This is a genomic window from Pseudarthrobacter sp. HLT1-3 (genome assembly GCF_059383535.1).
In genome coordinates this window covers 112701-170012 of record NZ_JBWZCJ010000009.1, presented here as the reverse complement: position 1 = coordinate 170012, position 57312 = coordinate 112701, and the positions used below count along the sequence as shown (strand labels likewise).

Here is a 57312-nt window from a genome sequence, read left to right as displayed (position 1 = left end):
TATGCGAATCATGCATTGGAAGCATGGCTGAGAAGGGCCTATTCTGGGGGGATGCCACGATTCCCGCCGCTGCGCCGCCCTGTCTCCGCCGGAGAAGTACCCGCCGCTGCGTGGCTGGGGCATCCGAAGGGCTCGCCGGCGTACAACAAGATTCTCGCCGGACTGGCGTTCGCCGGTGTCGCCACCTTCGCCCAGCTGTACTCCACCCAGGCCGTGCTGCCGATGATGGCGGCGGAACTGCAGGTCACGGCGGCCGAGGCGGCGCTCACGATCTCGCTGGCCACCGTGGGGCTGGCCGTGACGGTGCTGCCGTGGTCCTTCCTGGCCGACCGCATCGGCCGGGTCCGCGCCATGATGTGGGGCATCTCGGCGGCGACGGTGCTGGGCCTGCTGGTTCCGCTCGCTCCCACTTTTCCGATGCTGCTGGGCCTGCGGATGCTCGAAGGCATGGCGCTGGGCGGCATCCCCGCCATCGCCATCGCCTACCTCAACGAGGAGGTCAACAAAGCCCACGCCGCACTGGCGGCCGGAACCTATGTCGCCGGCACCACCCTCGGCGGGCTGGCCGGCCGGCTGCTGGCCGGGTTTGTCGGCGAACTTTGGGGATGGCGGGCCGCCGCCCTGTCCGTCTCGATCATGGCCGCAGTTGCCGCCGCACTGTTCCTGGTCCTGGTCCCGCAGGCCCGGGGCTTCACCACCGCGGCAGCCAGCGGCTTCCGCGGCGCGCTCCGGACCCTGGCGGGCCACGGCCGGAACCCGCGGCTGCTGGCCCTCTATGTCCAGGCGTTCCTGCTGATGGGTGGGTTCGTTGCGGTCTACAACTACCTCGGCTTCCGGCTGTCCGGGGAACCCTTTAGCCTGCCGGCCACCATCATCAGCCTGATCTTTCTGGCCTACCTCTCCGGAACCGTGTCCGCGCGCTGGGCCGGCGGACTGACGAAGCGGTTCGGGCGGCGTACGGTGCTGATCGCCGGAACGGTGCTGATGGTGGCTGGTCTGGCCCTGACGCTGACGCAACTGCTGGCGCTGATCCTGGTGGGCCTGCTGCTGTTCACCGGCGGCTTTTTCGCGGCACACAGTGTCGGCGCAGGCTGGACCGGTGTGATCGCAACGACCGGCCGCGCACAGGCTGCCTCACTCTACAACCTCGCCTATTACCTCGGCTCCAGCGTCATCGGCTGGGCCGGCGGGCTGGTTTTCCAGTCACTGGGCTGGACGGCGCTGGCCCTGAGCGTGATCGGGCTTGCCTGCACGACGGCGGTGGTCACCGCCGTCGTGCAACCCGCCCGGCCGGCGGACGGGTCGCCGGCCCGCGGCTGAATCGCCAGCCGACGGCTGCGTCACCGCCCGGCTGAGTCGCCGTCCTGCTGAGTCGCCAGGCTGCGGCCGAGCAGCCGTTTGGGGACGGCCCCTGGGTGTCGTGTCAGCGGGCGGCTTCAATGGCCTGCATGAGGTCGGCCACGATGTCGGACGGGTCCTCGAGGCCCACGGACACGCGCAGGAGGCCGGCGTGCGGTTTGGCATCGGCGGCAACCGGCCGGTGGGTCAGCCCGGCAGGGTGCTGGATCAGCGTGTCGATGCCGCCCAGCGAGACCGCATGGGTGATCATCCCGACGGAGGAGGGAACGCGTTCGGCGTGCTCCGCGCTGCCCACCTCGAAGGCGATCAGCGAGCCGGGGCCGGACATTTGCGTCCCGACCAGGCCCTGCGGGTCGCACTCCGGCAGCCCCGGATAGAAGACCCGCCGGACCAGACCGTGTTCGGCCAGGGCCGCAGCGACCTTCTGCGCGCTTGCCTGCTGGGCGCGCACCCGGACCGGCAACGTGGCCAGGCCGCGGTGGAGCAGGTAGGCGGGCCAGGGCGTAAGGATTCCGCCGGTGACGGCCCGGATCTGGCGCAGCCGCGTGGTCCACTCGGGCGCTGCGGCCACCACACCGCCCATGGCATCCCCGTGTCCGCCGAGGAACTTGGTGGCGCTGTGCAGGACCATGGCGGCACCGTGCCCGAAGGGGCGCTGGAGGATCGGGCTGGCGAAGGTGTTGTCGACCAGGAGCGGGACACCGTCCGCAGCCGCGGCCACGCGGGCGATGTCGACCAGCTCAAGGCTCGGGTTGGCCGGTGTCTCGAGGATCACCAGGCCGGTGTCGGGCCGGAGCGCGGCGTGCACGCCCTCCGGCGTGGTGAACGTGACGTCGTTGCCGAGCACTCCCGAGGCAAGCAGGTAGTCGCTGCCGCCGTAGAGCGGCCGCACCGCGACCACGTGCTTCTTCCCGGTCGCGACGACGGCGAGCAGTACGGCGCTGAGCGCTGCCATGCCGGTAGCAAACGCCACAGCCTCTGGGGCGTCCTCGAGGACGGCAACGCCCTCCTCGAACCGCGCCACGGTGGGATTCCAGAGCCGCTGGTAGACGGTGCTCTGGCCCTCCTGGTGGGTGCCGCCAGTGGCCATGTGCTCATACGCGAGACCGCCGTCGTGCACGGAGGGAAGCGGTGCAGTGGTGGACAGATCGATCGGAACGGCATGGACGCCCAGTTCTGTGAGGCCGTTGCGGCCGGCGTGGACGGCCAGCGAGTCTTGAGAAAGCACCTTGCTCCTTATGAATATTCACCGTTGAATTCCGCAAGTATCTGGCAATAATTCGGGGTTTTGTAGAGCCGGCGAATGGAAGTGCCGGAATGCCCCGTTTATGATGAACTGACAACACTTCAAGGAGGACCCGTGAGTAGCAGTGCGAAGAATCTTCGGCCGGGCGTGGGTGCCGGCGAGCCGCTGGACGCGATCGATGAGCGGCTGCTCGCGGCGCTGGTGGCCGATGCCCGGATCTCGAACAAACAGCTGGCCGAGCTGGTCGGCATCGCCCCTTCCACCGCCCTGATGCGCACCCGGGCGCTTTCCGAACGCGGGATCATCCAGGGGTTCGAGGCGAAGCTGAGCCTGTCCGCGATCGGCCGCTCCGTCCAGGCACTCATCGCCGTCCGGCTCCGCGCCCACGACCGCGAGCAGATCGACCGCTTTACCGCCCGGGTCCCGAAGCTTCCGGCTGTGCTCTCGACCTTCCACACCTCGGGTTCGGTGGACTACCTGCTGCACATCGCCGTCGCCACCACCGAGGACCTCCGCGACTGGGTGCTGGACAACCTGGCCACCGATCCGGTGGTGGGACACACCGAAACGACCCTCGTGTTCGACCACATCCAGGGCAACCAGGGCCCGCTGCCGGACTAGGCGCGGCTTCCGCGCAAGGGCGGGGGCCGTTAGCGGCTTCGGTCCGGCGCGGTCAGGCCCGGTCCGGCGCGGTCAGGCCCGGCGCAACGCCCCGCGCAGCGTGATGGCGGCCAGGGTCACCGCCGCGATCGAACACAGCACGACGAAGCCGGCGACCGCCGCCTGCAGACCGACCACCCCCGCGGCAAGCCCCAGGCCGATCACGGGGAAGGCGCTGCCCAGGTACGTGATGACATAGACGGTGCTGATGATCTGCGCATGGCGGGAGGCCTCGACCTTGCCGGCCACGTCGTTGAAAACGGTCCGGAAGGACACCCCCTGGCCGAACCCGGCGGTGATGCTCGCGATGATGAGCAGCCACGGGCTGCTCCAGGCCGCGGCCGCCGCGATCAGCAGTACGGACACGGCAAGCATGCCCAGTCCGACCGGCACCACGAAGCGTCCCCGCACGGCGGTCAGCTGGCTGAGGGCGGAGGACCCGAGGGTCAGTCCCGCCAGCAGCCCGATCAGCGGGCGGGAATCGGCATGGACAATCTGGGCGAAATAGCCCGGCGCCAGGGAGAGGCAGAAACCGAAGACGGCAAAGCTGAGGAACCCCACCGCGGACGCCAGCCAGAACGCGCCGCGTGCCTCAGCGGAAATCGATGGCCGGCGCGGCGCCAGCACGCTCAGCGGCTGCGGACCCGAGACGGAGGTGATGGCCGGACGGGCCTTGAGCAGGTACAGCGGGACGAGCAGCACGACCAGGACCAGGGAATGCAGGTAATACGGCGTGGACGTAGGCCCCGGCAGCAGGGACAGCACTCCCCCGATCGCCGGACCGGCCGCCACCCCGCCGGCGGAAGCCAGCAGGGTGAACCGGGAGGCCCACTCGGGACGGCTGGGCAGCAACTCCCGCAGCGCCGCCGAACTGGCGCCCGTGGCAAGAGCCACCGCAACGCCCTGCAGGGCCCGGCCGGCACACAGCGCGAACAGGCTGTCCGCCGTGGCAAAGACCGAGCCGCCGGCAAGGCCCACCAGCACGGCGAGAACCAGGGCCGCCCGGCGGCCGATGTGGTCGGACCAGTGGCCGGCCAGGATCAGGGTGGCCACCAGAGCCAGGACGTACGCGGAGAAGGCCACGGTCACGTCGAACGAGGTGATGCCGAGTTTGGCCTGAAGCAGCGGGTAGAGGGGCGTGGCGAGATTCGCGCCGACCAGCAGCGTGAAGATCACGACGCCGGCCATCACCAGCCGTGCGGTCGTGGACGCATCCCAGCCCCAGCGGTCTGCCGTGGCCGGGCGCATCCGGAGTTCGCTGAAGACAGTCATGTCCGTGCCCTTGCGTGGAAGCGGGCCGCGTGTTCCCTGTGATGGGGGAACCGCCAGCCCGTGAAGATTTGATAGATCAAGACTGCGGCATAGCTGATCCCAACGGCTAAATTCCATGCCAAAATTGATCAAAACAGTCAATCAGTTGCCGCCTGAATGAACCGGAGTGATGACTTGAACAGCCTCGACCCCACTGACCTGAAGATTCTGCTGGAACTGATCCGCGATCCGCGGATCCAGATTGGCGAGCTCAGTGAAACCCTGGGCATCGCACGCAACACCGCGCAGTCCCGGGTGCGGCGCATGCAGCGTTCCGGCCTGCTGCACGACGGCGGCCGCGAAATTGATCTTGAAGCGGTGGGATACGACGTCGTCGCCTTCGTCACCATCGAGGTCAACCACCGGGAACTCGACGGTGTGGTGGGTGCCCTGCGCCTGATCGCACAGGTCCTGGAAGTCCATGAGATCTCCGGCCGCGGCGATGTATGGTGCCGGGTGGTGGCCACCGACACGCACAACCTGCAGGCCGCGCTGCGCTCCATTCTTCGGATCAAGGGCGTCATCCGGACGGAGACAGTGCTCGCCCTGCACACTCACATCCAGTACCGCACCGAACCGCTGATCAGCCGGCTGGCCCAGGGCAGCTCTCTGGCCCCCGCCCGTCAGAAGTGATCTCCCGGTTCGGCCAGCCGCCGCGGCAGGCCGGCTGCGTGGCACCGGCCGCGGAAGACAGGATAATGAGCCCGTGACTATCATCGATAATGCCGTCTACGTTGACGGCGTCCGCAGCGCCGAGCCGCAGAGCCTCGAGCAGACCTTTGAGACCCTGAGCGAGCACGGCGGGATGGCCTGGATCGGGCTCTACCGGCCGACGGAGGGCGAGATGGCCGCGGTCGCGGCGGAGTTCGGCCTGCACAGCCTCGCCGTGGAAGACGCCATTTCGGCCCACCAGCGCCCGAAACTGGAACGCTACGACGACATCCTCTTCACGGTGCTGCGGCCCGCACGGTACCTGGACGCGACCGAAACCGTGGAATTCGGTGAAGTCCACGTATTCACCGGCAGGAACTTCGTCGTCACCGTCCGGCACGCCGAAACCGGCGGGGTGGCCCAGGTGCGGCGAAAACTCGAGCGCCATCCCGACCTCCTGTGCCACGGTCCGGAGGCAGTGCTCTACGCCCTCATGGACCAGGTCGTGGATGATTACCTCCCGGTCGTCGCGGGTCTGGAAAACGACATCGACGAGATCGAGGACCAGCTGTTCAGCGGCGACCCGGCGGTTTCCCGGCGGATTTACGAACTGGCCCGCGAGGTCATCCAGTTCCAGCGCGCCATCCATCCACTCCCGGCCATGATCCAACTGCTCCGGCGCGGCTTCGAAAAGTATGAGGTGAAAGCGGAGCTCCAGCACAACCTCCGCGACGTCGAAGACCACGTGGAGCGGCTGATCTCTCGTGCCGATTCCTTCCGGGACCTCCTGCAGAACGCCCTCACCCTCGACGGCACGCTGACGGCCAACCGCCAGAACGAGGCCAGTGCCGAGCAGAACGAGCAGGTGAAAAAAATCTCGTCCTGGGCGGCCATATTCTTCGCACCCTCGGTTGTCGCTGGCGTCTACGGGATGAATTTTGACCGGATGCCCGAACTGCAGTGGAGCTTTGGCTATCCAATGGCAATCGGGCTGATGGCGGCCACCGCTGCGCTGATGTACGGCGTCTTTAAGAAGAAGGGGTGGCTCTGACCGGGAGACCCGGCGGGGGAGCGCGCGTGTAGTCTGGCGTCATGAGCGCGCGGCGGGACCGGTTCCGGGACATCGTGGAGACCCTGACGAGGCACGGCCTGGGCTTCGCATTGGGGAACCTTGGACTGGACGGGCTACTGACCGACAACGGGCCCCTGGGGCAGCACCGGCTTCCGCCCCGGGGCGTGAGCCTGCCGGTGCGCCTCCGGCTCGCCCTGGAAGATCTCGGAGCCGTCTACATCAAGTTCGGCCAGATCGTGTCCACCCGCACCGATGTGCTCCCACCGGAGTACGCCACCGAACTCGCGAAGCTCCAGGATGACTCCCCTCCCATCACTGCCGCCGAGGTCCGCGCCGTCATCGCCGAGGAGCTCGGCGCCTCCTCGGACCTGCTGCTCCATGCGCTGGATGACACTCCCCTTGCGACCGGGTCCATCGGCCAGGTCCACTGCGGGCGGATCGGGGACGGGCAGGTCGCCGCTTCGGGGGTCTCCGGTGCCGCCGCCGGCGGAGGGCAGCCGATCGACGTCGTGGTCAAAGTCAGGCGGCCCGGCGTGGTGGCCCAGATCAATGAGGATCTGGAGATCATGGCCGAGCTGGCCAAACGGGCGGAGCGGGCCTCCACCAGGGCCGCCGGCGTCCACTTGGCGGCGCTCGTGGATGATTTCTCCCAGACCCTCCGCGCCGAGCTGGACTACCTCCAGGAAGCCCGGAACGCGGAACATTTCGCCGAGAACTTCGCCGGCGACCTCCGTGTCCACATCCCCCGGGTGTTCTGGCAGACCACCACCTCCCGGGTCCTCACGCTCGAGCGCATCCGGGGCATCAAGGTCAACGACGCGGCGGCGCTCCGGGAAGCCGGGATCGACGCCGGGCAGCTGGCCCGGCGGGCCTGCAACGTCCTGCTCAAGATGGTGTTCGAGGACGGCTTCTTCCACGCCGACCCCCATCCGGGAAACTTCTTCGTGGAGGCAGACGGCCGTCTTGGCATCATCGACTTCGGAATGGTCGGCCAGGTCAGCGACACCACGCGCGATCAGCTGGTGCGAATGCTCCTGGCCCTCGTTGAGCAGGATGCCGCCCGGCTGACCACTGCCCTGGTCCGCATGTGCGGGGCGGAGCCGAACGGCGGCTTCGACGGGCTGCAGAGCGCCCTGGCGCGGATGGTGGACCGCTACGCCGGGCGGCCGCTCGCGGAGATTCCGATTGTGGCGGTGCTGACCGAACTCGCGGGCCTGCTGCGCGAACACCGGCTCCGGCTACCGCGGGAGACAGCCCTCATGCTGAAGATGCTGGTGATGGCGGACGGCCTGGGCAAACAGCTGGATCCGGGATTCGAACTGACCACCCAGCTGGTTCCCTTTACGCAGAAGATCATCCTCGGTTCGCTGTCGGTTGAGGCCCTGGCGGAACGGCTGAAGAAGCTCGGCCGCGAAGCTTTGCGCCTCGGGACGGACGCACCGGAGATCCTCCGCCGGGTTGTGGACGTCCTGGAGCGCGGCGGCATCGACATCCATTTCCGGGCGGATGAGCTGGACCGGCTGATGGATAAGGCAGACCGGACCGGGAACCGGATTGTCGCCGGACTAATTACCGCCGCCCTGATCAACGCCGTCGGGGACCTCGTTTCGGTCCAACCCGACCGCTGGCGCAACTGGCCTAAGACCCTCTTCACCGCGGGGATCGGCGGTGTCGGTGCCCTGGGCGCCTACCTGGCCCTCACCGCCCGGCACCGGAAGTAGCCCGCCCGTCAGCGGCGTTGCCGCGCCTGCGCGACCAGCCGGCTGAACGCGAAGACGAACACTGCCTCGATCAGCACCATGAGCCCGAGCAGCAGCCACTGGCTTTCGCCGATGAAGACAACCGCGCCGGTCACCACCAGGACGGTGCCCAGGATCAGGGCGTACACGGCGAAGCCGATGGCGACCTTCGCGCTGCGGACGCCCGTGCGGAAGCCGAAGCCCACCGGTTCACCGCCGGGGTACCCGGCCACGCGGTCGGGTCCGGCCGGCTTGAGCCTGTCGAATTCCTCCCACGGGTCGCGGGCCTGATCCTGTTCGGTCATGCTTCCATTATCCCGCGGCGACGGCGGTATGCGGGTTTCCGTTTCCGGCAGTCACATTTCCCGGCAGGCGGGCGTCGGGCTGCCAGCTGCGGGGCGACGCGGACGGCGCCGGCAAACGGCGCTGACCGGACGGCGGTTAGGCGACGCGGACGGCGATTTCGCCCGGGGCCGCCCCGTCAGCGCCGAACACGAGGTGGCGGTTGGCGATTTTTTCGCTGAAGAACCGGTCGTGGCTGACCACGACAACGGCTCCGGGGAAGTGCACCAGCGCCCGTTCCATGACCTGGGTGCTGGACATGTCCAGGTGGTTGGTCGGCTCGTCCAGCAGCAGCACCGAGGCGCCGGAGAGGAGGCACTGCGCCATGGCGACGCGGGCCTTTTGCCCGCCGGAGAGGTTCCCAATTTTCTGCTTGAGGTCCGCCTCGGAGAACTGGAACATGGCGAGGAAGCGGTTGACGGATTTCTTGGTGGCGCTGAAGGCCAGGCTGCCGGGCAGTGCGTTGACCGCGTGGGAGACCGTGTCGGCGTCGTCGAGGTCCTCGAGCATCTGGTTGTAGGAGACAAAGCCGGGCCCCTTGGCCCAGGCCACCTCACCGGAATCGGATTGCTCCTCGCCGGTCAGCACCTTCAGGAGAGTGGACTTGCCGCTGCCGTTGGAGCCGAGGACCACGATCCGGTTGCCGCGGCGGATTTCGAAGGACAGGTCCTCGAACAGCAATTTCTCCCCGTAGGCCTTGCCCAGTCCCTCCACCCGGCAGAGGACGTCCTTGACGTGCAGGCCGCCGTAGATCTCGGTGACGATCTGGTCGACGGGCCGGGGCGTGCGGGACTTCTTGATCTTGGCCAGCTGGTTGCCCAGCCCACGGCTGTCCGCCTTGGCTGCCTCCCGGCGGTCTGCGATCCCTTCGGCTTCAAAGGCCAGCAGCTCGGATTCGTGCACAAACTGCTGCTCAAGGGTCTTGAGGCGGAACTGTTTCTGCACCACGTACTCGGCGAAGTTGCCCGGGTATTCGTGCAGGTGGAAGTTCTCCACTTCGATGATCCGGGTGACGACCGCGTCCAGGAACTTCCGGTCGTGCGAGACGATGATCGCGGCGCCCTTGAAGTCCCGGAACCAGTTCTCGAGCCATTCGACGCCGTCCACGTCCAGGAAGTTGGTGGGCTCGTCCAGCAGCAGCACGTCGGGGCCTTCGAGCAGGATCTTCGCCAGGGCGGCGCGGTTGCGCCAGCCGCCGGAAAGCTCGTCGATCGCGCAGCTGCGGTGGGCCTCGTCGAAGCCCAGGGTGGTGAGGACCGTGTCGATGCGGCGCGGGTAGTCCCAGCCGTCGAGCCGGTCCATGTCCTCGAACAGCTCCGCCTGGCGGCTGATGAGCCGGTCGAGGTCGGCTTCCGCTGGTTCGGCTGCGATCGATGCGTCGATGCCGGCCAGTTCGGCCTCGACCGCCCTGATTTCGGAAAACAGCGCGTCGAGCACTTCAAGAATCGTGGCTTCCCCGTTAAGTTCGGAGAACTGCGAAAAGTAACCCACCTTGGTCCCGAGTTCCATGGTGACCGTGCCGGTGTCCGGCACCACCTGGTCCAGGGCCAGTTTGAGGATGGTGGTCTTGCCGGAGCCGTTCTTGCCGATCAGGCCCACCCGGTCGCCGGGCTCGAGACGGAAGAAGGCCTCCCGGAGAATCTGGGTGTTGTCGAAGCGCACGCTGACGTCTTGCAGCCGGATCAGGCTCATGGGTATTTCACTCTCGATGTTGGGTCGGAACGGCGTGGGCGCGGGAGAAGCAGCGCGGGACTAGCGGGGTACGAGCCGCCACAGCGAGGTGACCTCTGCCGCGCGGGCTGCGTACAGCGGATCGTTGCGGTCGGAGGCCTTTGGGTGGGTTGGCTTGGTGTCGGACCGTTCCAGAACCTTTAGCCCGGCCGCCTCGATGGCTCCCAGCAGTTCGTTCCGGGTCCGCAGACCGAGGTGCTCGGCGAGGTCCGAGAGGATCAGCCAGCCCTCACCGCCGGGCTCCAGATGGTCGGAAACCTCGTTCAGGAAGCGGAACAGCATCCGGCTGCCGGGGTCGTAGACGGCGTTGTCCAGGGAGGAATGCGGCGTGGCCGGAATCCAGGGCGGGTTGCACACGATCAGGGGTGCGCGGCCGGGCGGGAACATGTCGCCCAGGACAGCCTCGGCGCGGTCCTGGAGCCCAAGATTCCGGAAATTCTCGACGGCGCACGCAATCGCGCGGGGTTCGTTGTCCGTCGCCACCACGTGCTGGACTCCGCGGCGGGCGAGCACGGCAGCGAGCACCCCGGTGCCAGTCCCGACGTCGAACGCCAGCACGTCCGACGGCAGCGGAGCGGCCGCCAGCAGGTCAACGTACTCGCTGCGGGTCGGGAAAAAGGTGCCGTAGTGCGGATGGATGCGGCCCTGCAGGGCCTCGACGTAGACGCCGTTCCGCCGCCACTCATGGGCACCGATGGCCCCGACAAGCTCGTGCAGGGATACCACCGAAGGTTCGGCGATGTCCCCGTACGCCTCCGCGGCGGCTGCCTGGATGTCCGGAGCGCGCCGAAGGGGCACCACCGGGCCCGGGTCCAGCGGAATCAGCAGCAGGCCGAGAATACGCGCGCGGTGCGATCGGGACTGGCGGTGCCGGTAGAACTCATCGGCCGGGGTGTCCGCGATCTTTTTCTTCCCGGTGCCCAGGCGCCGGTCGAGGGCGTTGAGAATCTGCCGGGCATTGTGGAAGTCGCCCTGCCAGAGCATGGCGATGCCCTGAGAGGCCATCCGGTTCGCGTCATCGGCGGTCAGGGAGTCCGTGACCACTTCGACCCGCGCGGGTGCGGGTCGTCCGTTCGCGGACCGCCAGCGCGCGGACCTGGGCTGGCCGCCATCGGTCCACGTCACGACGGCGGGCCCGTCGACGGCGGCTGCCTGGGGGGACGTGCCGGTCGGCGTCGGGGTATCCAGGGGGCTGCCCGGCACGGCGGTGGCGATAAGAGTTCCAATCCCAGAATCCGAGGGCGGAAGCTGAAGGTTGCGGGGGGATTCGGCGATGCACTGGCGATCGGGTCCAGGGTTTCGCGGACAATCGTCCGGTCACGAACCGCGTTTGAGGATGGCAAGTTGCCAGCTGACGTACCTTCTCAGGATACAGGCGGGCGCCGGCAGCCATCCGCCCAGGCTGGGAGGTATGGCGCCGGACCAACTGTTACTGCGTGATGCGGCTGCGCACGATCTCGCTGACGGCCTTGCCGTCGAAGCGTCCGGCGACCTTGGCGGTCACCGGCTTCATCACTGCGCCCAGCTGGCGCATGGTCAGTTCGGTGCCGTCGGCGGTGAGATCACCGATGACGCCGTCGACGATGGCCTCCACCTCGGCCGCGGTCAGCGCCTTCGGCAGGTAGGCCTCGATGATTTCGGCTTCAGCGATTTCCGCCGCGGCCCGCTCGGACTCCCCCGCCTCGGTGTAGATGCGGGCGGTGTCGCGGCGCTTGGCGGCTTCCTTTTGCAGCAGGGACGTCACCTGGGCGTCGTCCAGCACGACCGGGGTCTTGCCGGACTTCTCGCGGGTTTCGATTTCGCCCAGGACATTGCGCACCGTGGTGAGTGCGACCTTGTTGCGGTCCTTCATGTGGCCAACGACGTCGGCGTGCAGGCGTTCTTTTAGGGTGGTCATGATTCTCCTCGTCTCACCGGACAGGATATCGGGCTGGCGCCCGGCGAAGTGCCGTGGCGGTGACGGAGCGCTCACGCCGGAGGAAGATGAAGCCCCATTGTGTTCTCACGCTCGGTCAGGAAAGGATGCGCGCGACCCGCTCACGGCTCCGCCAATGATCCCGGCCAGACCCAGTGGGACGGCAGCCAATGCCCCGATGTGCGGCAGCAGGCTGGCGCCGGCCGCCAGGTTAAGCCCGCCGATGACGACGGCGGGGGCTGACACCATGACGGTAACCCAGAAAGGATAGCCGCGATAGCGCGTCCAGCCGGCGGCGGCCAGGCCCAGAATGGCTCCGGTGAGGATCAGGGTGCTGCCCAGCCGGTCCCGTTCAAAGGCATTGGTGACTGTCCCGGTGTACAGCGTTTGTCCCAGTCCCAGGCAGAGCAGGACGATTCCCGCGGCTGCGGCGCCGGCCCATGCCGTTCGGGCCGCGACGGACGATCCTTTCATGAGGCTCCTGCGTCTCTTGATGAACTGGAACGTTTGCGAGCAGTGCCCTCGTTGGGCGTCAGGGTGCCGGCCCGCCACGGCTTGGTCCGATTCTCGTAGCTACATGTCTCCGTAACCGGATCGTACGCCAGAATGCTTCCGCCGGCGGTGGATGCCGCCAAATGCGGGGCCACCAGCTCACTCAGAGGCCGCTGCGCCCCGCCCACAGCCCATGCAGCAAAGGAATCACCGACGCGATCATCAGGACACTGCCGAGCACGGAGTCGTCCGACCGGACCACAGAACCTGCGATGAGCAGGGCGCTGAATACCAGTGCCGATGCCGATCGTTGCACCGTGCGGTCAAGACGTCCCAGCTGCCGCTCGAGGCGCGGATTGGCAACCGACAGCGAACCGTCCTCGATTCGGGTGAGAAGCCCATTCAGACGTTTCGGCAGACCCAGTGCTACCCCGGCGGCATCGAACGCCTGCTGTGCCACATCCTGCACGATGTTGCCACGCTCGTCGCGCAGCAACTGCGCCGCATAGGGTTCGACCGAGTCCCACAGATTGAACCGGGGATCCAGCGAGCTACTGACTCCGGACGTCAGTGACATCGCCCGGATAATGAGCAGGAAGTTCTCCGGCAACTGGAACGGCAACGAGCGAACCACGTCACCGAACTCCACCGCAAAATCACGGAACTCCCTCGGGTCCACCTCGCGAAGCTCGGCGAAGCCCATCCCGCCAAACCGGGCGAAGAGATGCGTCATCGCGCGCTCAAGTTCGACCGTGTCGGCTGAGGGCACCAGCACGCCCACGTCGCTGATCGCGGTCATCAATCCCTTCCCGTCACGCGAAGCGGCCGCGATAAGCAGCTTCCGCAGGCCGCTGCGCGTTCTCGCCGGGACCTCGCCCATCATGCCGAAGTCGATGAACGTCAGCTTCCATGGGCGCTCTGTGGACGTATCGGTAGCCGGAGTGACAAAGATATTGCCAGGGTGCGGATCGGCGTGAAAAAACCCGTTGGTGAACAGCTGGTCGAACATGACCGACGCGAAAACCGGGGCAACCTGGGCCGGATCGATGCCCGCAGCCCGAAGCGCCTCCGAGTCCGTGATCTTGATCGCCGTGACATCTTCGAGGGTAAGCACGCGGCGCGTGCTCCGCTCCCATACGACGTCTGGCACACTCACGGCGTCGTCGTCGGCGAAATCAGCAGCGAACCGCACCGAATTCGCCGCCTCATTGAGGTAGTCGATCTCCTCAAGGCTAATCTGCGCAAACTCCTCAACCAGGGCGCGCATGTCGGCGCGATCGGACACCAGACGCACGTGGCTGAGCCAGCCACCCACTTTGCGCAGGGCCGCCAGGTCGACGTCGACAATGGCGTTGATGCCCGGTCGCTGTACTTTTATCACCACACTGTCGAGCCCGGTGTCTGCGGCATCGCCCGGAAGAAGCCTCGCCCGGTGCGCCTGTCCGAGGGACGCTGCCGCGATCGGCGTCTCCTCGACCGAGGCGAACAGCTGGTCCAGCGGCGCACCCAGCTCCGCCTCGGCCAGGCTTCGGATCGCGGCGAACGAAACCGGGGGCACCTCGTCCTGCAGTCCCTCAAGTTCCTTGGTGATCTCGGGCGGCAGCACGTCGAGCCGGGAGGACAGGAACTGGCCGACTTTGATCATGAGGCCGCCAAGGTCCACCGCGAGCACATGAAAGCGCTGCGCGAAGCGCCGCATCCTCTGCGCCCTGGTGCGCTCGGCAATTCTGGCCAGCCCGAGGCGAGGGAGGAACAGCTCAAACCACCAGGTCACCGCCAGGTGCCAGGCGGCGAAGCGCAGGATGCGCCGGTAGCGGGCCCGGGTGTCCCCGGCGCCGGGTACCGGATCTGCCCGGTCCCGACGGACCGACGTCACAACCTCAGCCCTGCGCGAGGATCGAGTACAGCCGACGGCGTGCGTCGTCGAGGACCTTCACGGCCTCCTGTACCTGCTCCCGCGAGCCGGTGCGTCCCACCTGCGCCGCGGCCTGTGCGAGCTCGACGCCCGCCTTGGGCAGCGCCGCGAATCCGGTGCCCGACGCCGGTTCCGTCGGCTCCCAGGGCGCCGAGGCATCGGCACCCGCTACTTCCTCGCGGCCTGCTTCGGTCAGCGAGTAGATCTTGCGGCCGTTGGATTCCTCGGCACTGATGAATCCCTCATCGGCCAGCAGCTGCAGCGTCGGGTAGACCGAGCCGGCGCTGGGCTTCCAGCTGCCGCCGCTGCGCTCTTCGATTTCACGGATGATCTGGTAGCCGTGCATCGGCCGCTCCGCGAGCAGTGCCAGCACCGCCGATCGCACCTCGCCGCGACCGGCGCGGCTGCCCGAGCGTTTCTCAAACCTGGAACGCAACTCCTCAACGGCTTCCCATATGCCGTCGACGTTGTTGCCGCGAAATCCGCCTGCCGGGTATGAATTACGCATCATGCTCTCCTCGGTGAGTCGTGAACGATATACAGCGATACTCAACGATACATCTGTGTGCTCAGTGGGAACCAGGGTTCGGGAACCGATGGAGCGGGACGCAACACCCGACGGCCCCGGCGATGCCGTCGACTGCGAAACGGGTACAACCCAGATCCTGCGGGGGGGAATGATCACGTTTTTAGACCTGCTGTGGCAGCTGATCGAGTCCAAACGGTCGGTAAGCGCCAACTTGCCTATCCCGGCACTGAAGGGTACGGAACCCCTGCAATTGTGGAGCTAAGGAGATTCGAACTCCTGACCTCTTCGATGCGAACGAAGCGCTCTACCAACTGAGCTATAGCCCCGAAGCAACGCCGGTCCCGAAGGAACGGCGTTGCCGGTGTCCCTAGGCTACAAACTATCCGCCTGCTTTGCCAGCCAGCCGCTGAACGTGTCGCCGGCGCAGCCCTCCTCCGGAACGAGGTTCAGCCCCGCGCGCAGGTATTTGCCCATGGCGCCGGGCAGCGGAATCCTGACCAGGCGTGCACCGGATCCGGTGGCGGCCTTCCATTGCCGGGCGAGCTCAGCCATGTCCTGGATCTCTGGGCCGCCGATGGTGCGCACGCTGTGCCGACCGCCCCCTGATGGCTCGAGCACAGCAGCAAGCAGGGCCGCGGCAACGTCGGCGGGCGCAATCGGCTGGAACCGGGCGCCCTTCACCACCGGGATGATCCGCAGCCTGGAACCCGAGGCAAAAATCGCTGCGAGCAGCGAATGGAACTGGGTCGCCCGGAGCGCGAGAGTTTCAAGTCCCGACTGCTCGTAGACGCGTTCCTTGGCTGCCTTGGACGCGTAGTAACGGAAGCTGCTCCGGTCACAATTGACGATGGACAGCACAACGGCCCTGGCCACGCCGGCGTCCTGGGCGGCGGCGAGCAACCGGGCGCCGCCGTCAGCGAAATTCTTCAGGGCCCTACCGGAGCGTCCCTCCAAACAGTCGATCACGACGTCGGCCCCGGCCAATGCCGCGGCCAGCCCCTCCCCCGTGGCGACGTCGGCTGCGAAGTACTCCGCCCCCTCGGTCCGCAACGGCGCTCCGGCGGGCGGCGATTTCCGGCTGAAAACTGCGACGTCGTGCCCGGCCGTGACGGCCTGCCTCACGACTTCACGGCCCACCTGGCCGGTTCCCCCGGCAACGCAGATTCGTGTCATGCCTTGAGGCTACCGGCATGAGCGCCTGGTTTCTCGCTCCGGACCGAAGCCGCGCGATCCGGAGGACGCAAAAGCCCCGGGCCGCCATTGCTGGCAGCCCGGGGCTTTGCGGGATATGGCTTAGGCCCGGCGCCGCTGCAGGACGTCGTCCAGGTTGCTCAGGGCGCTTTGCGCTTTGCCCAGGGGTTTCGGTTCGCTGTCCGCGCTGGGGCTGCCGGCCGGCGGCTGCGACAGGCCCTGCTTGAGCGACGGTTTTCCGACGGCCTTCGGGGCGTCCGGCAGGTCGAGCGGTTCAGGTGCGGCCCGCTCGGCCTTCGCGGCTTCCACGTAGGTGGGCCTGGGAACCTCCACCGGTTCCCAGCTGGATCCTTCAACACTGCCGGAGCCCTGCGCGCCGCGGACCGAAGTATCGCCTGAGGCCACGGCTTCCGCCAGGGCCGCTTGGCGGAGCTCCTGGGCGGTCAGCGGCTTGGGCGCCGGCCGGCGTTCTGCTGTCTCTGCCTGGGCGTCGAAGAGCGGGCTTTCGGCCCGCTCTCGGGGCTCCTCTTCCCGCAGCGGCATTCGCGCAGGGGCCGTCCTGGCCGGGCGTGCCGGTGCGCTCATGGCCGCCCGGAACGCGGCGTTCATTCGGCGGCGGCGGTCCCGGACCGCGAGCCAGCGGAGGGTGAAGACGGCGGCTGCTGCGGTAAGCAGCGCCACGACGGGCAGCCAGACCGAACCGACGCCGAAGACTCGCAGGGCTGCCGACACGACACCAGTCAGCAGCGAGAGCAGACCGGCCAGCGCGAGCGCCAGCCGGCCGTAGCGGATTTTGAAAGCCGTAACGGGAGCTGAAGGCTTTGAGCCGCCGTCGGCCACGGTGGTCCCCGAGACGGACTGGGTGCGCTGGGTACTGGTCATGGGTTTCTCCTGCTGGGCCGCCATCTTCATGACGTTCCCGGCTTGCGGGGCTGTTGTTTCTAGATCGATGACGTCCGCCGCGAGCTCGCCCGCAGGCTGCAGCTGGTGGCGTCCGTTCCGGAGAATGTAGGGGGCAACCCACACAATCCAGAGCGCAACAGCAATGACAAGGATCACAGAGCTGCTAAGAGGGAAGTCCACATCAAAACCGTATGAGCAATGCGCGGCCGGGCGCCGCATTGTCCCCGGTGTGTCGCGGCGGGAACTGACAATTGACTGGATTTAGGACGAAAGTGCTGGTCAGGAGGGCCCTGGGGCTCACTCCGGACGGTTCTGAAGCCACCGCTCCAGCAGCCCTTCCGGAACCTCTTCTGCGGTCAGCGCAAAGCTCCGGTGATCGGCCCACTCGCCGTTGATATGGAGAAACCGCGGCCGGTAACCTTCGTCGCGAAAACCTAGTTTCTCGACCACCCGCAGGCTGGGACCGTTTTCGGGGCGGATGTTGATCTCCATCCGGTGCAGCCCGAGGGTCTGGAAGCAATAGTCCGTCACCAGCGCCACGGCAGCCGGGGCAATGCCCCGGCCGGCCCGGCCCTTGTCCACCCAGTAACCCAGGGTGGCCATCATTGCCGAGCCCCACACAATGGAGGACACCGTCAGTTGTCCCACGATCACAGGTTCCCGGAAGCCCGGGGTCCGCTCGGTGATCAGAAACGGGAGAGCTGTCGCCAGGGCCGCCTGGGACTTGAGGGAGCGCACCATCGCGCGGTAGTCGGGAAGCCCACCCCCGGGAACAGGGTTGGACGCTTCCCAGGGGGCGAGCCACTCCTGATTGCGGGAGCGGACGTCGGTCCATTCTTTGCGGTCCCGGTACCGGATGGGGCGCAACACGAGGTCGCCGCTTTCCAGCGTGACCGGCCAGCTGAAGCCGCCCGCCACCGGAACTACTTGGTCAGGCTGGGAGCGAGGCTCGAAGCGAAGCCCGGCAGCCATTCCCGCAGGCCGGGGCCCAGGTCCTCACTGTCGCAGGCGAGCTGGACACAAGCCTTAAGGTAGCTGAGCTTGTCACCGGTATCGTAGCGGCGGCCGCGGAAGACCACGCCATACACGCCATGACCTTCTCCGTCGCCGGCGGCGAGTTCCTGCAGCGCGTCGGTGAGCTGGATTTCGCCGCCGCGTCCGGGCTCAGTGTGTTCCAGCACCTCAAAGACCGCGGGGTGGAGAACATAGCGGCCGATGATGGCGAGGTTGGACGGGGCGTCTTTGACGTCGGGCTTCTCGACGAGGTGCTTGATCCGGACGAATTCTTCGCCACCGATCGCCTCGATGTCGGCGCAGCCGTAGGCGCTGATCTCGGAGGGCTCGACCTCAATCAAAGCAATCACCGATCCCCCGGTCTTCGCCTGGACCTCGATCATGGTGCTGAGCAGTTCGTCGCGGGCGTCGATCAGGTCATCGCCCAGCAGGACAGCGAACGGCTCGTAACCCACGTGCTGCTTTGCGCGGAGCACGGCGTGGCCCAGGCCCATCGGATCGCCCTGGCGGACGTAGTGGATATCGCCAAGGTTGCTGGCGGCCTGAATCGATTCCAGCTTGGCGGTGTCTCCCTTGGCGGCCAGGGTGGCTTCCAGCGTGGGGACGCGGTCGAAGTGGTCCTCAAGCGCGCGCTTGCTGCGTCCGGTGATCATCAGGATGTCGTTTAGCCCGACCTTGACGGCTTCCTCCACGACGTACTGGATGGCCGGTTTGTCGACGACGGGCAGCATTTCCTTGGGCATCGCCTTCGTGGCCGGAAGGAATCTGGTTCCGAGGCCGGCTGCGGGAATGACGGCCTTGCGGACGGGAGCGTTGGGTGTAGTCACTCGTCTAATCTAACGGAGGGACCAAACATTGCGTAATCATTCGGGCTCCGAGAACCGCTCCTTCCCGGGCCCCGTCACATCTTTCGAAGGGACAGGTCGTTATGGCGTCGAAGGACGAGATCCGGGCCAGTCATCGGGCCAGGCGTGCCGCATTGACACGTGCCTCGCTGGACAGCGCCGGGGTCGGCATCGCACGGCATGGACTCGCTTGGGCGTCGCGCCTGACCGGTGGCCTCACGGGCACCTTCGCGGCCTATCTTGGCGTGGGTTCAGAGCCTCCCACGCTACCGCTGCTGGCAGCCCTGCACGGGGCGGGGCACCGGATCCTGCTGCCGGTCTGCGAACCCGAACTGGTGCTGAGCTGGGTGTACTGGACGCCTGACTCGGAATTCGCCCGCAGCCGCTACGCTCCGATCCAGGAGCCCGGCGGGGAACGCCACGACACAACCGTCATGAAACACACCGCCGGCATCTTTCTACCGGCCACGGCGGTCGACTTTTCCGGCAACCGGATCGGCCAGGGCGGCGGCTACTACGACAAGTTTCTGGCTGCTTTGTCCGATGTCTTACCCGCCAGGAGCGGGACGTCCGACGGCGGGCCGCTGCCTTCCCTGCCGACTGCCGCCATCGTGTACGACTCCGAGGTGCTGCCCGCCGGCAGCATCCCGGCGCAGTCCTTCGACCGGAAGGTGGCTGCCGCCCTGACCCCGGGCGGTTTGCTCCGGCTGCAGCAATAGGGCTCGCGGGGACCCCCGGCCGGGGTGATAGAATTAGCACTCAGGCCCTGCGACTGCTAAGGGAAGGATCCGCCGGTCACCAGATCGGCAGCGATCCTGACCGGACAGCCCGGGACCTGCTCGTTTGTCCCAGAGGAGGATTTCCAGTGCCCACGTATGCATACGCCTGCAAGGACTGCAGCCACGCCTTCGAGATCGTGCAGTCGTTCACCGACAGCTCCCTCACGTCCTGCCCCGAGTGCCAGGGGACGCTTCGCAAGAAGTTCAACAGCGTCGGCGTCGTCTTCAAGGGTTCCGGCTTCTACCGGACCGACTCCCGCGACGCCAAGGGCAGCACAGTCTCGCCGTCCCCGGCTCCCGCCCCGGCAGCAACTCCCGCACCCGCCGCCGCTTCCGCCAGCTAGGCATAAGCTTCGGGGTCCGCTTCCGCCAGCTAGGCGCACGCGTTACGGCCCGCTTCCGCCAGCCGGGACCGCCTTCGAGGCACACGGTCTCGGTGGTTTTCCACATAGCCGCAACCGCGTCCGCGAGGCGTCCGCCTCCAGGCTTAGCCTCGGGGTATGGCCACACTTTCAGCCACCGGGCCGCCCTTTGGCATCATCCCCGCGGCTACCATTCCTGTCTTTCGCGGCGCCTTGCGACCGCCATCGGTTCTCGGCATTGGGCGTTCCGTAAAGCGCCGCCCACGACGGCCCAACTCCGGAAGCCCTCCGCACGGAGCTGGACGCGCTGTCCGGCCGTCTTACCGGAGGCGGCTGGGCCGGTGGCTGGCCCGGCACCGACGGCTGGCGGTGGCGCTCCTGCTGAGCGTGGCCGCCGGTCTCACGGTTCAGGAGCTAACGCCAGCCCCTGCTGACACCGTCCCGGCCCTCGCCGCGGCACGGGACCTTCCATCCGGAAAGACCCTCGCCCCGGACGATCTGAGCGTGCTGAATGTCCCCCGCGGACTCGTTCCGGCGGGCAGCTATGGCAGCACCGATTCCCTGCAGGGCCAGCAACTGGCTGTGGGCCTGCGCAAGGGCCAACTTCTCTCCGAGTCCCAGCTCCTGGGACCAGGCCTGCTGGCGGGAAGCCCGCCCGGATCCGCAGCCGTGCCGCTCCGGATGGCGGATCCCGCCTCAATCCAACTGCTCTCCCCCGGACAGCTCGTCAACGTGGTGAAGACGAACGGCAGCGGCTTTGACCAGCCGGCGGCGTCCGAGTTGCTGGCGGCGGCGGTGCCGGTGCTATGGACCTCCGGGCACGGCGACGGGGCGAACCCATGGCTGGCGACCGGGGAGACCGACGGACTTCTGGTCGTGGCTGCCGATGCCGAACAGGCGCGTCGTCTCGCCGGTGCCTCCACGCAGGGAAAGCTGTTCTTCGTTCTCGTGGGAGCAGCCCCCGGTTAGGAGATTCGCCCGGCCACGAGGTTTACCAGGTCACGAGGTCCGCCCGAGGCGGCCTGCGGCGCGGGAGCGCGGCCGGAGCATCCTAGCCCCAGTGCGGGGGCTTTTGTTCCTGAAGCCACGAGTCGTGGTCGTAGCCGCCGGGTTCGTCGCCCCAGCGCCGCGGATCGTCTTCGGCGGCCTTGTTCGGCAGCACGCCGGCCGGGACCGCCGCCGCTGTGGCCGCCAGGGGTGCGCCGCCCTGGCTGCCCCGACGGGATTCGCCACTGGTCTGCACTTCGTCATTGTTCCTGATGTCGCCGTCCGCGTTCATGCCTCCGGCCTCCTGACTGCCCTGATCTGTTCTGTCGTGTTTCGCGCTGTCCGGCTCGCCCTGCGTATTTCCGGACGGGACCGGCCTCGCCGAGGCCTGCGCTGCGTTGACGGCCAGGTTCTCGACGTCGTCGTCGAAGAAACCCGGTGACGCCGGCTTCCGGTGCGTCGCGGTCGGTTTTTCCAGGCCCAGGTATCCGCCGATGCGGTCGGCGCAGGCCGAAGGATCGGTGAAGACCTCTATGGTCCATAGTGGCATGTAGCGCCAACCGAGTCGCTCCAGGAGCTGCGGGCGGAGCCTGCTGCGTTCACGGACAGTCAGCCGGCGGTACTGCTCGGTGCCGTCAGACTCGATCGCCACCGGCCGGGGAATCTCTGCGTCGTCCTGCCCGAGCGTGCTCAGCGGATCGGCGGCGGCCACCATGTTCAGTGCGCCGTCGTACTGGTGCCAGACCCGGGCACCCCTGGCCCGCAGCCGGTCACCGAGGTCCGCCACGAGCGGGTCAGCTCCGAGGGCCTGTTCGCTGGCAGCCGCCCGCGATGCCGGGCTGCCGAGATCGGAGTTGCCCGCGATTTCGCGGTCCAGAAGCTCGTAGAAGTCGACCGCGCCGTGGCTCAGCCGGGTCACGTCGAGATCCTCGGGACGGAAACAGCTCAACACGTGCAGGGAACGCCGTGCCCTGGTCATGGCGAGGGCGAATTTGGCCCGTCCGCCCTCCGCGGACAGCGGGCCCAGGCTGTGCAGCGCGCGGCCGTGCGGGGTGCGGCCGTAGCCGGGCGAGAAGATCACGTGGTCGCGGACCAAACCCTGGGCGCGTTCCAGGTCCACCACCCGGAAGGATTCGTCGCCGGCGGTGAAGAAGCTGGCCAGCAGCGGATAGTTGGGCAGCTGCAGCCGAATGGACTCGCCGATCCGCGCGGCATGCCGGAGACTGCCCGTGACGACAGCCAGCGACGTGCGTGGCCGAAGCCGGGCGTGCTCGAAGACGAGCTCCACTGCCCGGTTCACCTCGGCGACCACCGATTCGACGCCGTCCTGGTCTGCGCTGGGCAGTCCGGTGCCGCCAGGCAGGTACTCCACCGTCAGGGCGCGGTCCAGCCCGGTAGCGGACTGGCCTTCCGGCAGGCGGCGCAGGCCGCCGTCGTAAAAGCCCCTGCTCAGCTGACGCACGAGGTCTTCATCAACGGCGCGGTAGATGGTCCGCAGGTGCCAGGCGGGCAGCACGGCGGCCAGCGCCTTGAAGGCGCTCTCCACGCCTTGGTGGGAGCTCTCGCCGGCGGCAAGCCGCTCCACACTGACCGTGAAGGTCCGCGGGCTGGCGATCCGGTCGTCGCCGAAGGCGATGACCTGGCGGGCGCGGGCGATGGCCGGCAGGACGGCCTGCAGCGAAGTTGCCTCGGCATCGAGGATGACCACGGCGTCGAACCGCTGCTCCACCGGCAAAACCGCTGTCAGGAGATACGGGCTGACCGACCATACCGGCACTAGCATCGGCAGAAGTTCCGCGGCCTGGCCGGTCAGGGCCGAAAGCGTTACCCGGCCGTCCTTGAGCAGGCTGCGCAGCAGTTCGGCCGGGCGCGGGTGCTCCGCGACAGCCGCCCGCCAGCGTTCGGCAAGAGTCCAGCGGAGCCGGGCCGCACCGCTGGCGATGTGGGCGTTGTCCGCGAGACGGTACTCGGCTTCCAGCTGACGCAGGGCGTCGCCGTCGGACATGGCCAGGTAGTCGTCCCCGCTGATCATGGCTTCCAGCGCCGACTGCCACCAGGCGAGCTCCAGCTCGGCCGCCACCGATTCGGCGGGCACCTCGCGCTCGGCAAGGTCGGTGAGGAGTTCGCCGAGGCCGTGCTCGCGCATGTTCTCCACCAGGAGCGTCCGCTCCGGCAGGGTCTCGAGTGTCCCGGTGTCCGCCACCAGCCGTCCCAGGCGTTCCATGAGTTCTTCGTAGGGCGTGCGGTGCAGATCGCCGCCGGCGGCAGTGTGCCGGACGGCCTGGCCCAGCTCGGCCAGCTCAGATTCCAGCTCGCGGTACAGGGCAATGATTTCTCCGAGGCCGGACGGGACCGCCGGATGGCGCTGCGTCGTGGCGTAGTCGGACCAGGCGGACCGCTGCTCCTGGACCAGGGCCAGGGAACTGTGCAGGTCGGCGATGTGGACGCCCGGCCTGACGTATTCCTTCGCGACCCTGCGCAGGCGGGAGCGCTGCATGGACGGCATCTCGATGTTACGTTCGCGCCGCCAGGAGGAAGCGGCGGTGGCGGAGATCAGGTCGTGGACAGGCCGGTCGAAGATGTCCGGGGTGAACTTGTCGAGGCTTTCGCGCACCGCGACCAGCAGCTCAATCTGGTCGCCCCACTCGGCAAACGTGCGGCCCAGTCGGATCTCGGCGTGTTCGGCGACACCGTTCATCCGGTCCCGCAATTCCGGCAGCTTCCCGGCCACGGAGCGGGCGACCTGCTGGGCTTCCTGGGTTTCCTTGCGGGTGAGCAGGCGGGCCCCGTGCCAGGGACTCGTCGTCGAGGCGCGGCTGAAGCTTCCCAGCTCGGCCGCCCGGCGGAGCCGTCCGGCCAGTTCCTCGCGGTCGCGGATGCTGTCCAGCACGCTGCGCTTGAGCCGGACGGTCGTGGCCGGTGCGGGCTGGATGGAGGTCAGTTCGGCCAGCGACTGCATGGCCTCATACGGCGAGCAGCCCCAGCGCTGGCGGATGTTGTGCAGCGAGGCAACGTGGTCCCGGAGGGCGTGGCGGTGCTCGATCAGCGTGCTGTGCAGGTTGCTGAGCTGGGGTTCGAGGGATTTCTCGTTGCGCACGATGGCGCGGACCAGCTGGCCCTTCAGCTGCAGGGGCGTGGCGTTGCCCGCGAGCTGGAAGAGGATGGAATCCAGCCCCAACGTGTCCAGCTCCGCGGAAATCCCGGCCAGGCTGGCACGCCGGTCCCCCACGACCAGGACGGTCTTGCCCTGATCGACGAGGGCACCGATGGTGTTGATGGCGGTCTGGGTCTGGCCGGTGCCCGGCGGGCTGCTGACGACGAGCGAGTCCCCGGCACGGACGGCGTCGATGACGTACTGCTGGTCGGTGTCGGCGTCGAGCAGCAGCAGTTCATCGGCGGGATCCCGATCGTCGGTGCTCGGGAAGCGCCCGGGTTTGAGCTCGGGAACCTCCACCGCCGCACCGCCGGCGGCACGCGCCAGGGCGGCCACCAGGGGATGGTTCTCGTTGATCCACGGGTCCTCAAGGCTTCCGGAGAGGTCGGCAAAAGTGGAGACCAGCAGGTTGTGCTCTACCTCGGCGCCGTGGATCGGCTGGATGAGCGTGCCGAGGCGGTCCAGGACCGGCTGCGGATCGAAACGGGCGGTGCTGTAGGCCATCCGGGTGACAGCGTTGACATCAAAGACGATCCCGTGGACCGTCTTCAGGTGCCGGACCAGGGCGGGGTTGATCTTGGCCTGTTCGGTCAGCTGGAGTTCGTAGTCGTCCTCACCGGGGCGGACCGTGAGGGAGATGGCGGTCAGCATGACCGGAGCGGAGATGCGCTGCGGCTTGCCTCCGACGGCGGACGTCCAGACGACCGTGCCGGCCGAGAAATATCCTGCATCGATGCCGCGGTCGTTGGTGAGTTCGAAGATCTTGGACCGCAGGTTGCGGGATGCCCGCGCGGCGACGACGTACTGCTGGTGGTCACGGATCAGGGTGGAGAGCCTGGTGCGCCGGCCGGCCATCAGCTGGGCCAGGCCGGAGGGATGGGCATGGGTCAGGTCAATGGAGCCTTCGGGCGTTTTGGTGAACCGCAGCATGGTATCTGCTCCGGTGACGGGCTTGAGCCCCGACAGCCATTTCCTGAGCTCCTCGGAGCCCTCGGGGTGGCCTTGACCAACTGACACTGCTGCCTTCTTTTCTGTGCTCGCGTATTCTCTGCTCACGTTTTTTGTGCTCGCGCGGGACGTTCTGGACCATACCGGCATGCTTTCGAGGGTAGCCCGAATCCGACGCGGGTGAGAGTCCGCAACACTGGCGGGGCCCAAATTCGACGCGAATTCACCGGATCACAAGCCCCCCGCCCAGGCGGCCGAACAGTTCCCCGGCAGGGATGGCCCGACAGACGCAAAGTGGCCGGTCTCTCGCGGAGACCGGCCACTGGCTAGCCCGTTAGCGGGCTATTCCCATTCGATGGTTCCCGGCGGCTTGCTGGTCACGTCCAGCACCACGCGGTTCACGCCGTCCACCTCGTTGGTGATGCGGTTGGAGATCTTGGCCAGCAGATCGTAAGGCAGCCGCGACCAGTCCGCGGTCATGGCGTCCTCGGAGGAGACGGGGCGCAACACGATCGGGTGGCCGTAGGTGCGGCCATCGCCCTGGACGCCGACGCTGCGGACATCGGCCAGCAGGACCACGGGCATCTGCCACACCTCGTTGTCCAGCCCCGCAGCGGTCAGTTCCGCCCTCGCGATGGCGTCCGCCTTGCGCAGCAGGTCCAGCCGCTCCTTGGTGACTTCGCCGACGATCCGGATCCCGAGGCCCGGTCCGGGGAACGGCTGGCGTCCCACGATTTCCTGCGGCAGGCCGAGCTGGGCGCCGACAGCGCGGACCTCGTCCTTGAACAGGGCGCGCAGTGGTTCAACGAGTTCGAACTGCAGGTCTTCCGGCAGGCCCCCGACGTTGTGGTGGCTCTTGATGTTTGCGGCACCTTCGCCGCCGCCGGATTCGACGACGTCCGGGTACAGGGTGCCCTGCACCAGGAACTTGATTTTTTCCCCGTGCGCGGCCGCTTCGGCGATGATCGCCAGCTCCGCTTCCTCGAAGGCGCGGATAAATTCGCGGCCGATGATCTTTCGTTTCGTCTCCGGGTCGCTCACGCCGGCGAGGGCAGTCTGGAAGCGCTCCTGCTCGTTGGCGACATACAGCTTCACGCCGGTCGCAGCCACGAAGTCACGTTCGACCTGTTCCGCTTCGCCTTCGCGCAGCAGTCCATGGTCCACGAAGACACAGGTCAGCTGGTCGCCGACGGCGCGCTGGACGAGGGCGGCGGCGACGGCGGAGTCAACACCGCCGGACAGGCCGCAAATGACCCGGGCATCGCCGATCTGTTCGCGGACCCGCTCGACCTGCTCCTCGAGGATGTTGCCCGCGGTCCAGTTCGGTTCCAGGCCGGCGCCCTTGAACAGGAAGTTCTCCAGGACCTGCTGGCCGTAGGCGGAGTGCTTCACCTCGGGGTGCCACTGCACGCCGTAGAGGCGCTTCTCCTCGTTGGCGAAGGCGGCGACGTCGGCTCCGGCGGTCGTGGCGAGGACCTCGAAGCCTTCGGGGGCCTCGTGCACCGAGTCGCCGTGGCTCATCCAGGTGCTCTGGTGCTGGGGCATGCCGTCGAGGATGGAGCGGCCCTCGCCGATGGTGGTGGTCTCGGTGGCGCCGTACTCGCGGAGTCCGGTCTGGGCCACTTTGCCGCCGAGGGCGTTGGCCATGGCCTGGAAGCCGTAACAGATGCCGAAGACCGGCACGCCCGCCTCGAACAGCTCGGCGCCGACGCTCGGGGCGCCTTCGGCGTAGACGCTGGAGGGCCCGCCGGAGAGAATGATCGCGGTGGGGTTCTTGGCCAGCAGTTGTTCGGTGCTGTAGGTATGCGGAACCACTTCCGAATACACATTCGCTTCCCGGACGCGGCGGGCAATCAGCTGCGCGTACTGGGCACCGTAGTCAACAACCAGCACGGGCCTGTGGGACGTCTGGGATGCAGTGGGAGTAGTCACCGTCCTAGCCTACTTTGCGGCACCGTTTGCCCGCACCTTGAGACGCCGGCCCCGGGCCGGAAACGGCCGCCGGGTAAGCGAACTCACACGGGAGAACGACGTCGGCCGGCCGGCAGCCCGCCTCGTGGGCAGATCAGGGCCTTTTGGTGGTCCGCATGCGCCCTGATCGGCCCACGGAGTGCCCGTCCGGCGGGCCAGGCAGGCACCTGGTACCGGCTCAGCAGCGCTGCGTGGGCGCTCAATAGCGCTGCGGGGCCTGCGGGTTGGCGGCGAGTTCGGCCTCGACCTCGGCGTGGAACTTCCTCTCCACGAAGAACGACAGGAACGGCACCACGCCGCCAAGGGCCAGGAGGATCATCTTCGCGAACGGCCAGCGCATCAGCGACCACAGGCGGAAGTTGGACATCAGGTACACCACGTACATCCAGCCGTGCACAATCAGGACCGCGACGGAGAGATTCACCCCGCCGATGACCCCCGGCGGCTCGGCGTCGGCGAATCCGAGGCCGAAGTTTTCACCAGTGACGGCGTTGGTTCCGCCGGCGAAGAGGTACTGGCCGAAGGCGTACCGGGCGATCAGTTCGGCGCAGAGCAGCAGCAGCATCGCGCCGGTCATGTACGCGAGCACTTTGTAGAACCTCAACGCCGACCGGATCTGGGCCTCGGTTCCGCCGAAGCGCCGCTTCTTGCCGCGCGCACTTCCGGTTGCGCTGGACTGCTGCCGGACAGCCGGCTGGGGCTCGATCATGATTGCACTTTCGGTTCGGAGGTTTGCGGTTCGGAGGGGTGCGGTTCGGAGGCGTCAGGGTCCGGGAGTCGCCGCGCCTCGGCGTCGTGCTCCTCGTCCAGGGCATCTTCCAGCCCCCGGCGGTAGTCGTCCTTGACCAGGCGCCACCAGATGAACAAGGCGAAGCCGGCGAACACGACCCACTCCGCGGCGTAGAAGAGGTTCAACCAGTTGACCTTCTCGGCAGGGGGCTGCGGCCCGATGTCCAGGGCCTTGATCTTCCCGCCGGACGCGGCGGCGCTGACATCCGTGCCGCCGGCCAGTTCGGAGCTGGCGGCGACGAAGCCGGGGTAGCTGCTGATTTCCCAGACGTTGATGAGTTCCGCCACGGACACGGCGCTGGCCCGTCCGGGACCGGCGTCGGTGTCCGGCAGCGGCGCTTCGGAGGGCAGCAGCCGTCCGGTCAGTTCAATGGTGCCCGACGGCGGGGCGGAAGCGTCCGCGGGGTCAGTGACCCAGCCGCGGGCAACCGGGATCCAGGTCTGCGGCGACGCGGCGGCTCCGGTCAGGACGGGGGCGTCATTGAGGGCCAGGGCCGAAACGATCCAGTAGCCCATGGCGCCGTCGTTCAGACGGCCAGGCACCAAGACCTGTTTCTGCGGGTCGTAGCTGCCGGTGGCGGTGACGACCTGGTCGGCGATCGAACCTGGGAAGAACTCCCCGGGCCGGAGCACCGTGACCAGGGGTTTGGGTTCCTCGGTGGTGGTGGCGACCGTGACCTCGGGCTGCGTCGAGCGGCCGAACTGCCACTGGCTGAGCAGCACAAACACCCCGGAAACGACGATCGCGAACACCAGTCCTGCGATCCAGCGGGGTTTGAGGGCAGTTTTCAGCACCCCTTAACCGTACTTCGTCAGCGTGTAGAACAACGAAACGGCTTCCGGGACCCGAGTGGGCAGCAGGTCCCTGCGGGGCCGCGGGGTCCCTGCATGTCAACGGCGTCGACACGAAAGAGCCTGCCCCGATCCTTAATGGTCGAAGAAGACCAGGCTGGAGTTGATGAGTTCCGCAATCACTTCGGCGTCGTAGGCCCGGCGGAGGGACTCGCGGAACGATTCCTTGGACAGGGACCGGGCAAGGGTCGCCAGCACTTCAAGGTGCTCGGAGAAGGAGCTGGCCGGGGTTGCGATCAGGAGGACCACCGTCGCGGGCCCGTCGGCCGCGCCGAAGTCCAGCGCCCTGCCGTATTTCGTGACGCCGACGGCGATCGAGGTTCGGGAGACGAACTCGCTGCGGGCATGGGGCAACCCGATGCCGCCCGGCAGACCGGTGGCCAGCTGGTGTTCGCGGGCGTTGACGTGCTTGAGGAATCCTTCAAGATCCGAAATGCGCCCGGCGGCGTGCATCCGTTCCGCCAATTGGGTGGCAGCGTCGACCTTGTCGGCGGCGTCCATCTCAAGGATCACCATTTCGGGGGTGGTGAGCTCGGCGTCATACCGGTCCAGTGGTTCCGCCAAGAGTCATCCCTTCGAAGTGGCGTCAGTGCGCCGGCAGGCTCGGGGTGAGGCTGCCGGCGGACGCTCCCGTCAACGCAGCGGAACGATGTCCTCGACGCCCAAACGTGCAGCATCAGCGGATTCGTCGTCCGGCTGCTCCTGGCTGAGCCGTTCTGCGTCGACCCGGGCCAGGTAGTGCTTGATTTCGCCCTCGCGCTGCGCATCGCTCCAGCCGAGGACATCTCCCATCAGTTTAGCGACTACCGGTGCGGCGGACACACCGCGGTCCCAGGCCTCGATGGAAATCCGGGTCCGGCGGGTCAGCACGTCCTGGACATGCCGGGCGCCCTCGTGCGTGGCGGCGTAAACGGCTTCGGCGGCAAGGTAGTCGTCCGCGCCGGGCAGCGGTTCACCCAGTTCCGGATTCTCGGTGATGAGAGCCAGCACCTCGGGGGCCATGGATCCGTAGCGGTTGAGCAGGTGCTCAATCCGCGCCACGTGGACGCCGGTCTCCTCGGCCATCCGGTTCCGCCTGTTCCACGCGGCCTTGAATCCGCTGGCGCCCAGCAGCGGAATGGACTCCGTGCAGCTGGGCGGCACGCGTTCGTCCATGCTCCGGGTCGCCTCGTCGACGGCGTCCTTGGCCATCACCCGGTAGGTGGTCCATTTGCCGCCGGCCACCACAACGAGTCCGGGGACCGGGTGGGCCACGATGTGTTCGCGGGACAGTTTGGCCGTGGAGTCGTTTTCGCCGGCCAGCAACGGGCGCAGCCCGGCGTAGACCCCTTCGACGTCCTCACGGGTGAGCGGGCGCTTCAGGACCTTGTTCACGTGCTCAAGCAGGTAATCGATGTCCTTGCTCGACGCGGCCGGGTGGGCCTTGTCGAGATGCCAGTCGGTGTCGGTGGTGCCGATGATCCAGTGCCGGCCCCAGGGGATAACAAACAGGACGGATTTCTCGGTCCGCAAGATCAGCCCAACGGTCGACTGGAACCGGTCCCGCGGGACCACGAGGTGGATGCCCTTGGAGGCGCGGACCTTCAGCTGGCCGCGGTCGGTGACCATCGCCTGGGTTTCGTCGGTCCAGACCCCGGTGGCGTTGATGACCTGTTTGGCTCTGATCTTGAAAGTGGCACCATCCTCGTGGTTGACCACTTTGGCGCCCACCACGCGTTCGCCCTCCCGCAGGAAGTCGACGACGGACATCTGGTTCACCGCATGGGCCCCGTAGTGGGCCGCGGTGCGGACCAGATTGGCGGTGTACTTGGCGTCGTCGACCTGGCCGTCGTAGTACCGGATGGAACCGACGAAGGCGTCGTCTTTGAGGCTCGGCGCGGCCCGAAGCGTCCCCCGCCGGCTCAGGTGCTTATGGAACGGCACGCCCCGGCGCTGTCCGGTTGAGATGGACATGGCGTCGTACAGGGCGATGCCGGCGCCGACGTAGGGCCGCTCGAAGAAGGGCTTGGTCAGCGGGTATAGGAAGGGAACCGGCCGGGCCAGATGCGGGGCGAGCGCCGAGAGGATCAGCCCGCGTTCGTGCAGCGCCTCCTTGACCAGGGCAAAGTCGAGCATCTCCAGGTAGCGGAGGCCGCCGTGGATGAGCTTCGAGGAGCGGGAGGAGGTGCCTGCGGCCCAGTCATTGGCCTCGACGATTCCGACGCTCAGGCCGCGCGTGACTGCGTCCAGGGCGGTTCCGGTGCCGACGATCCCTCCGCCGACAATGAGGATGTCCAGTTCCTTGCCCGGTTCCGCGGTGCCCCTGAGCACCGCAATTGACGCTTCACGTTCCGCGGGCCCCAGGGCACCGCCGGCCTTGGAAGAACCGCCGGGAAATCTGTTCATGTCACGCCTCCATCCGGATCACAGCTCGTAGTGCACCACACTACTTCCAAGAGCCCCGGATGGGCAGGGGGCGTCAGTTCCCGGCGTACGGCGAGACGACGACGTCGACGCGCTGGAATTCCTTCAGGTCCGAGTAGCCGGTGGTCGCCATTGAACGGCGCAGCGCACCGATCAGGTTGGACGTTCCGTTGGTGTGGTGACCCGGCCCGAAGAGGACCTCCTCGAGGGCTCCGACGGTGCCGACATTGACCCTGTCACCGCGGGGAAGTTCAAGGTGGTGGGCTTCCTGGCCCCAGTGCCAGCCCTTGCCCGGGGCCTCGGTGGCGCGGGCCAGGGCACTGCCGAGCATGACGGCGTCGGCGCCCATGGCGATGGCCTTGACGATGTCGCCGGAGGATCCCATGCCGCCGTCGGCAATCACATGGACGTACCGCCCGCCGGACTCATCCATGTAGTCGCGGCGGGCCGCTGCGACGTCGGAGATGGCGGAGGCCATGGGCGAGTGGATGCCGAGGGCGCGGCGGGTGGTGCTCGTGGCACCGCCGCCGAAGCCGACGAGCACGCCGGCGGCGCCGGTGCGCATGAGGTGCAGGGCCGGGGTGTAGCCGGCGGCTCCGCCGACGATCACCGGGACGTCGAGTTCGTAGATGAACTGCTTGAGGTTCAGCGGCTCGTGGTCCTTGGAGACATGCTCGGCCGAGACGGTGGTGCCGCGGATCACGAAGATGTCGACGCCGGCGGCCACCACGGTCTTGTAGTGCTCCTGGGTCCGCTGCGGGGTGAGCGAACCGGCAACAGTGACGCCCGCGGCGCGGATCTCCGCGAGCCGGGTGGTGATCAGCTCAGGCTGGATGGGGGCCTGGTAAAGCTCCTGCATACGCCGGGTGACGGCGGGGCTGTTGGTCTCGTCCTGGAGTGCGCCAATCTGGTCCAGTACGGCCTGCGGATCCTCATATCGGGTCCAGAGGCCTTCGAGGTCGAGGACACCCAGGCCGCCAAGACGGCCCAGGGCGATGACTGTTTCCGGCGACATGGCCGAATCCATCGGCGCCGCGATGACCGGCATGTCGAACTTGTAGGCATCGATCTGCCAGGCGACCGACACATCCTTGGGGTCACGGGTACGTCGGTTGGGGACGATCGCAATGTCATCCAGGGAGTAGGCACGACGCCCACGCTTGCCACGGCCAATCTCAATCTCGTAAGTCACTGCTCTAGGTTATCCCAGTGAACGCACGCGCCGCCGATGGCCCGCGGCGGGCACTCGTCCCGTCCGGCCCAGCGAGACTGCGCAGGCGCCGGGGTGGGCGCCGCGGGCACACGTCCCGACCGCACGGCCGGTACGCTGGCGGCATGGGTAAACGCTGGGTCTTCGATGGGCACATCGCCGGGATCGGGACGGAATCCGGGCTGCGCGCGGTAGTGGGCCTCTGGCAGCACTCCCCTTTCGGGTCCTTCGCCGACGCCATGGTGGAGTTACCCTCCGGCCACCGGATCCTGCTCGCCCCGACCGCCGAGGTCGCCGAATTCATCGCTGCGGTCTACAACTTCGACGAAACCCGGGTGGTCGACGTCGCCGCGTCGCACGGCGGGTACCAGCTCAGGGTGGACGCAGGCCCGCTCCGGATCCGGGCCGCCGTCGGCGTCCGGACCCGCCTGGGCAGCATAATACGGCTTGTCCCCCGGCCGGTGGCGGTGCATCCGCAGTGGCTGCGGGCCATCAGCCCGCTCGCGGCCCGGTTCAGCCCCGGTGCCCGCACCGCGGGTACCGCGAAGGGCGGGCGGCAGGAGTACTACGGCGTGACGGATGTGCACCGCATTGACTCGGCGAGCGTCGGCTGGGACGGCGCCGACGCCGGGTCCCTGGCCGCCATCCGGCCCGCCGTCACCTTTGGCTTCAGCAGCGTTCCCCCGGAGCCCAGCCTGACGCGCGTCCGCACCACTGTGGTTCAATCCGGCGGCAGCGGAGGGTAGACCGGAAACCCTCAGGCTCCCTAGGCCTCGTCCACGACGAGCTGGGACTCGAACATCCGGAAGTAGCGGCCGCGCAGTGCCACCAGCTCCTTGTGGGTGCCCTGCTCCACGATCCGCCCGTCCTCGAGCATGTAGACGATATCTGCCTTCTCGATCGTGGCGAGGCGGTGGCTGATCGCGATGATCGTGCTGCTGCGGTCGGCGAAGAGGCGGGTGAAGATCCGGTGCTCAGCGAGGGCGTCGATCGCCGAGGTCGGCTCGTCCATCACCATGAACGAGGCGTCCCGGTAGAAGTTCCGTGCCATCGCGAGCCGCTGCCACTGCCCGCCGGACAGCCCGCTCCCCTTCCGCCCGCGCGGATCCTCCATCCAGTTGCTGACGTGATTGTCCAGGCCGTTGGGCAGCTTGTTGATGAATTCGAGGGCTTCGGCGTCGGCCGCGGCGCGGCGGATCCGTGCGTCGTCGCGCGGTGCATCGACGTCGCCGAAGAAGATGTTCTCCGCAGCGGTGGCGAACTCGTACTTCAGGAATTCCTGGCTGAGCACTGCCAGGTGGCGGTGCCAGGACTTCACGGCAACGGCGGCGAGGTCGACGCCGTCGAGCAGCACCTGACCGGAGTCCGGGCGGTAGAGCCCGGCGAGGATCCGGATCAGGGTGGACTTCCCGGCGCCGTTCTCGCCCACGATCGCGATGTGCTGGCCCTCGCGGATGGTCATCGAAATGCCCTTGATGACCTCCAGTTCGCTGCCCGTGTAGGTGAATCGGATGTCGCGCAGCTCCACGGTCCGGGGCGCCTGCAGCAGCGGCGGGGCGTGGTCGGAGTGCACCGGCATGGCCATAAAAAGCTCGTAGTCCTTGAGGTTCGCGAGGTCCTCGTCGATCGAGCTGAGCGAGGAGACGAGGCTGTTGGCGGTGGACAGCGCGCGGCTGACGATCTGCTGGACGTAGAGGAACTGTCCCACCGGCTGCGCCCGGGCGATGATCTGCCCGACCACCCAGATCAGCGACACGACCTCCGCCCCGTACTGCAGGGCGTCCGCGGCGAGCTGTTTGGGGATGTACCGCTTCTGGAAATCCAGCCTTCTTCGTTCATCCGCGTCGCGCAGCCGCGACCGCAGGTCCATCAGGTAGCCGACGATCCCGTAGAGGCGCATCTCGGCGATGTGCTGGGGCCGCAGGAGGTTGGTTTCGATCATCCGCCGCTGCCGGCGTGAATCGATCTGGGTGTTCCAGTGCGCGATCTGCTCGCGGGAGAGCTTGAACTGCAGGTAGACGCTGGGCACGATCGCCACGAGGACGATCACCGCGATCCACCAGCTGACCAGCAGCAGCGCCCCGATCGCGAGGATCACCGAGACCAGCTGGGTGAAGATGGCGGCGATCCGGTCCAGGACCCGGGCGTAGGAATCGGAGAAGCGCTTGGCCCGGTCGTAGAGGTCCACCGTTTCCTTGTCGTCGTAGCGCCAGAATTCCAGGGCAAGGAACCGCTCGTACATCTGGTCGCCGACGATCGCGCCGACCTTGAAGCTCATCAGCTGCTGGATGTACCGGTCCACGCTGCTGAAGGCGCCCCAGAACAGCCCCAGCGCGGCCGTGATGATGACGTAGACCACCGCCTGTTGCCCGGCCGCGGCGTCCCCGGCGTAGGCGGCCGCGAGCGCCGTGGTGGTCAGGGCGGCGAAGTAGGTGGTGACCAGCGGCAGCAGCGCGGAGATCAGCGAGCCCGCAACTTTCATCACGACGGCGGCGGGCGAGGCCCGGAAACTGACCCTCAGCACCTGCGCCACGGCGCGGGCGTAAGGCCGCCACGCCAATTTGCGCTTCGGCGCACGTGCGGGCAGGAGTTCGGACATGACTCCAGCCTAGTTTGCGGAACTCCCGACGGGGCGGGGGGCCCGGACGCCGGGGTCTGGAGGGCCCGGACGCACTCAGGCCACGGGGAGGGTTCCCCGAGGCCTGAATGCGTTGCTGAAGCGGTTAGCGGTTAGCGGTTAGCGCGAACCGTAGTTCGGCGCCTCCACCGTCATCTGGATGTCATGCGGGTGGGACTCCTTCAGCCCGGCCGCCGTGATCCGGACGAACTTCCCGCGAGCCTTCAGTTCCGGCACGGTGGGCGCGCCGGTGTAGAACATGGTCTGGCGGAGGCCGCCGACCAGCTGGTAAGCGACCGACGCGAGCGGGCCGCGGTAGGCCACCCGGCCCTCAATGCCCTCCGGGATGAGCTTGTCATCGCCGGAGACATCAGCCTGGAAGTAGCGGTCCTTGGAGTAGGACGTGTTCTGGCCGCGGGTCTGCATGGCCCCGAGGGAGCCCATGCCGCGGTAGAGCTTGAACTGCTTGCCGTTGACGAAGATCAGGTCACCCGGTGACTCGTCGCAGCCGGCGAGCAGGGAGCCGAGCATCACGGTGTCCGCGCCGGCAACCAGGGCTTTGCCGATGTCGCCCGAGTACTGCAGCCCGCCGTCGGCGATCAGCGGCACGCCGGCCGGGATGGCGGCCTTGGCCGACTCGTAAATGGCGGTGATCTGCGGGACGCCGACGCCGGCGACCACACGCGTGGTGCAGATCGACCCGGGACCCACGCCGACCTTGATGCCGTCGGCACCGGCGTCGATCAGCGCCTGGGCGCCTTCGCGGGTGGCGGCTTGGCCGCCGATGATGTCCACGTGCGCCGCCGCCGGATCCGACTTAAGCCGGCGGATCATGTCCAGGACACCCTGCGAGTGGCCGTTGGCGGTGTCCACGAAGAGGGCGTCGACGCCGGCGTCGACCAGGGTCATGGCGCGCTCCCAGCCGTCACCGAAGAACCCGATGGCCGCGCCGACGCGCAGCCGGCCCTCATCGTCCTTGGTGGCCAGCGGGTACTGCTCGGCCTTGGTGAAGTCCTTGGTGGTGATGAGGCCCTTGAGCCGGCCCTGGTCGTCGACGAGCGGAAGCTTCTCGATCTTGTTGGTCGCCAGCTTGTGCGCCGCTTCGTCACGGCTGATCCCGACGTGTCCCGTGACCAGGGGCATCTTGGTCATGACGTCGCTGACCAGGCGGATCGGGAAATCCGCTTCCGGCACGAAGCGCGTGTCGCGGTTCGTCACAATGCCCAGCAGCCGCATGCCCTCGTCCACGACGGGCAGGCCGGAGACCCGGTAGTGGGAGCAGATTTCGGCCAGCTCGGCCAGTGTGGCTTCGGGGCCGATCGTCAGCGGGTTGGTGATCATCCCGGATTCGCTGCGCTTGACCCGGTCCACCTGGTCCGCCTGGTCGGCGATGGCGAGGTTGCGGTGCACGACGCCGAGGCCGCCCTGGCGGGCCATGGCGATCGCCATCCGCGACTCGGTGACCGTGTCCATCGCGGCGGAGAGCAGCGGCGTCTGGACCGTGATGCGCTTGGAGATCCGGGAGGACGTGTCGGCCTCGGAGGGGATAACATTCGTGTGCCCCGGCAGCAGCAGGACGTCGTCGTACGTCAGTCCGATGAAGCCGAAGGGATCGTGTTCGGGCTGGGTCATGAGTGCGCCTCTTACCTTGGTTTATGGGTGTCACGGGTAGGGGTTGCAGCAGATGACCAGCCCGTCATTACGGGCATGGCCTGTGCAGAAGTGTTGAATAAATAGTAGAACCTTGGCGGCCATCCCCATATTCCGGGGCGCCAATGTGAGCAACGGCACCAGCCCGGTGACATAGAGTACGCCCCATGAAGGACATCAGCTACCGGTGGATGACCAAGCGCCAGGCGGCCGCAGCCCTCCAGGAGTACCTCGTCGAACGCCCCGCGGCGCTGCAACGTCTGCGGGCCGAGCTCGCCGCCGGCGGGCTCGACCCGGACTCGATGCTCGCCGGCACACGGCTTCCCTGATCCCGCTGTGGCGGTGGATCGGAGCCCGGATCCTGGCTCAGCCGCCCCGCCTGCCCTGGTCGGCCCAGCCCGGTGTCGCCGCCGCTGTCCGGGAGGACCGCGAGGTGCTGCTGGTCAGCGCCGCGGAATGGAACGCCGGGGACCTGAAGCAGTGGCTGCTGGCATGGATCCAAGGCCACCTCCGGGACGTGGGCTGAGCGTCCAGGGCGTTACCCTGTAACGAGCCAGAGGAGGCCCGCTCGTGATCGCACAGCTGCGCATTTGTGTCCCGGACGAATTGTCCGCCGCCGTGGTTGAGTGCTGCCGCGGCGAGCTTGGCGTCGCCGAGGTTTCCCGCCAGCCCGGTGCTGCCGTCCTGCCGCCGGGGGACATCATCGACGTCCTGCTGGCGCGGGAGTCAGTGGAGGGTCTGGTGGAGAAACTCCAGGCCCTGAATGTCCAGCAGCAGGGGTCGATCTCGGTCTCGATGCCGGAGCTGGTGCTTTCCGACCGGGCGGACAAGGCCACCGCAGAGGCCCCCGGCGAAGGAGCGGACGCGGTGATCTGGGAGGAGGTGTCCCGGCAGACCGGCGAGGACTCGCGGCTCACGTGGAGCTATCTGGTTTTCCTGATTCTCGCGACCCAGCTGGCGGCCATCGGGATTGTCACGGATTCGACCATCGCCATTGTCGGGGCCATGGCCGTGGGACCGGAGTTCGGCCCGCTCGCGGCCCTGGCCGTGTCGCTGGTGCGGCGGCAGTGGCAGCTGGGACGCCGAGCGGCCCTGGCGCTCTGCATCGGTTTCCCCGTGGCCATGCTGGCGGCAGCGTTCACGGCATGGCTGTCCGTGCCGCTGGGACTTTTTCCCGCTGACGTGCTCGACGGCGGATCCGCGGTCGAGTTCATTTATCACCCGGGACCCTATTCGCTGATTGTGGCCGTGCTGGCCGGGACCGCGGGGATGCTGTCCGTGATCAGCCGGCGGTCCGCCGCGCTGATCGGCGTCTTCATCTCGGTGACGACGGTCCCGGCTGCAGGGTTTGTGGCGGTGGCACTGGTTCTGGGCGAGTACCAGAAGGCGGCCGGCTCGGCCCTGCAGCTGGGACTGAACCTGGCGGGCATCGTGGCTGCCGCGGTTGCCGTGCTGATCTTCTACCGGCTGGTCACCAAGCGGTTGCCCGAAGAGACTGCCCGTCGGCTCAGGCGGCAGCTACGACGAAGCCGCGGCTGACCGGGGCTAGGAGCGCAGCAGCCCGCGCAGAGTCTGAATGGTGTCGGCCTCCGCCGCCGTCTTGTCGTCGCGGTAGCGCTTGACGCGTGCGAACCGCAGCGCGACTCCGCCCGGGTAGCGCGGGGAACGCTGCACACCGTCGATCGCGATCTCAACCACGGTGACTGGTTCCACCCAGACGGTGCCCGCGGTGCGCCGCACCTCGAGTTCCTGGAACTTTCCCGTCTGCCAGCGCAGCAGGGCGTCGGTGAGGCCTTTGAAGGTCTTCCCCACCATCACGTAGCCGCCCGGTTCGCCGAACTCCCCGGTCGGATCGACGGCTCCCAGGTGCAGGTTCGACAGCAGGCCGGTGCGCCGCCCGGACCCCCACTCGCAGGCGAGCACCACCAGGTCGTAGGTGAGTACCGGCTTCACCTTGATCCAGTTGGAACCACGCCGACCGGCCGCGTAGGCCGATCCGACCGCCTTCACAACCACACCCTCATGGCCCGAGGCGAGCGCATCGCGGGACACTCTCTCAGCGACGGTCGCGTCCGCCGTGATCTCCCCGGGGATCCGGTGCTCAGGGGCGATGCGTTCGAGCACCTCGATGCGCGCTGACAGCGGCTCGTCGAGGAGGTCGCGCCCGTCGATGTGGAGAACGTCGAAGAACCACGGGTGCAGCACGGTGGCGCGCGCCGCGTCCGCCCCGAACCGCGCCATGGTCTCCTGGAACGGTCGCGGGCCGCCGTCCTCGTCGAGGGCGAGGGTCTCGCCGTCGAGGATCACATCACGCACCGGCAGCCGGCGGACCATTTCCACCACCTCGGGCAGCCGGCGGGTTACCTCGACCAGGGTGCGGGTATAGATGCGGACCTCGTCGCCGGTGCGATGCACCTGGATGCGCGCCCCGTCGAGCTTGTATTCCACCGAAGCCGTCCCCGTGACCTCCAGCGCCGCGCTGGGGCTGGCCGCGGTTGCGGCGAGCATGGGGTGCACGGGACGGCCGACGACGAGGCCGACGGCGTCAAGCTGGTCCGCCGTCCCCGTGAGGGCCAGCAGGGCGGTCTCGCCGAGATCGCCGGAGAGCATGGCCGCGCGGCGTACGGCGTCGACGGGACGGCCGGCGGCGCGGGCTATGGCATCCGTCAGCACCCCCTCCAGGGCACCGGTACGCAGTTCACCGAGCAGCACGCCGGCGATGAAGGCCTGCTCGCGCTCGGTGGCTGCGGCGGTCAGCAACCGCAGGGTGGCGGCGCGCTCCGACGCCGATCCGGCCCCGCCCGTGACGAGGAGCCGCTCCAGCGCGGCGTCGACGTCGGCGACGGTAAGACTCGGCTCGGCGGCCGGCGCCCCCATGGCCTCTGTCATGCCGCGCCAGCCGACCCCGACCCGGCCCTGCCGCGGCCTGGCGATGAGCAGGCCGACGGTCGCCGCGATGTCCGCGGGCTCCAGCCGGCGCAGCAGGTCGGCCAGTGCAGCGACCTTGGCGAGCCGGGAGCGGGTCGAGGCGACGGCATCACTGGTTATCACGAGCTCGTCCAGCAGCATGGCACCAGTCTGCCACGCCCCTCGACGCCGGTCAGTGCGATTGGGCGGGAAACCATTCGGCCCACCGGGGGAACCCATGGGAACAAAAAACCGGCCCAGCGGACGCTGGACCGGTTTCCTGTTCACAGGTTCCCTGTGTGGGCTGCAGCCTAGTGGCTGTGGCCTGCGTGCTCGTCTTCGTTGGCCGGCTTCTCGACCACGAGGGTTTCCGTGGTGAGTACCAGTGCCGCGATGGAAGCCGCGTTGCGGAGGGCCGCACGCGTCACCTTCACGGGGTCGATGACGCCGGCAGCAATCAGGTCTTCGTATTCGCCGGTCTTGGCGTTGAAGCCCTGGTTGTTGGCGGATTCGGCCACCTTCGCGACGACGACGTAGCCGTCGAAGCCGGCGTTCTGGGCGATCCAGCGCAGCGGCTGGGTCAGTGCCCGGCGGACGATGCCGACGGCAGCAGCCGCGTCACCTTCGAGGGCCTGGACGGCGGGGTCCTCGTCCAGCGCCTTGAGGGCGTGGATGAGGGCGGCGCCGCCGCCGGCGACGATGCCCTCTTCAAGGGCAGCGCGGGTCGAGGACACTGCGTCCTCGATGCGGTGCTTCTTTTCCTTCAGCTCGACCTCGGTGGCTGCGCCGACCTTGATCACGCCGATGCCGCCGGCCAGCTTGGCCAGGCGTTCCTGCAGCTTTTCCTTGTCCCAGTCGGAGTCGGTGCGGGTCAGCTCGGCGCGCAGCTGGGAGACTCGGGCTGCGACGTCTTCTGCCGAACCGGCACCGTCAACGATGGTCGTGTTGTCCTTGGTGACGGTGATGCGCCGGGCGGTGCCCAACACCTCGAGGCCGACCGTGTCCAGGCTGAGGCCCAGTTCCGGCGAGACAACCTGTGCGCCCGTGAGGGTAGCGATGTCCTGCAGCATGGCCTTGCGGCGGTCACCGAAGCCCGGAGCCTTGACGGCCACAACGTTCAGGGTGCCCCGGATGCGGTTGACGATCAGCGTGGAGAGTGCCTCGCCGTCGACGTCTTCAGCGATGATGAAGAGCGGTTTGGAGCTCTGCAGCGCCTTTTCCAGCAGCGGCAGGAAGTCCTGGACGGACGAGATCTTGCCCTGGTTGATCAGGATCAGGGCGTCTTCGAGGACTGCTTCCTGGCGTTCCGCGTCGGTGACGAAGTACGGGGACAGGTAGCCCTTGTCGAACTGCATGCCCTCGGTGAGGACCAGCTCGGTCTGCGTGGTGGAGGATTCCTCGATGGTGATCACACCATCCTTGCCGACCTTGCCGAATGCCTCGGCCAGGAGCTCGCCGATCTCGTCGCTCTGCGCGGAGATTGCAGCGACGTTGGCGACCTGGTCGCCTTCGACGGGGCGTGCGTTTTCGAGCAGGCGGGCGGCGATGGCCTCAACCGAGACCTCGATGCCGCGCTTGATCTGGCCCGGGGCGGCGCCGGCCGCAACGTTGCGGAGGCCTTCCTTGACCAGGGCCTGAGCCAGCACGGTGGCGGTGGTGGTGCCGTCGCCGGCCACGTCGTTGGTCTTGGTGGCGACCTCCTTGGCAAGCTGCGCGCCAAGGTTCTCGTACGGGTCGTCCAGTTCGACTTCACGGGCGATGGTGACACCATCGTTGGTGATCGTGGGGGCGCCCCACTTCTTGTCCAGCACGACGTTGCGGCCGCGCGGGCCGAGCGTGACCTTGACCGTGTTGGCGAGCTTATCGATGCCGGCTTCAAGCGACCGGCGGGCAGCGTCGTTAAACGCAAGCTGCTTTGCCATGGTTTTGTCCTTTCAAAGACAGAACCCCGCGCAACTGACCCGTCAAAGAAGGATCGGCGGCGCGGGGTCCAAGAGAGTTACTTTACGACGATCGCCAGGACGTCGCGGGCGGAGAGCACGAGGTACTCGGTGCCGCCGGTCTTGACTTCAGTTCCGCCGTACTTGGAGTAGATAACAACGTCGCCGACGGTGACGTCGATCGGGACGCGGTTGCCGTTGTCGTCAAAGCGGCCGGGGCCTACTGCAACAACTTCGCCTTCCTGCGGCTTTTCCTGCGCGGAGTCCGGGATAACCAGGCCGGAAGCCGTGGTCTGCTCGGCTTCGAGCGGGCGGACAACAATACGATCCTCAAGAGGCTTAATAGAGACCGACAATGACCTCTCCTTTTCGTCAGCAAATTCGTGGACATTAAAGCTGTGGGGCCAAGGCATACAGACCGTCGTCGCGGTGCCGGCAGCAGCCTGGCTGATAAAGCTTCAGGTGTTAGCACCCTCCTAGGGAGAGTGCTAATGACGACTCTATGTAAGGAGTTAGCACTCGGTCAAGGCGAGTGCCAGAATTACGTTCCCGGTGAACGCTGGGCCGTCCAGGGACTAGCGTCCGCCGAGGTCCTCGAAGTCGACGTCCTCACCCTCATCCCTGTCGTCGGAGCCGGTCTCGTTCCGGTGCCGGTACAGCACCAGGGCTCCCGCGGCGGCCAGGACCATTCCGAGGACCAGGAAGATGATGCCGCCCGTGCGGGCACCGGCGTAGTTCTCGCGGATGGCCTTCGCCTCGTCGGTCGCGTCACTGACGGACGTGCCGCCCACCGAATAGACGGTGGCGTTAAAGGAGTCCAGCAGGAAGATGATTACCAGCAGGGCCACGCAGACGACGGCGATCACGCCGCCGGCGATGAGCGCCGGCCGGGCGTAGCGGTAGAGTCCCTGCCGGGCGGGAGCGCCGCCGTCGGCGTCCTGCGGGGCGGCGTCCTGCCGGGAGGTGTCGCCCTGCTGTCCGGGGTGGTCCTGCCGGTGGTTTCCGTCCGTGCCGCTGCTTGCCGTGCCGCTTTGATCCATGCCGTCAACCCTATCGGGCGCACGGAGTGAACCCGGCCCTGAACTAGGCTTGATTGCATGGCTGACGCACCGCAGGACCAGATCGCCCCGCTTCTCAACCCGGAGGGCTGGGAGCTGCTGGCGTCGCTCGGGCCGTACCGGGAGGACGAGGCGTTCCGACTCAATGGGTCCCTCCGCAAGGCCGGCCACTCCCCCGAGCTCGTTTCCGCGGTGCTCACCCAGTCGCGGCTGCGGACCAGGGCCGAGGCCAAGTTCGGCGAGTTCGCCCGGCAGATGATTTTCACCCAGGCGGGTCTGGAGCAGGCCACCCGGCTCACCGTTGCGGCCCGGCACGCGCAGCGCTTCGCCGAAGCCGGTGTGCAGCACGTCGCGGATCTTGGCTGCGGCCTCGGCGCCGACGCCATGGCGTTCGCCTCGCTGGACCTCCAGGTCGCGGCCGTGGAAATGGATGAGACGACGGCAGCCTGCGCCACGATGAACCTGATCCCGTTCCGGAACGCGACCGTGGTCCATTCCGATGCGACGGAGTTTGCGCTCGACGGGATCGACGGCGTCTGGCTCGACCCGGCGCGACGGACCACCTCCACTTCGGGCACCAAGCGGCTCTGGGATCCGGAGGACTTCTCCCCGCCGCTGTCCTTCGCCGAATCCCTGGCCGGAGCCGGGATGGCGGTGGGCGTGAAAATGGGCCCCGGCATGCCGCACGATTCGGTGCCCAAAGGCTGCGAAGCGCAGTGGGTTTCGGTCGGCGGGGACGTCACCGAAGTGGCGCTGTGGTTTAACGCGGTCCGGCGTCCGGGGATCCGGCGCGCGGCCCTCCTGCTCGGCCCCGCGGGTGCTGCGGAACTGACCAGCGCCGAGGATTTCGACGGCGGCCCGGTCGCCCCGGTGGGCCCGGTGGAGGGTTACCTCTACGAGCCCGACGGCGCCGTCATCCGCGCCGGGCTGGTGGCCGACGTCGCCCTCCAGCTGGGCGGGCACCTCGTGGACGAGCACATCGCCTACATCTGCGCCCCGGAACTTCAGGACACCCCCTTTGCGCGGGCCTATAAGGTCCTGGAGGTGATGCCGTACAACGTCAAGGCGCTCAAGGCCTGGGTCAAGGTCCAGGGCATCGGGGTGCTGGACATCAAGAAGCGCGGCACCTCGGTCACTCCGGAGGAACTGCGCAAAGAGCTCCTCCCCGGAGGGAAGACCGCCGGGCACAAGGGGGGCGGCAAGAGCCGGGGGAAGAAGACGGCCACCCTGGTCCTCACCAGGATAGGCGAGGAGCGGGTGGCCATTTCGGTGCAGCCGGTATAGGGCTGCGTTGCCGGATTCCCGGCGGCTATTGGGCCCGCATGAACTCCTCGGCGGCCCGGACCTGCTCATCACTGGGCCGGATCCCGGTGTACAGCACGAACTGCTCCAGCGCCTGGATGGTCGCCACCTCGGCGCCGGTAATCACGGTCTTGCCGGCCGCCCGGGCGGCCTTGACCAGCGGCGTCTCGGCCGGCAGCGCGACGACGTCGAACACGACCTTCGCGGCGTCAATCGCCTCCGGCGGGAAGGACAGGGCCTCGGCGTCGGGGTCTCCCGCCATACTGCCTGCCATACCAACAGGGGTCACGTTGATGATCAGGTCGGCCCGCCCGGCACCGGACGGATCGACGTCGGCGCGCCAGGCGAAGCCGTAGAGCCCGGCGAGGGCCCGTCCGGCCTGCTCGTTGCGCGCGATCACGGTGACGTTCCGGAATCCGGCGTCGCGCAGAGCCGCGGCGGTGGCCTTCGCCATGCCGCCGGCGCCCTTCAACAGCACCGAATACGAAGCGGGCACGGCGTTGCGCTGCAGCAGCTGCTCGATCGCCGTGTAGTCGGTGTTGTAGGCGGTGAGCGTTCCGCCGTCGTTCACGATTGTGTTGACCGAGTCGATCGCTTTCGCGGACGGGTCCATCACATCCACTAGCGCAATGACGTCCTCCTTGTACGGCATCGACACGGCGCAGCCCCGGATGCCGAGGCCGCGCACGCCGGCGATCGCCTGCGCGAGATCCGTGGGGGCGAAGGCCTTGTAGATCCAGTTCAGGCCGAGCTGCTCATACAGGTGGTTGTGGAAGCGCGTCCCGTTGTTGCTCGGCCGGGCCGAGAGCGAGATGCAGAGCGTCATGTCTTTATTTAGGATGGGCACACTCCATTAAACGCCAGTCCGGTTCTGTGAACACTGTCACCATTCCGGGGCCACCCGGCCAACGGCACCGCGCCGCCCCTGCACTAGACTTGAGCCACCGTTGCCTCGCCAATTGTCCGGCCTTTCCGCCGATGACGTTGCCGGGCAGGGGATGCAAACGGATGGCAATAAAATATTGAAGGGACCACATGAAGATTGATTTCGCTTCATCCAGGCAATCAACTCTTGGTGTGGAATGGGAACTTGCCCTGGTGGACGGGGAAACCGGTGAGCTGGCCTCGGTGGCCAAGGAAGTCCTCCGGGGAGTGGCCGCGAGGCATCCCGAACTGAACGAGGACGACGAGCACCCGCACATCAAGCAGGAGCTGCTGCTGAACACGGTGGAGCTGGTCACCGGAATCTGCAACACCGTGGCCGAGGCCAAGGCGGACCTGAGCAGTTCCCTGGCCGCCGTCCGGGACGTCACCGATCCGATGGGCGTCGAGATCTTCTGTGCCGGTTCCCACCCCTTCAGCCCGCCGCAGCTTCAGCCGGTGACGGACAAGGAGCGCTACGCCAAGCTCATTGACCGCACCCAGTGGTGGGGCCGCCAGATGGTGATCTACGGTGTCCACGTGCATGTTGGCCTGGACAGCCGGGACAAGGTCCTCCCCGTCCTGGACGGTCTGGTGAACTACTTCCCGCAGTTCCAGGCGCTCTCCGCGTCCAGCCCGTTCTGGGGTGGCGAGGACACCGGCTACGCCTCGCAGCGGGCCCTGATGTTCCAGCAGCTGCCCACCGCCGGGCTGCCCTTCCAGTTCGCCAGCTGGGAGGACTTCGAGTCCTATGCCCAGGACATGTTCACCACCGGCGTGATCGACTCGCTCTCGGAAATCCGCTGGGACATCCGGCCGGTCCCGCATTTCGGTACCATCGAGATGCGCATCTGCGACGGTCTGGCGTCGCTCGAGGAAGTCGGCGCCATTGCCGCCCTGACGCAGTGCCTCGTCGACGAGTTCTCCACCACCCTGGACAACGGCGGCACCATCCCCACCATGCCGCCCTGGCATGTGCAGGAGAACAAATGGCGGGCCGCCCGCTACGGCCTGGACGCCATCATCATCCTCGACGCCGCCGGCAACGAGCAGCTCGTCACCGACCACATCCGCGAGACGGTCGCACGGCTCGAACCGGTGGCCGTGAAGCTGGGCTGCACAGCGGAACTGGCCGACGTCCTGAAGATCATTGAGCGCGGCGCCGGCTACCAGCGGCAGCGACGTGTCGCGGCAGAGCACGGTGGCGACCTGCGCGCCGTCGTACTGGATCTGGTCCAGCAGATGCGCAAGGGCCCCGAAGCCTAGGCCTGGGAGCTCAGGCCCGGAGGTAGGGCCCGGAGTTTGGAGCCGGAGCCCGTCGCGCGGACCCGCCTCAGGCCGAGACGGTAGTGACCGGCATCGAGGAATCCGGGGCGAACGCGATGCCGCTCGGCGCGATTCCGGCCATCACCAGCTGGGCGCCGAGCGCCGCGACCATGGCGCCGTTGTCCGTGCAGAGGGCCAGTGGCGGGACGGTCAGCCGGATTCCGGCGGCGCTGCAGCGCTGTTCGGTGAGCTGGCGCAGCCGGGTATTGGCCGCCACACCGCCGCCCAGCAGCAGGTCGGTAATGCCGTTCTCCCGGCACGCCAGCACCGCCTTGGAGGTGATGATGTCGACCACGGCCTCCTGGAAGGCCGCGGCAATGTCCGCCACGGGAACCGGCTCGCCGCGGGCCTCGAATTGCTCCACGCAGCGCGCGACGGCGGTCTTGAGTCCGCTGAACGACCAGTCGTAGCGGTGCGGGCCGGGTTCCTCCACGGTCCCCATGTACTTGGGCTGGCTGAGGCCGCGCGGGAAGCGGATGGCCTTGGCGTTTCCGGTGCGTGCCAGCTTGTCGATGGCCGGGCCGCCCGGGTAGCCCAGGCCCAGCAGCCGCGCCACCTTGTCGTAGGCCTCGCCGGCGGCGTCGTCAATCGTGGTGCCAAGCAGCTCAACGTCCCCGGTGATGTTCCGGATCCGCAGGATTTCGGTGTGCCCGCCGGAGACCAGCAGGGCCCCCAGGTTGTCCGGCAGGGCCGGGGCCTGCGGGCCGCCGTCGTCCGTCCGGAGCAGCCCGACGCCGACGTGCGCAACGAGGTGGTTGATGGCGTAGAGCGGTTTTCCCGTGGCCACGGCGAGCGCCTTGGCCGCACAGACCCCCACCATCAGGGCTCCGGCCAGTCCGGGACCGGAGGTGACGGCGATCGCGTCGATCTCGTCCAGGGTCACCCCGGCCTCGGCCAGCGCCTCGCGGAGGGTCGGCACGAAGGCGTCCAGGTGGGCGCGGGAAGCGATCTCGGGAATCACCCCGCCGAAGCGGACATGCTCCTCCATCGAGGAGGCCACGGTGTTGGTCAGCAGCTGCGTCCCGCGGACAATCCCGACGCCGGTTTCGTCGCAGGAGGATTCGATGCCGAGGACCAGCGGTCCGTTGGGCTGGGAGCTGTTCATGGGCGGTCTGCTTCCCTGGGCATGGTCTCGGGCTGGGCAGTGCCGGGCTGGACCGTGCCTGGCTGGCCGGTGCCGGGCCGGACCGCGCCGAGCTGCAGCCGCATGATTAGCGCGTCGACGCCGTCGCGGTAGTAGCGGGGCCGGACGTGGATCTGTTCGAAGCCGTAGCGGAGGTAGAGCTGCTGGGCACGGGGGTTGTCGGCCCGGACCTCCAGGAGCACGTCCTCGGCCCGGCGCCGCCGGCTCTCCCGGATGAGCTCGGTGAGCAGCGCCGAACCGATCCCCTGGCCTTCCTGCTCCGGGACGACGGCGATGGTCTGGACATCCGAGATCGGCTCGATGCACATCAGCCCCGCGTAGCCCACGATTCTTCCGGCACTCTCGGCCACGAGGTAGCGCCGGGTTTCCACCTGCGCCAGCTCATCGACGAACATCTGCAGCGGCCAGGCGTCCACCGGGAACAGCCTGCGCTCCAGCTCGTGCACGGCGGGGATGTCAGCCGGGGTCATCTCCCGCAGGATCACGCCTGCGGGCACCTTCGCGGGACCGGGGCCTGTGCCCTGTCCTGCATTGTGCCCTGCGGACCGTCCTGCGTTCTGTCCTGTGTTCTGTCCTGCGGACCCCGCGTTCACAGCGCCCTCTTCCGCGGGCCGGGCACCTGGGCGTCCGATTCGCGCAGGTAGAGCGGGGTGGAGTCGAGCAGCTGTTCCCCGGCGTCGAGCCGCGCGAGGGCGAACTGGCCCAACGAGAGGGCCTCCGGTTGGCGCGAGCTGAATTCGGCGACAGCCTTGACGACGTCGGCATAGAGCCCGGCGCCGGCTCCGTAGACCGGAAGGTCGGGCAGGTCAGCGGCGAACCCGACATGCGGGCCGTCCAGGAGCTGCGGCAGCTGGGAGCCGGTGAGGGCATACCGGGCCCAGTAGACCTCTTTCCGCCGCGCGTCAGTGGCCACGATGAAGTCCGGCGCCGCAGCCGTGGATTCCGCAACTTCCAGGGCGATGGCGTCCAGGCTCATCATGCCGTACAGAGGTTTGCCCCAGACGAACGCCAGGGTGCGGGCCGTGACGATGCCGGAGCGCAGGCCGGTGAATGGTCCTGGCCCCACGCCGGTGACGACCACGTCGACGTCGGCGCCGCTCAACCCGGCCTCGGCGAGGAGGGCCTCGATTCCGGGCGCCAGCACCTCGGCGTGGCTCCGGGTGTCCTCGGTGGCGAAGCTGGCCACGACGGACTCCGGCGTGTCATCGGAGACCAGCGCGGCGCTGGCCACTGCCGACGTGTCAATGGCAAGGATCAGCATCAGTTCCCTTCCGGGGTGCGGGGCGTGGTTGCGGTCCCGGGCACTGGCGCGGTCTCGGAGAGTCCCGGCTCGGGCTCGGGCAGCGTCGGCGGGTCCACCCAGCGGGGACCGAAGCCGCGGATCACGATCGTGCGGGGTTCGTCGTCGTCGTCGGAATCGAAGTCAAGCACCCCGGGGTCCGTTGCTGCCGGCAGGTTCCCGGTGGCTTCCGCGGGGTCGGCTGGCTGCGGAGCGGAGACCGCTGCCGGGGCGCCACCGAGGCTGCGGACCAGGTCGACCTCGAGCCGGCTCTCGCTCAGGTGTTCGACCCGGTCGCGGCCCCATTCCACCACGGTCACGGCACTGTCCAGGGTGTTTTCCAGGTCGATGTCGTCGATTTCCGACGCCGAACCAAGCCGGTACGCGTCAACGTGAACGAGGTCCGGGCCGCCGGGGCGGGGTCCGTCGGGAAGGTTCGGGTGGATGCGGACGAGCACGAAGGTCGGTGAGATGATGCCCGCCCGGACGCCCAGACCTTCGCCCAGGCCCTGGGTGAAGGTCGTCTTTCCCGCTCCCAGTTCACCGGTGAGGACCAGCAGGTCCCCGGCCCGAAGCTGGGCGCCGAGACCGGCGGCGAGGGCGTGGGTCTGCTCGGCGGTCCGGACGTCCAGGGTACGTTCCCAGGCCGCGCTCATGGCAGGGACCCGTCGGCGGCGGGCTCTTCATTGATGTAGTGGCGCGGCACCCGTGGGCTGATCCGCGTGACGATCTCGTAGTTGTTGGTCCCGGCGGCCCGGGCCCAGTCCTCAGCGGTGGGCCCGCCGTCGTCTCCGTTGCCGAACAGAACCGCCTCGGCGCCGAGAACGCTGGGCCCCCCGGCGGAAACGTTCAGCGGGCCGAGGTCGATCACCATCTGGTCCATCGCGATGCGTCCCACGACCGGGTAGTTCACGCCGCCGACGCGGACCGGGCCGCCGGTGGCGATCCGCGGGACGCCGTCGGCGTATCCCAGCGGGATCAGCCCGAGCGTGCTGGTGCCGCCGGTGCGGTAGTTCAGGCCGTAGGACACGCCCTGGCCGGCCGGGACGTCCTTGCAGTGCGATACGACAGTGCGGACGGTCATTGCCGGGCGCAGTCCCAGCTCCTCCGAGCTCTGCCCCTCGAACGGGGAGAGTCCGTAAATTCCCAGTCCGACCCGGACCAGGTCGAAGTGGGTGTCGGGCCGGGACAGGGTGGCCGGGGTGTTGGCGAGGTGCCGCACCTCCGGATCCACGCCGGCGTCCTGGGCGATCGCGAGGGCTTCGCGGAAGGCCGTCAGCTGGTCGTCGGTTTCCGGGCGCTCGGGTTCGTCGGCGACGGCCAGGTGCGAGAAGATGCCCACCACCCGCAGCAAACCCTGGTCCTGGTACTCCATGGCTTCGCCGACGATGCTGTCCCAGGCCGCCAGGGTGGCCCCGTTGCGGCCCAGCCCGGTGTCCACTTTGAGGTGCACGCGTGCGGGGCGTTCCTGCTCGCGGGCAGCCGCCACGATGCGTTCCAGCTCCCAGCCGGAGCAGCCGACATCGATCCCCGCAGCCACGGCGGCGGCGAAGTTGCTTTCCGGGGTGTGCAGCCAGGCCAGCAGGGGTGCCTCGATGCCGGCGGCGCGCAGGGCCAGGGCCTCGGAAATGTGGGCCGTTCCCAGCCAGTGGGCGCCTGCGCTGAGCGCCGCACGGGCCACGGGAATGGCACCGTGCCCGTAGGCGTCGGCCTTGACCACGGCCATCACCCGGGCTGGTGACGCCACGGCGGCCAGGCGGCGGACATTGTGCCGGATGGCTTCGAGGTCGATTACTGCCGAGCGTTCCTCGGCATAGCCGGGCGGAGCCCCCGGGACGGGCCGGAAGTCACCTGTTGCTGCTGGGTAAGTCACATAACGATTCTAGTGGTGGCAGCGCACGCGGCTGAATTCAGGCCCCGCGCCGGCACCTCCAGCACCCGCGCCAGCCCCGGCGGAGGGCATGTCCCCCTTGGGAGCGGGCCGGTTCGTCCGGGTGGAAGCCCCGGCCTACGCGTCCGAAAGATGCGCGATGGTCGCCGTCGCCCGCCGCTGCGCTTCCGGCGGCACATCGCGGACGATTTCCTCAAGGAAGCTGTAGCGGCGAAGCCACTGGCTGCTCTGCCGTTCCTTCCGGGCGTTGGCGCGCTGCCACCAGTCTGCGATGTCCCCCCAGCCCGGCGCGGCCAGCGAGCCGCCGACCTCCTGCACGGCAAGGGCGGCGCAGAGGTTGGCGAAGCGCAGCCGGTCCCCGAGCGGCCAGCCGGCCAGGCAGCCGACGATGAAGGCAGCGCCGAAACAGTCCCCCGCCCCGGTCGGATCATAGGCGGACACCGGCAGCGAGGGCACCCACTCCTCTTCGCCCGTTTCTGAGTCCACGGCCATCGCCCCCTGCGCACCCAGGGTCACGACGGCGACCGGCACCTTTTCCGCCAGGGCGTAGAGCGCGGCCCACGGGTTGTCGTTCCCTGTGAAGGACATCGCCTCATGCTGGTTCGGCATAAAGGCGTGGAAGTACTGCAGGTTGTCCAGCCGGGCGGAGGACCAGACGCCGGTGGGATCCCAGCCGACGTCGCCGAACAGCCGGACCCCGGCCTTGTGAGCGTCCATCGCCCACGGTTCCAGCTCCTCGCCGAGCTCGGCGACGGCGGCGAGCGCCGGCGGCGGGCAGCCGACCAGATCGCTGGAACTTACCGGGGCCGGGTGGCCGTGCGTGACCATGGACCGGTCATTCTCCACGCTGAGGGACACCGTGACCGGCGAATGCCAGCCCGGCACGCGCCGGGACAGCGACAGGTCCACGTGTTCCTGCCCGGCCAGGATCTTCCAGTTGTAGTCGCCGTAGCCGTCGTCGCCGAACGCCGCGGCCAGCCCGGTCCGCAGCCCCAGCCGGGCCGCGGCGATGGCCTGGTTGGCCACGCCGCCGGGGCAGCTGCCCATACCGTCGCTCCAGATCTCGGTGCCCGCGACGGGCGCGTGCGGCAGCCCGGTGAAGATGATGTCCTGGAAGACGGTTCCGGTCAGCAGCAGGTCGAAACCGTCCGCCGTCGGGGTCCGGACGGCGGAAAGCGGGTCAAAACGCCGCGTCGGCATCGCGTCCATGTATCGCACATTACGCCCTCGAAGTGCCGCTGGATAGGCGTCCGCCGGGCGGTCCGGGGCGCCTGTGAATAGACTGTCGGCATGCGGCTGATGATTGCCGGGGGCGGCGGGTTCCGGGTACCGCTGGTCTACCGGGCGTTGTGCGCAGGACCGTTCGCCGGGCTGGTCCGGGAGCTGGTGCTGTACGACGTCGACCCGGCCCGCCTCGCCGCCATCAACGCGGTGCTGGCCTCGCTCGCGGGGCAGGCGCCCGGCCAGGCACCGGGTGAACTTCCCGGCGCCGCGCCGCCTCCCGCGGTCCGGGCCACCACCTCGCTGGCCGAGGCGCTGGACGGCACCGACATGGTCTTCGCCGCGATCCGCCCCGGCGGCACGGCCGGGCGCACGGCCGACGAGCGGGTGGCCCTGGACCTGGGAGTGCTGGGCCAGGAGACCACGGGTGCCGGCGGCATCTCCTACGCCCTGCGGTCCATTCCCCGCATGCTCGAGCTCGCAGAGCAGATGAGGCGACGCTGCCCGGACGCGTGGCTGCTGAACTTCACCAACCCGGCCGGCATGGTCACCGAGGCCCTCGTGCCGGTGCTCGGCCACAAGGTGGTGGGCATCTGCGATTCGGCCAGCGGGCTGGTCCACCGGGCGGCCCGCGCCGCCGGCGTCGACCTTCCCGAGGGCCGGCTCGACGGCGTGGGCTACTACGGCCTGAACCACCTCGGCTGGCTGTACCGGCTGGAGTCCGGCGGCCGCGACGTGCTGCCCGGGCTGCTGGCCGACGCCGGCGCCCTGGCCGGCTTCGAGGAAGGCCGCCTGTTTCCGCAGCCCTTCCTGGCAGCACTGGGGTGCCTGCCGAACGAGTACCTCTATTACTACTACGAGACCCGGCGCGCCTTGGCCGGCATCCGCTCCGCGGCCACAACCCGCGGCGAGTCCATCGACCGGCAGCAGTCCGAGCTCTATCCGCGGCTCGCGGCGGCCGGCCCCGAGGCCTTCCGGCTGTGGGACGATGCGCGCCGGTCCCGCGAAGAGGGCTACCTCGCCGAGGCCCGTACCGCCGGCGAGCGCCGGGATGAGACGGACCTGGCCGGGGGCGGCTACGAACGGGTCGCGCTCGCCGTCATGCGCGCACTCTCCGGCGGCGGTCCGGCGGAGCTGATCCTGAACACCCCCAACAACACCGGCCTCCCCGGCGGCGTCGGGCTCCCCGGCGTCGGGCTCCCCGGCGACCCCGACGGCGGCAGCCGTGCGGTGCCGGCGATTCCGGGGCTGCCGGCGGACGCCGTCGTCGAAGTTCCCTGCCGGGTGACACCCGACGGCGTCGTCCCCCTGCCGCAGCAGCGTCCGGCACCGGCGCAGCTGGCCCTGCTCCGGCGGGTCAAGGACGTCGAACGGCTCGTCGTGCGGGCCAGCCGCCGCGGCGCCGGGACCACCGCGGCGGACCGCCGGGAAGCGGCGCTGGCGGCCTTCACCGGGCACCCGCTGGTTAATTCGCCGGACCTCGGGGAAAAGCTGCTGGCCGGCTACGAGTCGGCGTTCCCGGATCTGACGACGCTCTGGTCCGGCGAGGGGCGGGTCCCTCCGCCTGACTCGGCGCATGATTAGCGGTGTGGGGAGAAAATCTTCTGGACGCGCCGCTTTCATCGCCGCCGTCATTGGAACTGCCGGATTTGTAGGCAGCGGGTGGAAAGCCTGGACGTCTGTTTGCCTGCTGTCCTGCACCCGCGGGGAGAGTTCCACCTTCGGCAACGCCCTCGCCCTGACCGGCTTGTCATTCCTGCTGCTGGTCGCCGCCGTGGTCGCCGCCGCCCTGGCCGTCCGGCGCGGTGACGGCCGGCGCTGGGCCCGGGCTGCGCTCTGGGTGGCCGCTTTGCCGGTCGGGGCCGGCGCCATTGTCTTTCTGCTGTTTTCCCTGGCGCTGGGGTTCTGATTCCTGCCGGTATCCTTGCCGGCCGGGAAAGCTAGAGCCTGCGGTACATCAGGTGCAGGCCAACGTAGCCCAGACGCGGGTGCAGGAATGCTTCCGGAATGGTCGCCAGCACCTCGAAGCCCAGGGACTGCCAGGCGGCGACGGCCCGGACGTTGCTTTCGACGACGGCGTTGAACTGCATGGCCCGGAACCCGGACGCCCGGGCCGAATCCAGCGAATAGGCGCACAGCGCACGGGCCACGCCCTTGCCGCCGTGCGCCGGGTGGACCATGTACCCGGCGTTGGCGACGTGGCTTCCGCCGCCGCCCTGGTTCGGGTGCAGCTCGCCGGTGCCCAGAACGACGCCGTCGAGCTCCCCCCGCCCGGCTGCGACGAAGGTCTGACCCGGAGCCTGCCTGAACCAGCGTTCCCGGGCCTGGGGCTCGCTGGTGTCCCGGTCCCAGGTGAAGGTCTCCCCGGCCCTGATCACGGGCTCGAGGATCTCCCAGATCGCCGGCCAGTCCTGGCCGGTGGCCGGGCGGATCTCCCAGCCGGGGGCGGAGGGATCTCTGTCTTGTCTTGTGCTCACAGCCGTCACGTTAGCAGCACTCCCGGCGCTGTGACCGGCGCCGCTGACCGGCCGGTGAGGCCGCGGGAAGTTCAGGAGTAATGTTTTATCGAAGTGCAGTTCCGGCCGGTTTCACCGGGACATGTCCCGCCGGGACCGCTTCGCCGGGACATGTCCGCCAGGACCGTCCACAAGGACGTGGTCCAGAGAGGGAGGGAGACTGATGTCGCTGGTCCGCCGCGTGGCCTTCCTTTCGCTGCACACCTCCCCGATGGAGCAGCCCGGGTCCGGCGACGCCGGGGGCATGAACGTGTACATCCGCGCCCTCGCCGCGGCGCTCGCCGAGACCGGTGTCGAAGTGGAGATCTTCACCCGCTCCACGTCGGCCGGGCAGGCCGCCGTCGAGCATCCCTCCCCCGGAGTCTGCGTCCACAACGTCCTGGCCGGACCGACCCGGAAGCTGCCCAAGGAGGAGCTGCCCGAGCTGCTGCACAGCATGGTCGCCGAAATCGACCGCATCCGCCAGCTCCAGCCGCACGGCCGCTACGACGTGATCCATTCGCATTACTGGGTGTCCGGGGTGGCCGGGCTCGAGCTCGCCAGCCTGTGGGGCCGGCCCCTGGTCCACACCATGCACACCATGGCCAAGGTGAAGAACCTGCTGCTGGTCGCCGGGGAGCAGCGCGAGCCGCGCCGGCGCGAGGATGGCGAGCAGCGGATTGTCGACGGCGCCACCCGGCTGATCGCCAACACCGGCACCGAGGCGGCGGAACTGGTCTCGCACTACCACGCGGACAATGACCGTATCGATGTGGCCCCGCCCGGCGTGGACCTGGAAATCTTCACCCCGGCCTTCCGCAGCCGCGCCCGGGCCGACCACGGGGTGCCGCCGGGCCGCTTCCACCTGCTGTTCGCCGGGCGGATCCAGCGCCTCAAGGGCCCGCAGATCCTGGTGAAGGCCGCCGCCCTGCTGCGGGCCCGGCGTCCGGACATCGACCTTCAGCTGACCATCCTCGGCGCGGTCAGCGGGTCCAAGGATTTCGATTTGAAGTCGCTGATCAGCGCCGCGGGAATGGACGACGTCGTTACCCACCATCCGCCGGTCAGCGCACCGAAGCTTGCCGGCTGGTTCCGGTCCGCCGACGTCGTGGTGATGCCGTCCTACAGCGAATCCTTCGGCCTCGTGGCGCTCGAAGCCCAGGCCTGCGGCACGCCGGTGGTCGCCACCAAGGTCGGTGGGCTGTCCCGGGCCATCCATGACGGCCGGACCGGGCTGCTCGTCGAGGGCCACAAGGCCGCCGACTGGGCCGACGCCCTGGAGGCCCTGTACGACGATCCGGAGACCCGCACGGACATGGGCCGCGCGGCGTCCCTGCATGCGGAGGAATTCGGCTGGCAGCGCACCGCCGCGGTCACGCTGGAGAGCTACCACACGGCCATGAGCCAGTACTTTGGAAACCTGACCATTCCGGTGGGCCACACGCCCGCAACCGGAACCATGGGCCGGTAGCATCGGCTCCGTAACCACTGGCGCGGAACACCCACCGGCGCCACGAGCCAAAAGGACAACGATGTCTGAATCGACGATTCCCGGAACCGCCACGGTAGTGACCGGAACCGGAGCGGCAGGTCCCGCCGGAACCGCCGCACTGAGTGATCTGGAGATCGCTCAGCGGGCCACGATGCGGCCGATCGAGGAGATTGCCGCAGCGGCCGGGATCAAGGCCGAAGCCATCGAGCTCTACGGCCGGTACAAGGCCAAGATCGATCCGGCCAGGCTCGCCGCCTCGCTTGCCGGCGGAGCGGTCCGCGCCCCCGGCAAGGTGGTGCTGGTCTCCGCAATGTCGCCCACACCGGCCGGCGAAGGCAAGTCCACCACCACGGTGGGGCTGGCCGATTCCCTGGCCCGGGCCGGCCGCCGCGTGATGATCGCACTCCGCGAACCGTCGCTCGGCCCGATCCTGGGCATGAAGGGCGGCGCCACCGGCGGCGGCTATTCGCAGGTGCTGCCGATGGATGAGATCAACCTGCACTTCACCGGCGATTTCCACGCCGTCACCTCGGCGAACAACGCCCTGATGGCCCTCGTGGACAACCACATCTACCAGGGCAACGAATTGAACATCGACCCGCGCCGGATGACCTTCAAGCGCGTGCTGGACATGAACGACCGGTCCCTGCGGGAGGTCGTGATCGGCCTCGGCGGCCCCACGCAGGGAATCCCCCGGCAGGACGGCTTCGACATCACGGTGGCCTCGGAGATCATGGCGGTGTTCTGCCTCGCCACCGACCTGAACGACCTCCGGGAACGGCTCGGACGGATCACCTTCGGCTACACCTATGACCGGGAGCCGGTCACAGTGGCCCAGCTGGGGGTCCAGGGGGCGCTGACCATGCTGCTCAAGGACGCCCTCAAACCGAACCTGGTGCAGACCATCGCCGGCACCCCTGCCCTGGTCCACGGCGGACCGTTCGCCAACATCGCCCACGGCTGCAATTCCCTGATCGCCACCCAGACCGCCCGCAGCCTGGCCGACATCGTCGTCACCGAGGCCGGCTTCGGCGCCGACCTGGGCGCGGAAAAGTACATGGACATCAAGGCCCGCGTCGCCGACGTCGCGCCGTCCGCCGTCGTCGTGGTCGCGACGATCCGCGCCCTGAAAATGCACGGCGGCGTCGCCAAGGACCGACTCAAGGAGCCCAACCTCGACGCGCTGGCCGCCGGCGTCGTAAATCTTCAGCGCCACGTCCGGAACGTGGAGAAGTTTGGCATCACCCCGGTGGTGGCGATCAACCGGTTCGCCACGGACACCCCCGAGGAGCTGGACTGGCTGCTGGAGTGGTGCGCCGCGGCGGGGGTCCAGGCGGCCGTGGCCGATGTCTGGGGCCGCGGCGGGGGCGGCGACGGCGGCGACGAACTCGCGGCCAAGGTCGCCGCGGCCATTGACGCGCCGCATACCTTCCGGCATCTGTACCCGCTGGAGATGTCGGTGGAGGACAAGATCCGGACGATTGTGCAGGAGATCTACGGCGCCGACGGGGTGGATTTCTCCGTCCCGGCGCTCAAGCGGCTTGCGGAGATCGAGAAGAACGGCTGGTCGGGATTCCCGGTCTGCATGGCAAAGACCCAGTATTCCTTTAGCGACGACGCGGGCAGGCTCGGCGCCCCGAAGGGATTCACCGTGCACGTCCGCGACCTCATCCCCAAAACCGGCGCAGGCTTCATCGTG

Annotated in this window: 51 protein-coding genes and 1 tRNA gene (1 of these 52 cut by a window edge); 17 read left to right on the top strand and 35 right to left on the bottom strand. The window is 68.2% G+C overall.

What is annotated here, in order from left to right; genetic code table 11:
- The first annotated feature begins 51 nt into the window (after positions 1-51).
- Positions 52-1320, top strand: a complete 1269-nt coding sequence (locus tag AC50X9_RS10350; protein ID WP_494893164.1) for an MFS transporter — start codon at positions 52-54, stop codon at positions 1318-1320.
- A gap of 103 nt (positions 1321-1423) precedes the next feature.
- Here the strand turns inward: AC50X9_RS10350 and AC50X9_RS10345 are convergent, their stop codons facing one another.
- Positions 1424-2587 carry a trans-sulfuration enzyme family protein gene (locus AC50X9_RS10345; RefSeq protein ID WP_494893162.1) on the bottom strand — a complete coding sequence of 388 codons (1164 nt, stop codon included), beginning with the start codon at positions 2585-2587 and terminating at the stop codon, positions 1424-1426.
- A gap of 132 nt (positions 2588-2719) precedes the next feature.
- Between AC50X9_RS10345 and AC50X9_RS10340 the strand changes: the two genes are divergently transcribed.
- On the top strand, positions 2720-3226 hold the full coding sequence (locus AC50X9_RS10340; protein WP_494893156.1) for an Lrp/AsnC family transcriptional regulator: 507 nt from the start codon (positions 2720-2722) through the stop codon (positions 3224-3226).
- Positions 3227-3298: 72 nt separating this feature from the next.
- Here AC50X9_RS10340 and AC50X9_RS10335 read toward each other — a convergent pair whose 3' ends face one another.
- Positions 3299-4537, bottom strand: a complete 1239-nt coding sequence (locus tag AC50X9_RS10335) for an MFS transporter (RefSeq protein ID WP_494893151.1) — start codon at positions 4535-4537, stop codon at positions 3299-3301.
- A gap of 174 nt (positions 4538-4711) precedes the next feature.
- On the opposite strand from AC50X9_RS10335, the gene AC50X9_RS10330 reads away from it, so the two are divergent.
- The 3 genes from AC50X9_RS10330 to AC50X9_RS10320 all read left to right on the top strand — a co-directional run bounded on the left by AC50X9_RS10330 (position 4712) and on the right by AC50X9_RS10320 (position 8020).
- Positions 4712-5209, top strand: a complete 498-nt coding sequence (locus AC50X9_RS10330; protein WP_494893149.1) for an Lrp/AsnC family transcriptional regulator — start codon at positions 4712-4714, stop codon at positions 5207-5209.
- A gap of 73 nt (positions 5210-5282) precedes the next feature.
- Entirely contained in the window at positions 5283-6278 is a 996-nt protein-coding gene (corA, locus tag AC50X9_RS10325) for a magnesium/cobalt transporter CorA (protein WP_494893147.1), read from the top strand.
- A gap of 41 nt (positions 6279-6319) precedes the next feature.
- Positions 6320-8020, top strand: coding sequence for an ABC1 kinase family protein (locus AC50X9_RS10320; protein ID WP_494893145.1), 1701 nt, complete (start codon positions 6320-6322; stop codon positions 8018-8020).
- Between the two features lie 8 nt (positions 8021-8028).
- Here AC50X9_RS10320 and AC50X9_RS10315 read toward each other — a convergent pair whose 3' ends face one another.
- The 12 genes from AC50X9_RS10315 to galU all read right to left on the bottom strand — a co-directional run bounded on the left by AC50X9_RS10315 (position 8029) and on the right by galU (position 18897).
- Positions 8029-8343 carry a hypothetical protein gene (locus tag AC50X9_RS10315; protein WP_494893143.1) on the bottom strand — a complete coding sequence of 105 codons (315 nt, stop codon included), beginning with the start codon at positions 8341-8343 and terminating at the stop codon, positions 8029-8031.
- Positions 8344-8479: 136 nt separating this feature from the next.
- Positions 8480-10072 (bottom strand): ABC-F family ATP-binding cassette domain-containing protein, encoded by a 1593-nt coding sequence (locus AC50X9_RS10310; protein WP_494893139.1) that lies wholly within the window; start codon positions 10070-10072, stop codon positions 8480-8482.
- A 60-nt stretch (positions 10073-10132) separates the two neighbouring features.
- On the bottom strand, positions 10133-11236 hold the full coding sequence (locus AC50X9_RS10305; protein ID WP_494893180.1) for a methyltransferase: 1104 nt from the start codon (positions 11234-11236) through the stop codon (positions 10133-10135).
- Between the two features lie 304 nt (positions 11237-11540).
- The gene (locus AC50X9_RS10300) at positions 11541-12008 is read right to left on the bottom strand and encodes a GatB/YqeY domain-containing protein (protein ID WP_494893134.1); all 468 of its coding nucleotides are present in this window, start codon (positions 12006-12008) and stop codon (positions 11541-11543) included.
- A gap of 105 nt (positions 12009-12113) precedes the next feature.
- Positions 12114-12500, bottom strand: a complete 387-nt coding sequence (locus tag AC50X9_RS10295) for a hypothetical protein (protein WP_494893132.1) — start codon at positions 12498-12500, stop codon at positions 12114-12116.
- 181 nt (positions 12501-12681) lie between these two features.
- Positions 12682-14394 carry an ABC1 kinase family protein gene (locus tag AC50X9_RS10290; RefSeq protein ID WP_494893130.1) on the bottom strand — a complete coding sequence of 571 codons (1713 nt, stop codon included), beginning with the start codon at positions 14392-14394 and terminating at the stop codon, positions 12682-12684.
- Positions 14395-14398: 4 nt separating this feature from the next.
- Positions 14399-14941 carry a PadR family transcriptional regulator gene (locus AC50X9_RS10285; protein ID WP_494893178.1) on the bottom strand — a complete coding sequence of 181 codons (543 nt, stop codon included), beginning with the start codon at positions 14939-14941 and terminating at the stop codon, positions 14399-14401.
- A gap of 274 nt (positions 14942-15215) precedes the next feature.
- Positions 15216-15288 (bottom strand) — tRNA-Ala (locus AC50X9_RS10280).
- A gap of 46 nt (positions 15289-15334) precedes the next feature.
- The gene (locus tag AC50X9_RS10275) at positions 15335-16135 is read right to left on the bottom strand and encodes an SDR family oxidoreductase (RefSeq protein WP_494893128.1); all 801 of its coding nucleotides are present in this window, start codon (positions 16133-16135) and stop codon (positions 15335-15337) included.
- Between the two features lie 120 nt (positions 16136-16255).
- The gene (locus AC50X9_RS10270) at positions 16256-17236 is read right to left on the bottom strand and encodes a hypothetical protein (RefSeq protein ID WP_494893126.1); all 981 of its coding nucleotides are present in this window, start codon (positions 17234-17236) and stop codon (positions 16256-16258) included.
- Between the two features lie 117 nt (positions 17237-17353).
- Positions 17354-17974 (bottom strand): GNAT family N-acetyltransferase, encoded by a 621-nt coding sequence (locus AC50X9_RS10265; RefSeq protein WP_494893124.1) that lies wholly within the window; start codon positions 17972-17974, stop codon positions 17354-17356.
- A gap of 5 nt (positions 17975-17979) precedes the next feature.
- Entirely contained in the window at positions 17980-18897 is a 918-nt protein-coding gene (gene galU / locus AC50X9_RS10260) for a UTP--glucose-1-phosphate uridylyltransferase GalU (RefSeq protein ID WP_494893122.1), read from the bottom strand.
- A 101-nt stretch (positions 18898-18998) separates the two neighbouring features.
- On the opposite strand from galU, the gene AC50X9_RS10255 reads away from it, so the two are divergent.
- From AC50X9_RS10255 to AC50X9_RS10245, 3 genes are all read left to right on the top strand, one after another.
- Positions 18999-19634 carry a 5-formyltetrahydrofolate cyclo-ligase gene (locus AC50X9_RS10255; RefSeq protein WP_494893120.1) on the top strand — a complete coding sequence of 212 codons (636 nt, stop codon included), beginning with the start codon at positions 18999-19001 and terminating at the stop codon, positions 19632-19634.
- 146 nt (positions 19635-19780) lie between these two features.
- Positions 19781-20038 (top strand): FmdB family zinc ribbon protein, encoded by a 258-nt coding sequence (locus tag AC50X9_RS10250; RefSeq protein WP_494893118.1) that lies wholly within the window; start codon positions 19781-19783, stop codon positions 20036-20038.
- Positions 20039-20425: 387 nt separating this feature from the next.
- Entirely contained in the window at positions 20426-21025 is a 600-nt protein-coding gene (locus tag AC50X9_RS10245) for an RcpC/CpaB family pilus assembly protein (RefSeq protein WP_494893116.1), read from the top strand.
- Between the two features lie 82 nt (positions 21026-21107).
- On the opposite strand, the gene AC50X9_RS10240 is transcribed toward AC50X9_RS10245, so the two are convergent.
- The 7 genes from AC50X9_RS10240 to AC50X9_RS10210 all read right to left on the bottom strand — a co-directional run bounded on the left by AC50X9_RS10240 (position 21108) and on the right by AC50X9_RS10210 (position 32352).
- The gene (locus AC50X9_RS10240; protein ID WP_494893114.1) at positions 21108-25295 is read right to left on the bottom strand and encodes an AAA family ATPase; all 4188 of its coding nucleotides are present in this window, start codon (positions 25293-25295) and stop codon (positions 21108-21110) included.
- 192 nt (positions 25296-25487) lie between these two features.
- The gene (gene guaA, locus AC50X9_RS10235; RefSeq protein ID WP_494893112.1) at positions 25488-27077 is read right to left on the bottom strand and encodes a glutamine-hydrolyzing GMP synthase; all 1590 of its coding nucleotides are present in this window, start codon (positions 27075-27077) and stop codon (positions 25488-25490) included.
- A gap of 238 nt (positions 27078-27315) precedes the next feature.
- Positions 27316-27825, bottom strand: a complete 510-nt coding sequence (locus AC50X9_RS10230) for a DUF3817 domain-containing protein (protein WP_494893110.1) — start codon at positions 27823-27825, stop codon at positions 27316-27318.
- Positions 27822-28700, bottom strand: a complete 879-nt coding sequence (locus AC50X9_RS10225) for an SURF1 family protein (protein ID WP_494893108.1) — start codon at positions 28698-28700, stop codon at positions 27822-27824. Before AC50X9_RS10225 ends, AC50X9_RS10230 begins: the two co-directional genes overlap by 4 nt.
- Positions 28701-28832: 132 nt before the next feature.
- A complete protein-coding gene (locus AC50X9_RS10220; RefSeq protein ID WP_494893106.1) occupies positions 28833-29321 on the bottom strand; it encodes a PTS sugar transporter subunit IIA in 489 nt (162 codons plus the stop codon).
- A gap of 69 nt (positions 29322-29390) precedes the next feature.
- Complete coding sequence (locus AC50X9_RS10215; RefSeq protein WP_494893104.1) at positions 29391-31142, bottom strand: glycerol-3-phosphate dehydrogenase/oxidase; 1752 nt, start codon at positions 31140-31142, stop codon at positions 29391-29393.
- 73 nt (positions 31143-31215) lie between these two features.
- Positions 31216-32352 (bottom strand): GuaB3 family IMP dehydrogenase-related protein, encoded by a 1137-nt coding sequence (locus AC50X9_RS10210; protein ID WP_494893102.1) that lies wholly within the window; start codon positions 32350-32352, stop codon positions 31216-31218.
- A 143-nt stretch (positions 32353-32495) separates the two neighbouring features.
- Here AC50X9_RS10210 and AC50X9_RS10205 point away from each other — a divergent pair, with 143 nt between their 5' ends.
- Positions 32496-33116, top strand: coding sequence for a hypothetical protein (locus tag AC50X9_RS10205; RefSeq protein ID WP_494893100.1), 621 nt, complete (start codon positions 32496-32498; stop codon positions 33114-33116).
- Between the two features lie 20 nt (positions 33117-33136).
- Here AC50X9_RS10205 and AC50X9_RS10200 read toward each other — a convergent pair whose 3' ends face one another.
- Both AC50X9_RS10200 and guaB read right to left on the bottom strand, forming a co-directional pair.
- On the bottom strand, positions 33137-34969 hold the full coding sequence (locus AC50X9_RS10200) for an ABC transporter ATP-binding protein (RefSeq protein WP_494893098.1): 1833 nt from the start codon (positions 34967-34969) through the stop codon (positions 33137-33139).
- A gap of 138 nt (positions 34970-35107) precedes the next feature.
- On the bottom strand, positions 35108-36619 hold the full coding sequence (guaB, locus tag AC50X9_RS10195; protein WP_494893094.1) for an IMP dehydrogenase: 1512 nt from the start codon (positions 36617-36619) through the stop codon (positions 35108-35110).
- A 185-nt stretch (positions 36620-36804) separates the two neighbouring features.
- Here guaB and AC50X9_RS10190 point away from each other — a divergent pair, with 185 nt between their 5' ends.
- Positions 36805-36966: a hypothetical protein gene (locus tag AC50X9_RS10190; protein WP_494893089.1), complete on the top strand. Its 162-nt coding sequence runs from the start codon at positions 36805-36807 to the stop codon at positions 36964-36966.
- Between the two features lie 241 nt (positions 36967-37207).
- A complete protein-coding gene (locus AC50X9_RS10185; protein WP_494893087.1) occupies positions 37208-38176 on the top strand; it encodes a DUF389 domain-containing protein in 969 nt (322 codons plus the stop codon).
- A 6-nt stretch (positions 38177-38182) separates the two neighbouring features.
- On the opposite strand, the gene AC50X9_RS10180 is transcribed toward AC50X9_RS10185, so the two are convergent.
- The 4 genes from AC50X9_RS10180 to AC50X9_RS10165 all read right to left on the bottom strand — a co-directional run bounded on the left by AC50X9_RS10180 (position 38183) and on the right by AC50X9_RS10165 (position 42524).
- A complete protein-coding gene (locus AC50X9_RS10180; RefSeq protein WP_494893176.1) occupies positions 38183-39706 on the bottom strand; it encodes an ATP-dependent DNA ligase in 1524 nt (507 codons plus the stop codon).
- A 149-nt stretch (positions 39707-39855) separates the two neighbouring features.
- Entirely contained in the window at positions 39856-41466 is a 1611-nt protein-coding gene (gene groL / locus AC50X9_RS10175; RefSeq protein ID WP_494893085.1) for a chaperonin GroEL, read from the bottom strand.
- A 77-nt stretch (positions 41467-41543) separates the two neighbouring features.
- Complete coding sequence (groES, locus tag AC50X9_RS10170; protein ID WP_024367421.1) at positions 41544-41840, bottom strand: co-chaperone GroES; 297 nt, start codon at positions 41838-41840, stop codon at positions 41544-41546.
- A gap of 219 nt (positions 41841-42059) precedes the next feature.
- Entirely contained in the window at positions 42060-42524 is a 465-nt protein-coding gene (locus AC50X9_RS10165; RefSeq protein ID WP_494893082.1) for a hypothetical protein, read from the bottom strand.
- A 57-nt stretch (positions 42525-42581) separates the two neighbouring features.
- On the opposite strand from AC50X9_RS10165, the gene AC50X9_RS10160 reads away from it, so the two are divergent.
- Entirely contained in the window at positions 42582-43826 is a 1245-nt protein-coding gene (locus AC50X9_RS10160) for a THUMP-like domain-containing protein (protein WP_494893080.1), read from the top strand.
- Positions 43827-43851: 25 nt separating this feature from the next.
- Here AC50X9_RS10160 and AC50X9_RS10155 read toward each other — a convergent pair whose 3' ends face one another.
- Positions 43852-44691, bottom strand: a complete 840-nt coding sequence (locus tag AC50X9_RS10155) for a shikimate 5-dehydrogenase (RefSeq protein WP_494893078.1) — start codon at positions 44689-44691, stop codon at positions 43852-43854.
- 188 nt (positions 44692-44879) lie between these two features.
- On the opposite strand from AC50X9_RS10155, the gene AC50X9_RS10150 reads away from it, so the two are divergent.
- Entirely contained in the window at positions 44880-46031 is a 1152-nt protein-coding gene (locus AC50X9_RS10150) for a glutamate--cysteine ligase (protein WP_494893076.1), read from the top strand.
- Positions 46032-46098: 67 nt separating this feature from the next.
- Here AC50X9_RS10150 and tsaD read toward each other — a convergent pair whose 3' ends face one another.
- From tsaD to AC50X9_RS10120, 6 genes are all read right to left on the bottom strand, one after another.
- Positions 46099-47196, bottom strand: coding sequence for a tRNA (adenosine(37)-N6)-threonylcarbamoyltransferase complex transferase subunit TsaD (tsaD, locus tag AC50X9_RS10145; protein WP_494893074.1), 1098 nt, complete (start codon positions 47194-47196; stop codon positions 46099-46101).
- On the bottom strand, positions 47193-47705 hold the full coding sequence (rimI, locus tag AC50X9_RS10140) for a ribosomal protein S18-alanine N-acetyltransferase (protein WP_494893174.1): 513 nt from the start codon (positions 47703-47705) through the stop codon (positions 47193-47195). The genes tsaD and rimI overlap by 4 nt, the downstream gene beginning before the upstream one ends.
- A gap of 119 nt (positions 47706-47824) precedes the next feature.
- The gene (gene tsaB, locus AC50X9_RS10135; protein WP_494893072.1) at positions 47825-48496 is read right to left on the bottom strand and encodes a tRNA (adenosine(37)-N6)-threonylcarbamoyltransferase complex dimerization subunit type 1 TsaB; all 672 of its coding nucleotides are present in this window, start codon (positions 48494-48496) and stop codon (positions 47825-47827) included.
- Positions 48496-49170, bottom strand: a complete 675-nt coding sequence (gene tsaE / locus AC50X9_RS10130; protein ID WP_494893070.1) for a tRNA (adenosine(37)-N6)-threonylcarbamoyltransferase complex ATPase subunit type 1 TsaE — start codon at positions 49168-49170, stop codon at positions 48496-48498. Before tsaE ends, tsaB begins: the two co-directional genes overlap by 1 nt.
- The gene (gene alr, locus AC50X9_RS10125) at positions 49167-50387 is read right to left on the bottom strand and encodes an alanine racemase (RefSeq protein ID WP_494893068.1); all 1221 of its coding nucleotides are present in this window, start codon (positions 50385-50387) and stop codon (positions 49167-49169) included. The genes tsaE and alr overlap by 4 nt, the downstream gene beginning before the upstream one ends.
- Positions 50388-50522: 135 nt before the next feature.
- Positions 50523-51614 carry a PfkB family carbohydrate kinase gene (locus tag AC50X9_RS10120; protein ID WP_494893066.1) on the bottom strand — a complete coding sequence of 364 codons (1092 nt, stop codon included), beginning with the start codon at positions 51612-51614 and terminating at the stop codon, positions 50523-50525.
- Between the two features lie 81 nt (positions 51615-51695).
- Here AC50X9_RS10120 and AC50X9_RS10115 point away from each other — a divergent pair, with 81 nt between their 5' ends.
- Positions 51696-53210, top strand: a complete 1515-nt coding sequence (locus AC50X9_RS10115; protein ID WP_494893064.1) for a family 4 glycosyl hydrolase — start codon at positions 51696-51698, stop codon at positions 53208-53210.
- A complete protein-coding gene (locus tag AC50X9_RS10110) occupies positions 53203-53535 on the top strand; it encodes a hypothetical protein (protein WP_494893062.1) in 333 nt (110 codons plus the stop codon). The genes AC50X9_RS10115 and AC50X9_RS10110 overlap by 8 nt, the downstream gene beginning before the upstream one ends.
- 31 nt (positions 53536-53566) lie before the next feature.
- On the opposite strand, the gene AC50X9_RS10105 is transcribed toward AC50X9_RS10110, so the two are convergent.
- Positions 53567-54112, bottom strand: a complete 546-nt coding sequence (locus tag AC50X9_RS10105) for a GNAT family N-acetyltransferase (protein ID WP_494893060.1) — start codon at positions 54110-54112, stop codon at positions 53567-53569.
- Between the two features lie 193 nt (positions 54113-54305).
- Here AC50X9_RS10105 and mshA point away from each other — a divergent pair, with 193 nt between their 5' ends.
- Both mshA and AC50X9_RS10095 read left to right on the top strand, forming a co-directional pair.
- Positions 54306-55592 (top strand): D-inositol-3-phosphate glycosyltransferase, encoded by a 1287-nt coding sequence (gene mshA / locus AC50X9_RS10100; RefSeq protein ID WP_494893058.1) that lies wholly within the window; start codon positions 54306-54308, stop codon positions 55590-55592.
- Positions 55593-55653: 61 nt separating this feature from the next.
- Positions 55654-57312, top strand: the 5' portion of a protein-coding gene (locus tag AC50X9_RS10095; protein ID WP_494893056.1) for a formate--tetrahydrofolate ligase. The gene runs 102 nt beyond the window's last position; only the first 1659 of its 1761 coding nucleotides appear in the window; it begins with the start codon at positions 55654-55656; its stop codon lies off the right edge, out of view.

Coding starts and splice junctions, on each gene's coding strand:
- AC50X9_RS10350 (WP_494893164.1), top strand. CDS start 52: ATGCCACGATTCCCGCCGCTGCGCCGCCCTGTCTCCGCCGGAGAAGTA.
- AC50X9_RS10335 (WP_494893151.1), bottom strand. CDS start 4,537: ATGACTGTCTTCAGCGAACTCCGGATGCGCCCGGCCACGGCAGACCGC.
- AC50X9_RS10320 (WP_494893145.1), top strand. CDS start 6,320: ATGAGCGCGCGGCGGGACCGGTTCCGGGACATCGTGGAGACCCTGACG.
- AC50X9_RS10315 (WP_494893143.1), bottom strand. CDS start 8,343: ATGACCGAACAGGATCAGGCCCGCGACCCGTGGGAGGAATTCGACAGG.
- AC50X9_RS10310 (WP_494893139.1), bottom strand. CDS start 10,072: ATGAGCCTGATCCGGCTGCAAGACGTCAGCGTGCGCTTCGACAACACC.
- AC50X9_RS10300 (WP_494893134.1), bottom strand. CDS start 12,008: ATGACCACCCTAAAAGAACGCCTGCACGCCGACGTCGTTGGCCACATG.
- AC50X9_RS10295 (WP_494893132.1), bottom strand. CDS start 12,500: ATGAAAGGATCGTCCGTCGCGGCCCGAACGGCATGGGCCGGCGCCGCA.
- AC50X9_RS10285 (WP_494893178.1), bottom strand. CDS start 14,941: ATGCGTAATTCATACCCGGCAGGCGGATTTCGCGGCAACAACGTCGAC.
- AC50X9_RS10275 (WP_494893128.1), bottom strand. CDS start 16,135: ATGACACGAATCTGCGTTGCCGGGGGAACCGGCCAGGTGGGCCGTGAA.
- AC50X9_RS10255 (WP_494893120.1), top strand. CDS start 18,999: ATGGCGTCGAAGGACGAGATCCGGGCCAGTCATCGGGCCAGGCGTGCC.
- AC50X9_RS10240 (WP_494893114.1), bottom strand. CDS start 25,295: ATGCCGGTATGGTCCAGAACGTCCCGCGCGAGCACAAAAAACGTGAGC.
- AC50X9_RS10230 (WP_494893110.1), bottom strand. CDS start 27,825: ATGATCGAGCCCCAGCCGGCTGTCCGGCAGCAGTCCAGCGCAACCGGA.
- AC50X9_RS10215 (WP_494893104.1), bottom strand. CDS start 31,142: ATGAACAGATTTCCCGGCGGTTCTTCCAAGGCCGGCGGTGCCCTGGGG.
- AC50X9_RS10205 (WP_494893100.1), top strand. CDS start 32,496: ATGGGTAAACGCTGGGTCTTCGATGGGCACATCGCCGGGATCGGGACG.
- AC50X9_RS10200 (WP_494893098.1), bottom strand. CDS start 34,969: ATGTCCGAACTCCTGCCCGCACGTGCGCCGAAGCGCAAATTGGCGTGG.
- guaB (WP_494893094.1), bottom strand. CDS start 36,619: ATGACCCAGCCCGAACACGATCCCTTCGGCTTCATCGGACTGACGTAC.
- AC50X9_RS10190 (WP_494893089.1), top strand. CDS start 36,805: ATGAAGGACATCAGCTACCGGTGGATGACCAAGCGCCAGGCGGCCGCA.
- AC50X9_RS10180 (WP_494893176.1), bottom strand. CDS start 39,706: ATGCTGCTGGACGAGCTCGTGATAACCAGTGATGCCGTCGCCTCGACC.
- groL (WP_494893085.1), bottom strand. CDS start 41,466: ATGGCAAAGCAGCTTGCGTTTAACGACGCTGCCCGCCGGTCGCTTGAA.
- AC50X9_RS10165 (WP_494893082.1), bottom strand. CDS start 42,524: ATGGATCAAAGCGGCACGGCAAGCAGCGGCACGGACGGAAACCACCGG.
- AC50X9_RS10160 (WP_494893080.1), top strand. CDS start 42,582: ATGGCTGACGCACCGCAGGACCAGATCGCCCCGCTTCTCAACCCGGAG.
- AC50X9_RS10150 (WP_494893076.1), top strand. CDS start 44,880: ATGAAGATTGATTTCGCTTCATCCAGGCAATCAACTCTTGGTGTGGAA.
- tsaD (WP_494893074.1), bottom strand. CDS start 47,196: ATGAACAGCTCCCAGCCCAACGGACCGCTGGTCCTCGGCATCGAATCC.
- rimI (WP_494893174.1), bottom strand. CDS start 47,705: ATGACCCCGGCTGACATCCCCGCCGTGCACGAGCTGGAGCGCAGGCTG.
- tsaB (WP_494893072.1), bottom strand. CDS start 48,496: ATGCTGATCCTTGCCATTGACACGTCGGCAGTGGCCAGCGCCGCGCTG.
- tsaE (WP_494893070.1), bottom strand. CDS start 49,170: ATGAGCGCGGCCTGGGAACGTACCCTGGACGTCCGGACCGCCGAGCAG.
- AC50X9_RS10120 (WP_494893066.1), bottom strand. CDS start 51,614: ATGGACGCGATGCCGACGCGGCGTTTTGACCCGCTTTCCGCCGTCCGG.
- AC50X9_RS10115 (WP_494893064.1), top strand. CDS start 51,696: ATGCGGCTGATGATTGCCGGGGGCGGCGGGTTCCGGGTACCGCTGGTC.
- AC50X9_RS10110 (WP_494893062.1), top strand. CDS start 53,203: ATGATTAGCGGTGTGGGGAGAAAATCTTCTGGACGCGCCGCTTTCATC.
- mshA (WP_494893058.1), top strand. CDS start 54,306: ATGTCGCTGGTCCGCCGCGTGGCCTTCCTTTCGCTGCACACCTCCCCG.